The sequence below is a fragment of the Pseudoalteromonas sp. AWM4_233 genome, assembly GCF_056158285.1.
Genome location: NZ_JBSWSZ010000001.1, coordinates 1,555,381 through 1,613,051 on the forward strand (window position 1 = coordinate 1,555,381; position 57,671 = coordinate 1,613,051).

The window sequence follows — 57,671 nt, forward strand, 5'->3', positions numbered from 1 at the left end:
CATTGATACCAGTGCGGGTGAACGTGAACGTAATTCTATCGCTTTATTACTAAGCCACCCAATTAGCACATTACAAATCGTCTTGGCGAAGTCAGGTGCAATAGCAACATTCTCAATGTTAGGTCTTGCACTTATCTTAGTGGTTTCAAAGTTTGCTTATGGCATGGTGCCTTGGGAACAACTTGGATTTAGTGTTAACTTAAGCATTGAATTTATGCTGTTCTGTTTTGTGATTGGTTTACCAATTGCATTGATGTCGGCAAGTTTACAGGTGTTTGTGTCTTTCATGGCGAAGTCGTTCAAAGAAGCGCAAACCTATGTAACCATGGTTTTATTTGTACCAATGGGTCTAAGCATGGTAACTACCTATGATATCGCGACAGACGTTGTACAGTGGTTACCAATCGCGGCACAACAATACGCAATGATTGAATTTATCAAAGGTAATGATATTCCTGTCGCACAGCTGGCATTATCAACATTGGTTACTTTAGGACTATTCGGTGTATTTAGTTACCTAAGTAGCCGCATGCTGAAAAGTGAAAAAGTGGTATTCGGTTTATAATTAATAAATAAAATATTCCCAACCAGCCCCGTTCTTCACGGGGCTTTTTTATATGTGAACAGCTGTAAATATAACGTTATATTTAGTAATGATATTAATATCATAACGCTACATTTCATGAAGGAACTAAAGATTAATGAAAAGATTATTCATTTTACTACTAAGCTTTATAACTCTTGGGTGTGAAAAGCCACCTAGCTTTCAAGAAATGAAAATGAACTTTGAACAAAATAAGCGCACATTTTCAGAACTTCAAAGCTTTGTTTGCGAGATGGGTAAAGTGGCACAGCCATTTAGATACTTCGATGGCAGTTTTGCTTATAGCATGAGTGTACCAAAACGAGAAAATGTACCTACGATTCAGTATTTAGATGAAAGGTTATCTAAAATAGGCGTAACTTCTATTGGTTTTAAAAAAGGTGAAAATGTCAATTGCACGCTAAGTATACAGCAATATGTGGCCGGTTTTGCAGGCTCTGGTGTTTCATATGATTATAAATATAACGTTGAAAACCCTAATACACCCAGCGAACAGGGTTTCACCCTTGAACGCTTACCTGAAAAAGGGCTCGTTCGATTTGATGAACCTCTAGCAAACGGTTGGTATCTTTCTTTTTATAGTAATTAACGAATTTAAAAGTTATTGTTAATTTAGGCCATCACTGCTATTAAGCGCTTTTTTATATAAGTGATGAATTGGTTACTTAAACCATTACTTTCCTGTTGTTAACCCTTTTCGAATGCTGTCATAATACGCCTGGTTCTATTTTGTTAAAGCGAAAAGAATAGTGAAACTCCCACATCACTTAAATATCAATGTGTGACCAGCAAGTGCTTTCTTTATCGCTTTAAATTGATTTAAAAAGGTTTTATATACATGTGTGAACTTTTGGGTATGTCTGCTAACGTACCTACGGACATTTGTTTTAGTTTTTCAGGTCTCTTAGAGCGAGGTGGAAATACCGGTCCTCATAAAGATGGTTGGGGTATTACATTTTACGAGGGTAAAGGCTGCCGTACTTTTAAAGATCCAGAGCCAAGTTGCACATCTGAAATAGCGAAACTAGTGAAAGCTTACCCGATTAAAAGTGTTTCGGTGATCAGTCATATTCGCCAAGGCAATCGTGGTCGTACGTGTTTAGAGAATACACACCCGTTTACGCGCGAGCTTTGGGGTCGCGAGATTACGTATGCACACAATGGCCAACTTTCGAATTACCAAGATTTAAAACCAGAATTCTACAAACCTGTAGGCAATACTGACAGTGAGCTGGCGTTTTGTTGGATCTTAGACAAAATCCGTGAGAAGTATCCAAAGCGACCTTCTAATATGGCTTCTGTGTTTCGCTATGCTGCCAAGCTCGCTAACGAATTAAGAGAGAAGGGCGTCTTCAACATGCTACTGACAGATGGTGTGTTTGTCTTGGCATTCTGTACAAATAATTTACATTGGATCACTCGCAGAGCACCATTTGGTAAAGCGACTTTAATTGATGCAGATATGGTTGTTGATTTTCAACAAGAGACGACACCAAACGATGTGGTTACTGTGATTGCAACTCGGCCACTGACTAACGATGAGCAATGGCAAAAGATGGAACCTGGCGAATTTGCGTTGTTTAAGTTAGGCGAAAAAATCTAGCTCTTTACAGTGTTAAAAGCAAGAAAGCCAAGCGAATGCTTGGCTTTTTGTTATCTCCGCGAGTCATTCTATTTGTCATACTGTTTTAGCTGGACTTGGAATTGTTCAATTCCTTCTTTACCCTTATACATTTTTACAAGTAAGTAATCATATTCTGGGGCAAACCAAGCTGTTGCTTGTCTTTTGTTATTATCATACAGACGTTTAACTCTGATTGTTTCAATATTACCAATAGGCAGTGTGATGGTTTCTTTTCCATCAACTTCAAAATCATAATTACGCTGATTGCCATTTTTATCTATGATCGGATAACTAAATGAAGTTTTTCCGGCTTTTAAATCTTGTCGCAATTGAAATTGATAAGTGAGTAAATCTTTTTGATCTGCTTTCCAATCAATTTTTAGCGGATGTTTCTTTTTGCTTGAAAAGATTTGCTTCTTATTCTGGTCAAATACTAGGTTGTATTGTTTATCTGGCCCAGTACCTTTTCGCGACATTGCGTATTCAAGTGGGATTGCCTGATTTTCACTCATTTTGAACTTTGCGCGTTCGTTTCGTTCATCAGAGAAAATCATCCACTCAATATCACTCTGATAAGTCAGTATATAAGTATTGTCAGCATTTTTTGTTAATTCACGAAGTGCGCTGCCTTGAACTGAACCTTTACGGCTAACTTCATATTCTGCGCGATAGGGAGTAAGCGGATCGGCAAAAACCGATGTTGAGAAAATAGCGCTTAGTGCAATAAACCAAGCGCTAATATTTTTATTCTGGGTAGTGCGCGCCTTGCGGTGGAAGGGGTTGATTGTCAAAAACGGCATAGTCTGCTTCCATTGTTAGTCTCTGTTCGCTGAACCATTGGACCGCCAAAGGATAGATTATATGTTCTTGTTCGTGAACCCGCTGGGCAAGTGACTCTGCCGTATCATCTGCTAAAATTGCGACTTTAGCTTGTAAAACAACAGGTCCACCGTCTAATTCTTCTGTTACAAAGTGGACACTTACGCCATGCACGTCATCTTTTGCATCTATTGCTCTTTGGTGGGTATTCAGCCCTTGATACTTAGGCAACAAAGAAGGATGAATGTTCAACATTTTTCCTTTAAATTTTTGCACTAAGCTAGGGGTAAGAATACGCATAAATCCGGCTAATACAACTAGATCTGGGTCAAAAGAGTCAATTAATTGTGCAAGTTGTGCATCATAGTCTTCGCGTGATGCGAAATCTTTATGGCTAAGAACACAGGTTTCAATGCCTGCGTTCTCTGCGCGTGTTAGGCCGTAAGCATCGGCCTTATTGCTGATAACAGACACAACGTCACCACTAATTTGCTTACTTTGGCAAGCATCCATAATGGCTTGCAGGTTAGACCCACTGCCTGAAATCAATACAACAATACGCGATGCTGACATTACTCAGCACCACCAATGATTTCTACTTGTTCTTCACCTGCTGCTGCAGTTTGAATTTCACCAATGTGCCACGCGTCTTCACCTTGTGCTTTTAAGATCTCAAGGCTCTGCTCCAGTTTGTCTGCAGGAACAACTAAGATCATACCAACACCACAGTTGAATGTGCGGTACATTTCGTGTGTTTCAATGTTACCGTTTTCTTGTAGCCAGTTGAACACTGCAGGCCATTGCCAGCTATCACCTTTAACAACTGCTTTTGCTGATTCAGGTAATACGCGAGGAATGTTTTCCCAGAAACCACCACCAGTGATGTGAGAAAGCGCATGTACATCTACGTCTTTTAATAGCTCTAGGATAGACTTAACGTAGATACGCGTAGGTTCCATTAGGTGTTCACCTAATGTTTTGCCTTCGAATTCTGAATTTGTATCAGCGCCTGATACTTCTAGTACTTTACGAATAAGCGAGTAACCGTTTGAGTGAGGGCCGCTTGAAGCAAGTGCGATTAGCTGATCACCCGCAGCAACTTTAGTGCCGTCGATGATTTTTGATTTTTCTACAACACCAGTACAGAAGCCAGCCATGTCGTAGTCATCGCCTTCGTACATACCCGGCATTTCAGCAGTTTCACCACCGATAAGTGCACAACCAGAAAGCTCACAGCCTTTACCAATGCCAGTTACTACGTCAGCAGCAACGTCAACGTCTAGTTTGCCTGTCGCATAGTAGTCAAGGAAAAATAGTGGCTCAGCACCTTGAACGATAAGGTCGTTTACACACATTGCAACTAGGTCGATACCTACTGTGTCGTGCTTTTTAAGATCGATAGCAAGGCGAAGTTTTGTACCAACACCATCTGTGCCAGCAACTAATACAGGCTCTTTATAACCAGTTGGAAGTTCGCATAGTGCACCAAAACCACCGATGCCACCCATAACTTCTGGGCGACGAGTTTTTTTCACTACGCCTTTAATGCGCTCAACTAGTGCGTTACCCGCATCAATATCAACGCCAGCGTCTTTGTAGCTAAGAGACTGTTTATTCTCGCTCACAGGTTTTCCTCAAATTTGCTAATAGGGGTTGCTTAGAAACGCGCGTATTTTACAACAATTGCTTAGGTGGGGCTAGTTGAATCTAAGTGGTAAGGACAGATATCCTTCACAAATAAAATACGCAGCTAATTATGCTGCGTATTTTTAAAGCAATATGTACTTAATATTGAATATTAAGCTTCGGCGATGATTATCGCGCGAAGTGGGGCAGGATAACCTTCGATTGTTTTAGTTGGGTCGTTCGGGTCAAGGAAATCAGCCAAAGATTCTGTCTCCATCCACTCAGTACGTCTTTGCTCATCTAAAGACGTTACATCTTCGTTGACTACACGAATATTTTTGAAACCGACTCGCTCAAGCCATAGGGTTAAGGCAGCTGTGCTTGGAATAAACCAAACGTTACGCATTTTCGCATAGCGATCTGTTGGTACTAATACAGTATGAACATCACCTTCAACCACCAGTGTTTCTAATACAAGTTCGCCGCCTTTGCGTAATTGGGCTTTCAACTGCGTCAGAAAATCAATCGGAGAGCGTCTGTGGTATAAAACACCCATAGAAAAAACCGTATCAAATGCCTTCAGCTCAGGTAATTGCTCAACGCCGAGCGGTAAAAGGTGTACGTTTTCATCTTGGTTAAAATGTTTGATAGCTTGAAACTGTGATAAAAACAAATCTGATGGGTCAATACCAACGACAAACTCTGCACCTGCACCCTTCATACGCCATAAATGATAACCTGAGCCACAGCCGATATCTAAAACAGTGCGTCCATGAAGAGGACTGATGTGCTCAACTAAACGATCCCATTTCCAATCACTGCGCCACTCAGTATCAATGTGAATGCCATGGATATGAAAAGGGCCTTTCCGCCAAGGCATCATGCGCTTTAGTAAGTGGGTAAGCTGCTTTGTGTGACCTTCAGATAGCTCTGTTTCTAAACCAAACTGCACTTTATCTTTGATATTAATATGCTGCGTGTTTGATTCTGGTAGGTTCTTAAGAACCTTCTCCCATTTCGGCCAATCACCATGTTGGGCTTCTTTTTGCCAATGTGTTAATTGCGCCGGAAGTGTATCTAACCAGTGACTAAGTGGCCCTTTAGCAATGGCCGCATAAAAATCTGTAAACCAAGTATTCATTTTAATTCCGTTATTTAATCGCAACCATTGAGCAGAAGTTGAAGCATTGATACCAAACTTGAGTTTGACTGAAGCCAATATCAGATAAGCGCGTCAGATGAGTGCTCAATAAATCAGTGCGCATTACATTTTCGATAGCCGTACGTTTTTGACTTATTTCTAATTCTGAATAGCCGTTATGACGTTTAAAGTCGTGGTGCAAGTCAATGAGTAAATTATCTGCCTGTTCATTTTCTCCGCGAAATTTCTCGCTAAGAAGAAGTACACCACCAGGCTTAAGGCTGTTGTATATCTTCTCTAGTAATGCTCTACGCTGCTCAGGTGGGATAAACTGTAAGGTAAAGTTCATAGCAACAACGCTGGCATTTTCAAGATTAACATCATTGATATCGGCTAAGTTTACTTCAACAGGCACATCAGATTTAAAGCCTTTTAGATGAAGTTTGCAGCGCTCTACCATAGGTTCAGAGTTATCAATGGCGATTATAGTACAGTTTTCTTTCTCGATATTGCGACGCATACTTAAAGTAACCGCACCCAAAGAGCAACCCAAATCGTATAAATTAGAATTACTTTGTGCAAACTGACCTGCAAGTTTGCCCATGGTGCTGACGATTGTTGCATAACCTGGCACGGAGCGTTGGATCATATCAGGAAAAACTTCGACGACATTGGCATCGAAAGTAAAGTCTTTCACTTCAATTTGATTGGCGTAAATGCTGTCTTTGCCAGTCACTGTGTATCTCTCTTTAAAAATAATGTGGGTATTTTAGCATTTTTGAAAAATTAGTCAGGGGTTAATTGCGTAAGAGTAAACAGGTTAAAAAATTGAAATGTTTTATTAAAAATTTGCTTAAAATGTCGATGTGATCAATTATTAATCCACTGAAGTGGACTATTATCTAGTCATGTAATTCGATGCAAGGAACTCAGCATGTTGTTTTTAAAACTATGCGATTTTTTTCACAAATTTCGATCTCTTTACATAGCTCTTTGGCTTTTAATTATAGTTACAATTATAGGATGTACCTATTATTCAATCGCATTAGATAAAACTGAAAGTATTGGCGTGATGGTGGTTTGTTTGGTAATGACTTGGCCACTTGCGAGAATTTCACGACTAAACAAGACAAGATACAAATAAACGCTAACAGAATTTTCAGATATGTAGGTTTTAGTCACTATTAAATAGTTTCAGAGCCTAAGCTAGTTTAATAATTGTTCTATTAGTGTAACGAATGACTTTATTCGCTACATTATTGTTGTAAGTTATTAACTTGTCACATATCTTATCTGTAAGTTCGGTTAGATAAGAAAGAGAAGAAAATGGCGAGAAACAAAGTGATTAGCACAGAAGATATTTTATCAACCCTGTGCCACTCGGTGACCGAAGTTTTATCCTCAGCAAGTGGCAATCAAATTTCATATTCAGCAATGGTGCAAAAAATAACGCGTACTTGTATGCGACCTGATATTGGTTGTTTTGTATTGTTTGACGGTGGTTTTACAGGACTGGTTGTGATGAATTTCACGCAACAAGCTGCAATGGAAATTTATCAAGATTACATGCATAACATGGGTATGCCGGAAGAGGAAATAGCGCAGAGTCATTTGTCGGATGACGTATCAAACGTATTAGGTGAGTTAATGAATCAAATGGTCGGTGATTTCACTGGTAAGGTTCGTGAACAACTGCACACATCTATAACGCAGAATCAGCCGAAGATGATGGCGATTAACAAGCAGGTACAAATCTCTGTTGATACGACGATGGATCGCCCTCAAGCGCGTCGTGTTACATTTACGACACAAAATCAGAATATCTTCTATCTTGAACTAGCGATGGACAAGACTGAATTTATTAAACTGCATGATTTTGACATTGCTGAATCTGTAGACCCAGATTCAATTATTGAAAGTCAAGCTAAAGTAAATAAAGCGAAGCAAGATACTTCTAAAACAAAAGCAGCAGCCAACAATGATGTAAGCGATGATGCTGATGATGACTTCTTAGCTGAGTTAGGTTTATAAGCAATTTAGACATTGAATAGAAAAGCAGGCTTCGCCTGCTTTTTTTGTGCTAATAAAAACTGAGTTGTTCTTGTTGAAGCACTAAAAATAACCTCAGCTCAAGTTCTAGCTGATGATATTCAGGCTCCATATGGCAACACAGGTTGTAAAAACTTTTATTGTGATCTTTCTCTTTGAAGTGTGCTAATTCATGGACGACTAAAGCTTTTAGCAGTGGCTCAGGTGCTAAACGAAGTTGCTCAGCAATGGCGATTTCATGCTTGGCTTTTAACTTGCCACCGTGCTGTTGTCGCTTAAAGGTATGTGTGCCCAGTGCATTTTTTACTAAATCTTTCTGCTTCTTATACTGTACTTGCTGTAACTTAGGGGCATTCTTTAAATATCGTTGCTTGAGTTCATTCGTGAATTCAAAAAGTAATTTATCGTTTTTCAGACTATGACCGACAGGGTATTTGTTTTTGAAAAACGAAAGTAGCTTATTACTGCTGATAAGCATATTAACTTGCGCTTGAATATTTTCAGGGTAATGACTGAAATAGTGTGTATAAGGGTGAGGCACGATTTGTTCTCTATTCTAATTTGATTCAATTCTAAAACAATGAGTTTTGCTTTGCTTCTTTTTCAGCAGGAAATGGCAAACTGACAGTATGCTCAAGACCTAAATCAGCAATAAACTGTCTTGCTAGAAGTGGTGAGTCATAGTTATCGGCGGTATGGAAAAACACATAGGGGGTTTTGCCTTCTTCAAGCCACAAACGAATTTTATTTAACCAAGGTTTGTAAAAAGCTCTATTGTCTTCAAGGTTTGATGTTCCGACATACCTGATGATAGGCGCATTGCTGGTGGCTATGACGTGAAGTGGTACTTTAGGCTTTTTAGCCTGAGCATCAATGATGGCTTCGGTGTTTGGCATTTCACTAAAAAGAGGGCGTGTATCCATCATGATGCGGTTGTAATTATGTTTCATTAAGAATTGGTTATAACTGCGTTCATTGTTGCCTTTATCAAAAAAGCCTAAATGCCTTACTTCAACGCCAAGATTAAGCTCCTCTGGTAATAAAGCACAGAATTTTTCAATGCGATGCAAATATTCGGGCGAACATGACTTGGGAAGCTGCAGCATTACTTGCCCGATTTTAGGAAAAAGTGGGCTAAACAAATCAAGCCAAGCTTTTAAGTCATCTTGGCAATGTTTTAACGCCATGTCATGGCTAAAGCGCCTCGGTATCTTAAAGGTAAATTTAAAATCCTCGGGCACCGCCTGATACCATTTTTTTATAGTGTCAGGTTTGGGGTCTGCATAAAAACTGGTGTTACCTTCAACGGTGTTAAAAATTTGGCCATATTCTGAGAGCATATTGCTTGGCGCACAGTTAGACGAAAAAAAACGACCTTTCCAGTGAGTGCTACTCCATTGTGGACAACCTAAATAAAGCATATTTTTGAATAAATGACTTAATCTGAGCACGAGAGTGTAGCAAATAGGTGCATTAGTTGGAAAATTTACAAACTAATGCGAAAGCTCGGCACTTCAAGGATGACATTAACGACGATTTTTATATAATTGGAGCAATTTTTTCATTAAACGAAGTTCAGCACTAAGCTTGCTGAACAAACAGGAATGCTATGCGCTCTATATACTGCGGAAATTTAAACAGCAGCCATGTTGGTCAAGAAGTAGAACTATGTGGTTGGATCAACAAACGTCGTGACTTAGGTGGTCTAATTTTCATCGACTTACGTGACCGTGAAGGGTTAGTTCAGGTGGTATTTGACCCTGAAGTTGAAGGTCTGATGGATGTGGCGAATACGTTACGTCAAGAGTTCTGTGTAAAAGTAACGGGTACTGTTCGTGCGCGTCCTGAAAGCCAAATTAACAAAGATATGGCAACGGGTGAAGTTGAGATTTTAGGCACTGGTTTAACGGTTATTAACCGTTCTGAGCCATTACCACTAGACTTTAACCAGCAAAACTCTGAAGAGCGTCGTTTAAAGTATCGCTATTTAGATCTTCGTCGCCTTGAAATGTCAGACAGAATTAAGCTTCGTGCTAAAGCAAGCAGTTTTGTGCGTCGTTTCTTAGACACAAATGACTTCTTAGACATCGAAACGCCAGTGCTTACTAAAGCAACGCCAGAAGGTGCCCGTGACTATTTAGTACCGAGTCGTGTGCACAAAGGCAGTTTTTATGCGTTACCTCAGTCTCCTCAGCTATTCAAGCAACTATTGATGATGTCTGGTTTCGATCGTTACTATCAAATCGTTAAGTGTTTCCGTGATGAAGACTTACGTGCTGATCGTCAGCCTGAATTCACACAAATCGATTTAGAAACGTCATTCATGACGTCTGATCAAGTTCGTGAAGTCACCGAGCGTTTAATTCGTGAAATGTGGCAAGAGCTTCTAGACGTAGATTTAGGAACTTTCCCTACAATGCCTTACAGCGAAGCAATGAGTCGTTTTGGTTCAGACAAGCCAGATCTACGTAACCCGTTAGAGCTTGTTGATGTTGCTGACATTGTTAAAGATGTAGAGTTCAAAGTATTAGCTGCACCTGCAAACGATGAAAAAGGTCGTGTTGCAGTATTAACAGTACCAGGTGGTGCAAAGCTTTCTCGTAAGCAAATTGATGAATATACAAAGTTTGTAGGTATTTACGGTGCGAAAGGTCTAGCTTGGATGAAAGTCAATGACCGTGATGCAGGTGTTGAAGGCGTTCAATCTCCAATTGCTAAATTCTTAAATGAAGAAGTCATTAATTCACTGCTTGATCGCACAAATGCACAAACGGGTGACATCATCCTATTTGGTGCTGATAAGCGCAATGTTGTAAACGAAGCGATGGGCGCGTTACGTCTGAAAGTGGGTTTAGACCTTGAACTTACAGACCTAAATAAATGGGCACCATTATGGGTTGTGGACTTCCCGATGTTCGAAGAAGACGATGAAGGAAACCTACATGCAGTACACCACCCATTTACTGCGCCAAAAGATATCTCTGCAGCAGAACTTGAAGCTAACCCAGCGGCGGCTATCAGCGATGCATACGACATGGTACTGAATGGCTATGAAGTAGGTGGCGGTTCTGTTCGTATTCACAATAACGATATGCAACAAGCTGCATTCCGCATTCTAGGTATTGAAGAGCAAGAGCAAGAAGATAAGTTTGGTTTCTTACTTGATGCACTTAAGTACGGTACACCACCACATGCAGGTCTTGCATTCGGTCTTGACCGTTTGGTTATGTTGCTTTGCGGAACAGATAACATTCGTGACGTGATTGCATTCCCGAAAACAACGCAGGCATCTTGTTTAATGACAAATGCACCAAGTGTTGCAAACCCAGATGCATTAACTGAACTTGCAATTTCAGTTGAAAAGGCACAAGAAGAACAAAACGACGCTTAATCATTTTTTTAACCAAGAGAGCGGCCAATTGGCCGCTTTTTTTGTACCTGAGATTTTTGAATAGGTTTAAAACTAATTTTGACTAGTTCTTCTAACAAATTCTTTAAATTATGAGTTTAGATGAGTAGTAATTACGTGAAGAGTTGTAGCTGTGATTTATGATTTACGACTTATACAGCCACTAATTGAATTAGCGGCTGTATTAAAAAGCTTAAACCAACTCGATTGGTTGGACTTTTACTGAGTTATCTTCTTCTTCCTGTTCGACTGCAGGTTCTTTAAACTCAGGTTTATCAAGGGCAATATCACCGCCGTCAATCACTTCACCTGTTTGCAGGTTTTTAAAATCAAACAACTCACCATCTGCTAAATGCGAAGGTACGACGTTTTGCATCGCAGTGAAGATACTCTCAATACGACCTGGGTTTGATTTATTCCACTCATGTAACATGGCTTTAACGTGTTTGCGCTGAAGATTTTCTTGAGAGCCACACAAGTTACAAGGAATAATCGGGAACGCTTGTGCTGTTGCGTACTGTTCAATATCAGCTTCTTTACAGTAAGCTAGAGGGCGGATCACCATATGCTGGCCGTCATCACTCATGAGCTTAGCTGGCATGCCTTTTAACTTACCGCCGTAGAACATGTTTAAAAACATGGTTTCGATCATGTCATCGCGGTGATGACCAAGAGCAATTTTAGTCGCGCCCATTTCTTTTGCTGTACGGTACAAAATACCGCGGCGAAGACGTGAGCACAGTGAGCAAGTTGTTTTACCCTCAGGGATCTTATCTTTTACTATGCTATAAGTGTCTTCTTCAACGATCTTATATTCAATGCCTAGACCATCTAAATATTCAGGCAAAATATGCTCTGGGAAGCCCGGCTGCTTTTGATCAAGGTTGATTGCAAACACGTCAAATTTAATAGGGGCAACGCGTTGAAGGTGCTGAAGCACATCTAACAGGGTGTAGCTATCTTTACCGCCAGAAAGGCAAACCATGACACGATCGCCTTCTTCGATCATGTTGAAATCACCAATAGCTTGACCAGCTAATCGACGCAGACGCTTTTGAAGTTTATTCAGGTTATAAGCGGTTTTGGCTTCTTTTGAGTGAGACACTCGGCCCCCTATTTAAATGACGGAAAAATAAGGGCGCATTATACCCAAACCACCTTAAATTGCACGTCTAAGGTGGTTTGGCACAGTATAATTAATCTTCTAATGGGCTTTTATATCCATCAGGTTTGAGGGCTAAAACATCGCAATCTAAGCTATCGATAACGTGCTCTGCTGTATTCCCGACTAATGCTGCACTTAGGCCAGTTCTGCCAACAGTACCAATCACAACTAGTTCTGATTTAAACTCTTTCGCGACATATGGAATTACATCTTCAGGCAAACCTTCTTTGATAACGCATTGACCGCGTTCTAAAGAAAACTTTTCAGCCAAAACATAAGTTTCATCTTCATGATGTTTTTTTACAGCCTCATTATATTGAGATGGATTAAATTCGGGGATCTCAATAGCAATATTCACAGGTGTAGCAGGGTAAGTATTAACAATACTGAGCTTCGCATCAGCAATATTACAAATGAACTTAGCATCACTAATAATTCGATCGTTAAGCGCTTGATGCTGTTCATTATCAGAAGCTGCATTCACGGCAGCAAGCACATGTCCTTGCTCTGGCCAAGCATGATCTTTAACGAGCAGCACAGGAGTTGGGCATTTACGAATAAGATGCCAGTCTGTGGGCGTAAAAATAACAGATTTCAAGGTGTCATGCTGGTGGGTACTTTTTACGACTAAGTCGAAATCACTGTTAATAACAGTTTTTATAATGGCCTCGAAAGGACGGTTATGCCAAACGACTTTTTTGCTTATCTCTATATCTAAAAATGAAGCCGTTAACTCATCTAGCCATGCTTCTCTGTCTTTAACTACAGCGTCTCGCATAGCATCACGCTCTTCTTTAGATAGCATAGTAGTCATTTCATAGGAAAAGTCGTAAATGGAGAGGAAAGCGGTGATCTTGGCGCCAGTTTTTTTTGCTAAACTGACCGCGCGTTGCAAACTATGTTGTTGTTCTTTGGTTGGGTCTACAACTGCTAATATGTGTTTAATTTGGTCCATGGAGTTCACCTTTCTTGGCTAAATTGTACACTTTTAGTGTAACGCATCTAGCCAAAGGTGAAAGTATAAAGGCTTTAAAAGTTGTACTAGATCAACAACTAATTGCAGCCGTTTTAGCCAAACCTGATATGTCTAAAATGGTAATAAATTTACCTTCAACTTTAATAATTTCAGCTTTTTGGAAACGACTTAAAAGGCGGCTTATGGTTTCAACCGTTAGGCCTAAGTAATTACCAATTTCACCGCGTGTCATGGTGAATCGAAATTCTTTTCGAGAAAAGCCACGCTCGCCAAAACGATTAGATAAATTATAAATGAAAGTTGCCAAGCGCTCTTCAGCCGTTTTTTTGTTTAACAGTAATAGCATTTCTTGATCGTAATTGATCTCATTACTCATCAGACGCATGATTTGTTGACGAAGTTTGGGTAATTTGCCAGCTAACTCATCTAGCGTATCAAATGGTATTTCACAGACCATTGATGTCTCAAGTGCTTGCGCAAAGCTTTGATGCTGCATCTTGTTAATGGCGTCGAATCCAACTAGATCACCTGCTAAATGGAATCCTGTGATTTGTTCATCACCTTGCTCAGAAAGTGTGTAGGATTTAAACGAACCAGATCTTACAGCGAAGATAGAGTTTAGCGCATTACCCGATTCGAAGAGAAAGTCACCTTTGTGAAGCGGCTTTTTACGCTCAATGATTTCATCTAGTTTGTCCATTTCACTACCATTCAGAGAGAATGGTAAGCATAACTGACTGATACTGCAGTTATTACAACTGATAGTACAGTTACCTTTAGAACGGTTTTGATTGCTTAAATCCATAATAAATCCATTAAAATTAGACGCATGACATAGATTAATGTACTAATTTATCAGTTGCAATGATTAGTAGATAGAATCCATACCATACAAAAATACTGCCTAGCGCTAATCTTACCAGATTGTGATTTAAAAAGCGGCTAAGATGTTGGGCTGATTGCCCAATGGTTAGCATAGCTGGTAAAGTACCCAAGGCGAATGCCATCATAATACTTGCGCCATGTAATGCTGACTTTGCTTGTAAAGTCCAAATTAAAGCTGAATACACCAAGCCACAGGGTAGCCACCCCCATAACATGCCATAACCAAATGCCTTTTTTAAATTATCAACTGGCAAGAAAAACTTATTGAATTTGACGATGTGTTGCCAGAGTAGGGTTTTACCCATGCTTTCGACAAATTTGAGTGTGTTAGCTAGGCGCATAACGTAAAGCGCAAGTAAGATCATAAATATCCCACTAAAAATTTTAACGCCTAGGGCGAAGTGGGTATTTTGCTTGGCAAAACTCGCGCCTAGGGTTGCGACCAGCATGCCGGCAATACAGTAACTTGCTAGACGACCAAAATTATAAGCAAGACTGACTTTGATAGCCGATAGGTTTCTACTTGCAAGCTGCAGACTAGAAGCTACACCACCACACATGACAATGCAGTGGCCGCTTCCAACTAGACCCATAATAAATGCACTGAATAAACTAATCTCGTTCATTACTACTTTTAGTATGCTTGTCTTTGTCGTCTTCGAATAAAATACTGTGGCCTTGCTTATTAAGATCTGAAAACTGTTCGCTTCTCACAGCCCAGAAGAAAATGCCAATTGCGATGATCACAAACAGAATCGCAATTGGGATTAAGATATATATGATACTCATAGTTTTAATAACCTTAGAGAGTTACAGATCACTACAATCGAACTTGTTGTCATGCCTATTACAGCAATCCAAGGTGGAATTAATCCAAATGCAGCAAGCGGTAAGATTGAACCGTTATAACACAGTGAAATAGCGAGGTTTTGCTTAACTATACGACGAGTGGTAATTGCGACTTCTCTCAATGTGTTTATTGAGTTTAAATCACTTTTCAGTAACACGACATCAGCGGTATTTTTTGATATGTCAGCGCCTGTTTCCATAGCAACTGATAAATGCGCACTATTAAACACCGGACTGTCATTAACTCCATCGCCGATCATGGCCACTACTTCATTGTTTTTTGACCAAGACTCAACGGCTTTTTGTTTCTCTTCTGGTGAGCAGTTTGATTGAAAACTATCTAAATTAAGTTGTTTTGATAAGGTCTCACCAGCGTTCGAGCTATCGCCTGTTAACATATGACAAGTTAAACCAGAGCCTTTTAGGTGCTCGATAACACTTGAAGCATTACTTCTGACTTTATCAGTGAGATAAAAATCAGCAATTGGTTGTTGATTGATAAATAAGGTAGCCTGAGCTTGGCTGTCTCTTACTCCAAACCAACCAGTTTTGCCGAGTGAAAGTTCGTCTGTACCAAGTTTAGCACTGATCCCTATACCAGGATGAACAGTCACGTCGTTAAGCTCGTGATATTCAGAAGCATGTTCTAAAAAGGCAGCGGCAATAGGGTGCTCAGAATATTTTTCTAAGCTAGCACTTAGGGCGAGAACTTTTTCTTCTGTGAATTCAGATGAAAACAGTGCTGTTTTTGCGATTGAAAACTTACCTTCGGTCAAAGTGCCTGTTTTATCGAATGCGACACGAGTTAATTTTGTCAGCGTTTCGAGCACATGGGCTTCTTTGATTAATATGCCTTTTTTGGTCAACGTGGCAACAGCACAAGTTAATGCGGTAGGAATAGCCAAACTGAGTGCGCAAGGACAAGTGGCAACAAGCACGGCGATTGTCACCCAAAAAGCTTGTTCAGGATCAATCTGATACCAGCCAATCGCGGTCATTGAAGCAAATACGAGTAAACACGCAACAAACCATTGGGCTACTTTGTCTGTTACTTCAACCAACTTTGGTCTTTTGCTTAATGCATTATGCTGCAGGCGAATGATTTGGTTCAGCAGCGTATTTTGGCCAATTTTATTGATTTCGATTGTCATTAGACCATCGTGGTTGACTGTACCCGCAAATACTTGGTTGTTTACTTGTTTTTTAACAGGTAGATGCTCACCGGTCATCATAGACTCATCAACTGTACTGCTGCCATCGATGACAATACCATCTGCAGCAATGGTCTCACCGGCCTTAATGAGTACTCTGTCATTTAATTTTAGATTACGAGCAGCGACAACGTCTTCAGTGCCATCGTCCAACAGTTTTCTGGCTGTTAAAGGTAATAGTTTTTGCAGGTTTGCAGTGAATTCAGAAGCTTTAAGTCTGGCTCTAAACTCAAGGTATTTGCCCAGTAAGAGCAAAAAGGTAAACATACAAATAGATTCGAAGTAAACTTCACCCACTTCCATGACAGTTGCGTAAGCACTGGCACCATAAGCACCAAATATTGCCAGTGAGACAGGCAGATCCATGTTTAACTGTTTAGCTTTTAGGCCATTGACTGCATTGGTTAAGAAGGGGAGAGCTGAGTAGAGGATCACAGGGGTAGCCAGAACAAGACTGATCCACCTGAAATATTGTTCGAAGTCTTCTTCCATGCCTGAAAACATGCCAAAGTACATCGCAAAAGCGAACATCATGACCTGCATTGTCATAAGGCCTGCAACACCTAGCCTTCTAATGTACGCTTTTGCAGTGGCTTGTTTTTGCGCTGCTTCATCATCAGCTTGGAAAGGGTAAGCTTTATAGCCTATTTCCATTAATGATTTGATGATTTCACTGAGCAATATTTTGTCTTTATTCCATAAAATCATTGCTCGGTAAGTCGATGTATTCACGTCAACACGAGCAACGCCAGGCAGCGCTAAAAGTTGTTTTTCTATTAGCCATGCACACGCTGCGCAACTGATCCCTTCAACACTTAATAGCACCTCAGATAAGTCACCTTGATGTGTGACAAAATCATCTTGAATTTCTTGATTATCATAGCTTTTTATAAAGTTGAGCTGTTCAGGAACTAAGGTTTCAACCTTGCCAGCACTATCGGTTCTGAACTTATAATAGTCGGTCATACCTTGGTTAATAATGGTCTCGGCGACCGCCTTACAGCCTATACAGCATACTGCTTCATTATTGCCTTCAAACTCAATATGGTCATCAAAACCAGCAGGAATTGGTTCTAAGCAATGAAAACAAGAATTAGACATAGAAATTACTTCAGTGATTTATTGTATTCAGGTGATACTTCAATGGTTTCTGTCGTTGGAATAAGTAGATCTTCTTTCATTTTCCAACTGCCGTCCATAGGCTCAATAAATATGGTGTAAGCGCCTAATTGGATATCTTCAAGAATAGCGGTGAAACTACCGTTTGCATTGGCAAGGAGGTTAACTTCGAAATCATGTTTTTTAATTGTACGGTGATAAAAAGATGCTTTGAGAGCAGTAACTTTACTAAAATCACCTTTGGTAAATTTAAATTCGACGAAATCACGTTCGACGTTTAAATCACCATGAAGATATAAGGCTTTTGCTTTGTTGAATTTACTTAATTCAAGGTCAATTGCTTTACCTTTTTTATAATAATCATCTACCACCATATCTGGGCCATTACCAACCGCAAATACAACTAGACCAATACATGCAACGATGGTTGCAACAGGGAAGAACATTAAGAACCAAGGCCAAAAATGCTTATACCAAGGGGTAGGTTTCATAGTGTACTCATAGCTAAAAAACAGTGCTGATATAGTATCTTATTTGCCTATAAAAACCTAAAAAAAAGCCTCCAAATGGAGGCTTTTTTGATCTCAAATAATCTTAGCGATTCGCTTATTTATTCTGAGATAAGCTATATACATATGCTGTAAGTAAGTGAACTTTGTCTTCACCAAGAATATCTTTCCAAGCAGGCATTACACCAGCACGGCCATTGATTAATGTTTCTTCAACTGCACGTTGAGAACCACCATATAGCCAGATATTGTCAGTTAGGTTAGGCGCACCGAAAGGATTGTTGTTAGCAACAGAACCTTTACCGTCCATACCGTGACACGCTGCACACATTGCAAACTTAGCTTGACCTGCTTGAGCGTCTTTTGCATTTACTTTACGACCCGAAAGGCTTAATACGTAAGCTGTCATTTCTTTAATGCCTTGCTCACCAAGTGCACCTTCCCAACCAGGCATCGCAGCTACACGACCGTGAAGAAGTGTTGCTTTGATTTGATCAGGGTTGCCGCCGTATAGCCAATCGTTGTCAGTTAGGTTAGGGAAGCCCATACCACCACGTGCATCAGAGCCGTGACACTGAGAACAGTTTTGCGCATATAAACGTTGACCAATCTCAAGTGCTTCTTCGTTCGTTGCAAGTGTTTCAATGTCTTGCTTTGCAAACGCTTGGAAAATAGGACCAAAACGCTCATCAGCTGCAACATACTCTTGGTCTAACTGAACCCATTCACCATTGGCTTTAGCTTCTTCAATCGCCTTTTTAGACTCTTCCATTGAAGTTACGCCTTGGTTAGAACTTGTCCATTTTAGGAAACCTTGAAAGTTACCTAGACCAGGATACATAGCTAAGTAGTAAACTGACCAAACAAAAGTTGCGAAGAATAGGTAAGTCCACCACTTAGGTAGTGGGTTATTTAATTCTTCAATACCGTCGAACTCATGGCCACAGCTTTCGCCTTCTTTAACACCTGTATAGTTTTTCAGGTTCCATAGAAGTAAGCCGAAGATTAGAGCTAGACACGCTACGGTCAATACGATGACCCAAATACTCCAAAAGCTAGTCATTTTTCAGACTCCTTTTCCTCATTAGAGATTGTGTTGTTGTGCTTCTTTTCATCTTCAAAGATGGCATTAGCTGCATCGTCGAAACGATTCTTTGTACGCTTGCTATACGCCCACACAACAATCACAACAAATAGTACCAAAATTACCAGAGTCAAAATGCCTCTGTATGTGCCGTAATCCATAATAAATTACTTCAAGTGAGTGCCAAGTTGCTGCAAGTAAGCAATAAGGGCTTGCATTTCTGTTTTGCCTTTAACCGCTTCTGCCGCGCCTGCAATGTCTTCATCGGTGTATGGCACGCCAAACCCTTTGAACACTTCAAGCTTCTTAGCTGTGTCTTTACCATCTAGTACATTTTCATCTAACCAAGGATAAGCTGGCATGTTTGACTCAGGAACCACTGAACGCGGGTCCATTAAGTGTGCATAGTGCCAGTCATCAGAGTAACGCTCACCAACGCGAGCAAGGTCAGGACCAGTACGCTTAGAACCCCACTGGAACGGGTGATCCCAAACAGATTCACCAGCTACAGAGTAGTGACCATAACGCTCAACTTCGTCACGGAATGGACGGATCATTTGTGAGTGACAGTTGTAACAACCTTCACGCACATAAATATCACGACCTTCCATTTCTAAAGCTGTAAGAGGGCGGAGGCCATCAACAGGTTTAGTCGTATCGTCTTGGAACATCAGTGGTGTAATTTCTACAAGTGCACCAAAGCTGATTGCGAAAACAGTTAGGATAGCCATAAGGCCAACGTTCTTTTCGACAATCTCATGTTTGTTGGTAGAGTTATTATTGCTCATACATTACACCCCACTTAAGCCATTTGAGTATTAGCGTCAGCAGTTAAAGAACCGCTCTTCGCTGCAACTGTACGGTAAACGTTATATGCCATAACTAACATACCCGCTACGATGAATACACCACCAATAAATCGCATGATGTAGAAAGGCTTAGATGCTTCTAGAGATTGCACGAAGCTATACATTAACGTACCGTCAGAGTTAACCGCACGCCACATTAGGCCTTGCATTACACCTGAGATCCACATTGCTACGATGTAAAGAACTACACCCACAGTGTGTAACCAGAAATGCGTGTTAACTAGCTTAACGCTGTACATGTTACCGTGACCAAATAGTGCAGGGATTAGGTGATAAATTGCACCGATAGAAATCATAGCAACCCAACCAAGCGCACCTGAGTGTACGTGACCAACTGTCCAGTCTGTGTAGTGTGATAATGCATTAACAGACTTGATAGCCATCATTGGGCCTTCGAACGTTGACATACCGTAGAAAGACAGTGAAACAACTAAGAAACGAAGAACAGGATCAGTACGTAGTTTGTGCCATGCGCCAGATAGCGTCATGATACCGTTGATCATACCACCCCAAGATGGAACGAATAGGATTACAGACATAACCATACCTAAAGACTGAGTCCAGTCAGGTAATGCTGTGTAATGTAGGTGGTGAGGACCCGCCCAAATATAAAGAGAAACAAGCGCCCAGAAGTGAACTACTGATAAACGGTAAGAGTAAACAGGACGACCTGCTTGTTTTGGTACGAAGTAGTACATCATACCTAAGAAACCAGCTGTAAGTAGGAAACCTACTGCGTTGTGACCGTACCACCACTGAACCATTGCATCTACTGCACCTGCGTAAATTGAATAAGATTTACCTAGAGATACAGGAACTGCCATGCTGTTAACGATGTGAAGAACAGCAACAGTAATGATGAAACCAGCGTAGAACCAGTTAGCTACGTAGATGTGAGATACTTTACGCTTAATAAGAGTACCGAAGAATACGACTGCATAGCTTACCCAAACTACCGCGATAGCGATATCGATTGGCCACTCAAGCTCAGCATATTCTTTACCACTTGTATAACCAAGAGGAAGAGTGATAGCTGCAGCTAAGATGATAGCTTGCCAACCCCAGAAGGTGAAAGCGGCTAGTTTGTCAGAGAAAAGACGCGTTTGACAGGTACGTTGTACAACATAATAAGATGTTGCAAATAGCGCACTAGTACCAAATGCGAAGATAACAGCGTTCGTATGTAACGGACGAAGTCGAGAGTACGTTAACCATGGAGTGTCAAAGTTCAAAGCTGGCCAAGCAAGCTGTGCTGCAATAAGCACACCTACACCCATACCAACAATGCCCCAAATCACTGTCATGATAGCGAATTGGCGTACAACCGTGTAGTTGTACTCAGATTGTGATGCTACTGATTGGCTCATTTTCTGGATTCCGCTGCAATTGTTGCGATTAGAAATGAATTACCTGCAAGCAGGCCCTATTATTTATTTCACAAACTCGTCATAAAAACGTTTGAAATTTGATAAAAACGCTTAAAAAACAAGCTTGAGAAACCCTTTTTTTTGCATGGTAATAGTAATTTTTTTGCAAAAAAAAAGATACCTAAAAGAAGTGAAATCATGACATCAATCAATTTTTTGCAGTTATCGCAAATAATGACGGCTTCTAGTAGCGTTCAATTTTAGAAAAGCTTAGACTTGCCTTTTAAAATCCAACCTAAAACTAGTATGACAAAGACTTTTCATCACTTCTTTATATTGGTTTCGAGCCTGTTAGCAATCGCTTGTTCAGACTCAGATACAATTATACATGAAAGTTCAGAAAAAAGTGAAAGTTATCTTCCTCCTGAAAACTGCGTCGACGTTTCAACCTGTCATTTAGCGGATGGGGTCATGCTTTGGGTCGATGATAATTTAAAGTTACAAGCAGAATCTGAGTTTTTAATTCGTCTTCAAGTAGAACAGGATGGGCCCTTTGAGATTAAAAGTGCCAAAATTGACGGTAAGTCAATGAATATGGGCTATATCCCACTATTCTTTTCACAATTAAATGAAGATACATACATAGCACAAGGTATTGTTGGCGCATGTGACACTGACGATATGCTCTGGCAAATCGTTATTGATTATTCGATTGATGACGTTGTAAAGCAAATTAGCCTAACATTACCAATGATTTGAGCATTTAAGCAGTATAATAATATGAACAAACAGCATTTCATCGAACACTTAAAGTTTGCACTTGAAGCAAAACTTCAAGAGGCAGTACAAGCGGCAAATTCTGCGAGAGAAGATGCGACGCACGAACAAAGTGCAGCAGAAACGCAATATGATTCTCTGAGTATTGAATCAGCCTATCTAGCACAGGGCCAAAGTGAGCGTGTAGACGACGCGCACAAAGCAATTAAAGCTTTTAATGAGATTTATGAGTTGTTTCCTTCGGAATCAATTGTCATTGGTAGCTTAGTAAGTTGTGAGAATGAAGCGGGTGACTTGTATTGGTACTTTATTGGGCCAACAGAAGGTGGTTTGAAACTAGATATTAAAGGCACGGTCGTTTGGACAATCACACCGGTATCGCCACTTGGTAAGGTGCTCATGAATAAAAAAGTGCATGATGAATTTGACTGGACTATGCATGGAATAACACAGGAATTCGAAATTACCAGAATTCTTTAATTAATATCAAAACACTTATTTAAATCTGTGGTTTAATATTAACCAATGTAATCTTAAGCTTATTAACTATGTCATCGGAAATAACCCCAAAAGCAAACGAGCAATTAGACTTTTTATGCGAATTACTAAACTCTCATGGTTTGGTGCCAATTTGCTCTAAGTTAAATGACTTACAGCGAGATACGTATATAGAGGTCATGGGAGAGAGCCCGCTTAAGATACACTGCCATGTTTATGCTCAAAACGAAGTTAGGTTTAGCTATATGAAGTCGAAGAGTCGGGTTCAGATGCGCTTAGTGTTAAGTGAAACAGGGTTTAAAATCTTTGGAAAAGAAGAGTTTTTTAAGCACTTACTTACATTAATTGAGGGAAATGCGAGTTAGGTTTATAACTCGCAAACATTACTCACGAAACGCTCATATAGACTGGGCATATTTTCAATAAGTATATTGTGGCCAAGTACATTTGATGCTTTTAGCGCTTGCTTTATATTCTCAATATTCTGATATTCAAACAAACCTTTACTACATGCTATGTGGCTTATATGCCAAGGTTCTTCAGCTACCCCACCTCTAAACTCTTCATAGGGACGATAAAAGCCAAACTTAGAAAGGTTCTCGTCTAACCAGGTATTAAGTGTATAAAATGGCCCGTCAAATTGATACTCCCACGGTTCAAGCTGCAATGTTTGACCAAGCTTTAATAGGTTAGGTGCGAACACATCTAGGTCAGTACCGAAGTGATGCCTGCTTGCTCCAGGCATTGCCGAGTAAAGCATAATAGCTTGTATAATCTCGATTTCTGAGAGGTTAGCAATGTCAACAGGTTCGTTATTCGCATTTAAAATAGGGCGCTTACCTGAAAACTTGTTATTCCAGATAAGAGATTGGCGTTCAAAACTTCGATAGGCAGATGCAATTTCTAAATCAAATCCTGCATTCTTAGCGGCTAATTCTAAAGCTCGAAAATCATCGACGATCTCTTGATGAAGTTGTTTGCCTTTGTATTCGGTCAAATGCGCTTCAGAAAGGCCGCAAGCGCAAGCGGCCATATCAGGTAAAGTCATTAGCTAAGTAACTTCTCGAGTATCTTCTCGTAAATTAAAGCCAGCTTGTCTAAATCATCACAGCTAACTTGTTCATCAACTTGATGTATGGTCGCATTAATTGGACCGAGCTCTATAACTTTACAGCCCGTTTGCGCAATAAACCGACCATCGGATGTGCCGCCAGTTGTTTCTGGTGTACTCGGCAAACCGGTTACTTCTTCGATGGCAGCCAAAGTCACATCAAGCAATTCACCAGGCTCAGTTAAAAATGGTAGGCCATTTACAATCCAGTTTAAGTCATACTCTAAGCCGAATTTATCTAGAATTGCGATTGCGCGTTGTTGAAGCTGTTCAACCGTTGATTCTGTTGAAAAACGAAAATTGAACTGCACATACACACTGCCAGGGATAACGTTTGATGCGCCAGTGCCGCCTTGAATGTTTGATATTTGAAAACTGGTTGCCGGGAAAAACGCATTGCCCTTATCCCATTCAGTTTGACTCAGCTCTGCCAAAGCAGGAGACACCGCATGAATGGGGTTATGCGCTAAGTGAGGATATGCAACGTGGCCTTGTTTGCCTTTTACAGTTAAATGTCCTGTTAAAGAACCTCGACGGCCATTTTTGACTACATCACCGAGTCGGTCACGAGAAGACGGCTCACCGACCAAACACATGTCGATTTTTTCATTTCTGGCTTCAAGTAGATCGACTACCTTTGTAGTGCCATTAATGAATGGGCCTTCTTCATCCGATGTAATTAGAAACGAAATAGACCCTTTATGCTCAGGGTGCTTTTCTACAAACCGCTCAGTTGCAACCACCATGGCCGCCAGTGCCCCTTTCATGTCAGCGGCACCACGGCCATGTAATATGCCATTTTCAATGACACCGTCAAAAGGAGGATGTTGCCATTCATTCTCATCGCCTGTAGGCACAACATCAGTATGACCTGCAAAGCAAAAATGTGGGCTATCTGTACCTTTCCTTGCCCAAGTATTTAATGTATCGACAAAAAAATGCTCTTCAATGTTAAACCCAAGTTTAGCTAAGCGCTCGTTCATTAATGCTTGACAGTTAGCATCTTCAGGGGTCACTGATTTTTTTTGGATCAATGCTTGGGCTAGTGAGACAACCTCAGAATGTTGAGGTGTGTTATTGTGACTACCCATTAAGCGAAAATCTCATCATACTGGGCTGCTTTAAAACCAAGGTGTAGTTTACCATTCACCTCAAGAATAGGGCGTTTGATCATCGCTGGAGCCGTAACTAAATGAATAATTGCAGATGCCTCAGATAGGTTGCTCTTTTCATCATCTGATAAAGCACGGTAGGTTGTTCCGCGTTTGTTTAATACTTGCTCCCAACCTAAGTTTTTGCAAAATTCAGTAATTAACTCTTCTGAAACGCCGTCTTTGCGGTAGTCATGAAAAGTAAATTCAATATTGTTGTCACTAAGGTATTTTTTTGCTTTTTTAATGGTGTCACAGTTCGGAATACCATACATAGTGATCATAAGAGCCTCTTAAATATTCTGGTTTTGAGTAATTGTAATGAGTGGGTCTAGCCCAGCACGCACTTGCTTCAACGGGTAAAAGCAAGGACCTAATTTATCTGCGTTAACAATAAGCAAACTGCCGAGCAGTGGTTTTTCTAGGTGCGTGGTTTCGAAGTAAGTAAGTAATTCACCTTGCTTGACTTCTTTTTTGCCAAAGGCACTGGTTATTTGCAAACTTGTATTGGCTTGTTCTGAAGGTGGCTGAATATGAATAAGTAACTTCAAGCCATTTTTTGCAACCAATATAATCTCATAGCCATGGCGTTTAACTTGTTCAATTTTACCGTCAAATGGCGCGGTAACTTTTCCTTGGGTCAACTCTACAGTCACGCCTCTTCCAATCATGCCAGAAGAAAATAGGGCAAGCGGGTGCTGTTTCAAAGACTGTACTTTGCCGCTAAACGGACTGGCGAGATGTAAAACTGGGTCAACAATTTCATTGATAGGCGCAAAAGGAATTGATTGAGAAAACTGCATTAAAGAACCGTGTATCCGTCTTTTTTCAGCGCATTAATTGCGTCTTGAATTTGTTGCTCTTTGACTAAAACATAGTCTGTGTCATAAGTGGAAATGGCAAAAATGGAGATTTTAGCATTCGCTAATACACCAGATATATTGGCCATGATCCCTGTTAAAGAAAAACCAAGTGGACCTATCACTTCTAATGCTCGCCAATGTGCTTCAGTTGCAAAACTATCAACTTCAATATCTGAAGGGCAAACAATAGAGAGTTCTTCAAGTGTTTTAGAAATAAAGAAAATATCACACGCTAACACTTGGTTAGGAATTGTTTGGTCAACGTCAAGGCTATGTATTGAAAAGTCCTGTTTTAACAATTGTAATGTTTGCTTTGACATAGTCGCTTATGTTTATTGGGCTATATGTCTATAGTATAGCTAAGTGTTAAAAAGTTAAACCCTCAACACTTAGCTAAGTTTTACAATTGTACAAACAGAGTTAGTTTGTTTGATCTGCTAATTGCTTAGACTGAATAGCCGTAAGCGCAATCGTATAAACGATGTCTTCTACCAGTGCACCGCGGCTTAAGTCGTTCACAGGTTTGCGCATACCTTGAAGCATAGGACCAATACTTACCAGTTCAGCACTTCTTTGTACTGCCTTATAAGTCGTATTACCAGTATTTAAGTCTGGGAATACAAACACCGTTGCTTTACCTGCAACTTTACTGTTTGGAGCCTTTTTACGTGCTACGTTTTCCATAATCGCTGCGTCGTACTGTAGTGGGCCATCAATTTCAAGATCTGGACGTTTTTCCTGAGCAATTTTAGTGGCTTCACGCACTTTATCTACATCAGCACCATGGCCAGACTCACCTGTAGAGTAGCTGATCATGGCCACTCGTGGCTCAATACCAAATGCCGCAGCAGAGTCAGCTGACTGAATGGCGATATCGGCAAGTTGCTCAGCAGTAGGGTCTGGGTTAATAGCGCAGTCACCATAAACTAATACTTGATCAGGTAGTAACATAAAGAACACAGAACTCACTAAAGATGAACCCGGCGCAGTTTTAATGAGCTGAAGAGGAGGGCGAATAGTATTCGCTGTGGTATTCACCGCACCAGATACAAGGCCATCGACTTCGTCTTCAGCGAGCATCATAGTGCCTAAAACAACGTTGTCTTGCAGTTGCTCTTTAGCAACCACAGGGGTAAGGCCCTTGTTCTTACGCAACTCAACCATAGGTGCAACATAATTATCTTGGATCTCATTCGGATCTTTAATAATAACGTTTTCGTTGAGCTCTACACCTTGTTGAAGCGCAATACGTTCGATTTCTTCTCTTTCACCCAATAGTACAGTTTTCGCAATGCCACGTTCACCACAAATTGCAGCAGCTTTGATAGTGCGAGGTTCATTGCCCTCAGGAAGCACGATGGTTTTCTTTGCTTGACGCGCTAAATCGGTCAACAAGAATCTAAATGCAGGAGGAGAAAGCTTACGTGTTTTCGCAACGTCTTTGGCTAAAGTATCTAACCAATCTGAGTCGATGTTCGCAGCATTATGCTCTTTTACTTTTTCAATACGCTGTTCGTCATCACTTGGTACTTCCATATTAAAGTTGTGAAGTAACAAAGATGTACGCCAAGTATCAGCTTCAGTGGCTAGAATCGGCAGACCCGTTTCCATTGCCTGTTCACATAAAGTCATGATGCGTGGTTCAGGTTTAAAACCACCCGTCAATAAAATCGCACCTAATTTGGTACCATTCATAGCTGACAAACACGCTGCCACTAACACATCTGAGCGGTCGCCAGGTGTAACAAGTAGCGCACCCGGGGTAAAGTGATTCAAGATATTTGATACCGTTCGGGCACAAAAGGTGACACGGCGTAAACGTCTATGAGCCATGTCACCGGCATTGATCACTTCGGCTTTTAGGTAATCACTTAAGTCTGCTACACGTGGCGCGACTAGATCGAAGTCCCAAGGAATTGCGCCAAGCAACATAAACGGGTGTTTCCTGAAAATAGGCAATGACGCCAAACGGTTCATTTCATTTTCGAGTTCTTCAGGTTCATGCTGGTCAACTAAATCAGCACGTGCGCGGCCTTCTTCATCAAGCGGAGCATTTACTTTGTTGAAAATACATCCCAGTACACGACTGTGATCTATGCCGCCGTAGTTACCAGATGCTATTTCTAATCTATCTTCTAATTGTTCGTTGGTATCATTTCCTGGTGTTAATACAAATACGATGTCTGCACCAAGTGTTTGTGCGATTTCACGGTTAACACGACCAGCATAAGGCTGAAGGCGAGTTGGCACCATACCTTCGATAATCGCAACTTCATCATCACAGATGGCACTTTCGAAGCGCTCAACGATTTCTTCTAGCAGATCATTGCCTTTACCATCACCAATCATTTGTTCAGCATAACTAAGTTCAAACGGCATTGGAGGCTGAATAGTGGAACCTTGTTGCACAATAACCGTCGATTTCTCAGGCCCTATATCGTCTTTACGAGGTTGAGCAATGGGTTTGAAAAAGTTTACTTTTACTGCTTTTTGCTCAAGCGCACGTACAAGACCAACAGAGACAGATGTTAAACCAACCCCAGTAGAGATGGGGATTAACATGATCCTACGGCTCATTATTTTTGCTCCTGTGCAATGTTTGCTGCATCGTTGGCAATCATCCATTCTTCATTGGTAGGCACCACAATGGCACATGGCGCTGTTTGCTTTGTGATCACACCTTCAGAACCAAAGCGTGCCGCAAGGTTCTTATCATTGTCGATTTCTAAACCTAAGAAGGATAAATGTGCAACGACCTTAGCGCGAATTACATCTGAGTTTTCACCAATGCCACCCGTGAAAATAAGTGCGTCTAACCCACCTAATGGCACTACAAACGCTGCAATTTGTTTTGCTAAACGATAGCAGAATATATCTAATGCAAGTGCTGCTTGCTGATGCCCGTCAGCCGCAGATTCTTCAATGGTTCTACAATCATTAGAAAGTTCACTAATGCCTAGTAAGCCACTTTCTTTGTTCAAGAGCGTATCTATTTGCTTTGCGGAGTAATTTAGTTGTTCAGTCAGGTAGTTGAAAATGCCAGGGTCAATATCGCCACTGCGCGTGCCCATCACCAAGCCTTCAAGAGGCGTCATACCCATACTGGTATCTACCGATTTACCACTTTTAATAGCAGTAACAGAGCAACCATTGCCTAAATGCGCACTGATAACCTTGGAGTTTGTTTCGTTAAGGTTTAAGGTCTTGATTGCTTCTGCCGATACAAAAGCATGACTGGTGCCATGGAAACCATATCGTCTGATCCCATGTTGTTTGTAAAGCGTATAAGGCAGCGCATATAAGAAAGCTTCTGGCGACATGCTTTGATGGAATGCGGTATCAAACACAGCAATTTGCGGTAAATGAGAAAACGCAGATTGCGCCGCTTCGATACCAAGCAAGTTAGCTGGGTTATGCAATGGCGCAAGTGAAGAAGTTTTTGTGATTGCTTCTATCACATCAGGTGTGATTAATGCAGATTTTGTGAAGTGCTCGCCACCATGAACAACACGGTGTCCAACAGCAATTAGGCTTGAATCTAGTTGTAATTGCTTTACTAGTTCAACTAACTTTGCAATTGCAGTTTGATGAGCATCGTTTGGTGATAGCGCGATAAGTTGCTTATCACCATTAAACTTGTACTTGATTTGCGGATCTAGCTCGCCTAAACGTTCAGCAAGACCTGAAAGAAGCTCGTCACCCGACACAGTGTCGATGATGGCAAACTTTAAACTAGAGCTTCCGCAATTTAAAACCAGTACATGAGATGAGGGCATATGCATTTCCAATTTTGACAATAACAGTAAATGCGTATTAAGCTTAAAGCGAAGTCGCGGTTTAAGCTACGCAGTAATACAAAGGTATAATAGACAATGATAACTGTTTATTTTACCCCAATTTTGACCGAATAGTTAGCTTCTAGGAGTCCTAATGCAAAAAAGTCTCATTTCTCAAATGCAACTTGGACGACAGTACGCCAAAGAATGGCCTATGCGCAAAGAGCTTGCGCCTATGTTTGCAGAATTTAGAGTCATAAAAGCCACTGAACTTGCGATCAGTGTTATGCCTTTACTTGCTGTGATTACTTTAGTATTGCAAACCAATTGGTTGGGAAATCAGTATGTACCTCAATCTTTAGCCATTGCACTTTTCTTTATATCTTTGCCTGCTCAAGGTTTACTTTGGCTAGGGAAGCGTGCTGATACGCCGCTTAATCCATCTTTAAATACTTGGTATCAAGAATTGTTTAATAAGATGGTGGCCAATGGCTATGATGCGCCCATGCAATTACAGTCGCGCAGACCCACTTATCGAACTTTGGCAAAACTGTTAAAAGACATGTTTGAGAAAATGGATAAAGCATTTACAAAAGAGCAGTTTTAAACTGCTCTTTTCAGTTGTACCTATCCTCAAAGTAATCATTTAATTAAAGGGGGTGGGGTGTACAAGATAGTTTTATTTAAACCTTCTGATATTCGCTTAAATAAAATGATAGTGTGATTGTATGGCTCTGTTTTTCCTTTAAAGCGTCATAGTGACTTTCTTTAAACTTCCAAGCAAATGGTGTCATTTGTATTAAATGCTCAATGATTTCTGTTTTAATCTCTATTCGTTTTTCAAGTTCATGGTGTTTAACTAATTTAAACCCAGCAGGGGTATCTGGATGTGTATGTAAATTCACTTCAGGGTAAATTAACGATTTAAGCTCAAATAAATGTTTAGGGCCCGGGTTCACTAAAATTACTTTACCTGTGCTCCTCACCAGCCTTTGTAATTCTTGTTCAAAAACGGGGGCGAACACAGTGACAACACAGTCCATACTTTCATCTGAAAATGGTGCTTGTTTAGCAGAAGCAACACTAAAATTGGCCTCTTTATATCGCTTAGCCGCATATTTAACGGCTGATTTTGAAATATCGAGCCCATATACATCACATTCGGGCAGTTCATTGGCAAATAAGTGCGTATAAAATCCTTCACCACAGCCTAAATCGAGCAATGTTTGAGGAGAAGATAGTGAAATTAGATTGGCAATCTCTTGTCTCAAAAAGTGATAATGGTCAGTTGCAAAAAAGGCACGACGCGCTTGAACCATATCTAAATTATCACCGGGTTGTTTTGATTTTTTATTCTGAACAGGCAGTAAGTTGACATAGCCTTCTTTGGCGAAATCAAATTGGTGTCTGTTTTCGCAAGACATGCTATTGCCAGTTTTATTTAACGGAGCCTGACAAAGCGGACAGTGATAAATTAGCGTCATTTATCTAAGTATTCCTTATCATAAAAGGTTTTAACCCAGTGGGGTTTATAAGTAATAAGTAATGTGATTGCCATACCATTTAACATGGCTTCGGGAAACCAAATTAACGTTGCATAAAATAAATAGTTATCTAATAACTGTTGGAATGTGTACGTATCAATTAGCCAATAATATACACCTGACGACAATATTTTGAATGCGCCAATACAGCCTGCGCATAAAAATGCACAGACAAAAATATAGATAAAAAAATGTCTTGGTAATTTGCTGTAACACAGCACAAATAGGCCGTAACTGACCAATATGGGAAGTAGCGCAGTAAAAAGATAAAAGTCGGCAAATTCAGAAGTTTGAATGCTGCCAAAAGCAAGTAATAAGAGACTGGTAAGTAGAGCACTTAAACTTGCTAACCGCCAACCAAGCACTAAGGTGATGGCGGTTACTCCCAATATATGAATATTTAAATAGGGCAAAATCCCCGCTTTGATTTGCCAAAGCAGTGCCAGTACTACTGAACAGGCAAGTACACCAGTTTGTCTGATAGGCCTATGCCAAAGCGTTAAATATTCGCGTTTATCAATAGTAAACGCGAATATGATTAAGGTAACAAGCGGGGTCAATAACATAGAGTGAGTTCTAATTAAAATTTAAACTCGGCCCAAATTGGCGCGTGATCAGAAGGCTTTTCGATGCCTCTTAATTCGTAATCGATTTCACTTTCTACACATTTGGCCATCAATGATTCAGTAGCTAACACTACATCAATGCGAAGGCCTCGGTTATCATCAAAACCTTTTGAGCGATAGTCGAACCACGAGTAACGTTCTGTCTTTTCTGGTGTTAATTCGCGGAAAGTGTCTTTAAATCCCCAATCCATTAACGTCGCAAGCCACTCGCGTTCTTCTGGCTGGAATGAACATTTGCCCGTTTTCAGCCAACGCTTCTTATTTGGCTCACCAATACCGATATCTAAATCTATCGGTGAGATATTGATATCACCCATTACAATGACATTTTCTTCAGGCGTGTGATTTTCATTTAAGTGTGTCATTAAGTCTTTATAGAACTGACGCTTGTATGGGAATTTGGTTTCATGATTTATGTTATCACCTTGAGGGAAGTAGCCATTATGAATGATCACATCTTCACCTTTGTCATTCTCGAATACACCTGAAATCATACGTTTTTGGGATTCTTCTGTATCAGTCGAAAACCCTTTTTTGATTGACTTAGCAGGTTTCTTCGACATCAGTGCGACACCATAATGTGCCTTTTGACCATGGAAATAAACGTGGTAGCCCATAGCTTCTACATCTTCAACCGGAAACGCTTCATCGTGAACTTTGATTTCCTGTAAACCAATTACATCAGGTTGATGTTTGTCGATTAATGCTTGCAATTGATGAAGACGAGCACGAAGGCCATTAATGTTAAATGAGATTACTTTCATAATTTGCGCTTATAGTTCTATGTAATTTATGTACCATTTTAACATTGAAAGGGAGTTGCGAAAGCCCGAGATAGCAATTTAAATTATCTATCACTTTTTTCGGTTTGGGAGATATGTTATTTATTAGTCAATACACTCAAATTTTGGTGAGAAAGTAACCTGGCTAGAAATGCTAACTGAATTAGTGCATTGAATTATAATGACTTTATTTTTGGTTCGGTTATTGCTTTAAATTTAAGAAATGCAATTTTAATGGAACAACTTATTGAATGCTTAAGTTGAACCAGTCACTCACTATACTAATCAGCTTAATTAAGTGTTACTGCAGATTGGTATTACATAGTAGGGAAATAACATGAGCGTCGTATTAGAAGATAGACCAATTGAACAAGTCAGAGAAGAAGTTATAGACAACCTAATTTACAACTATAGCCATGGTGTTATTTCCGCAGAGGCATTTGAAAGACGTTTAGACAAAGCGATGAGTACACAGGTTCATGCTGAAATCGTCGCCTTAACAGCAGATCTTACTATGCAAGCTGACGAGAAGTATACGGCGCAAAAAGATGCGAGCTTGAATATTAATTACGGACAAAAGTCTGCAGGTGACAAGCTAGATATTAAAACGGTTTTAGGAAACAGCTCTCGAACAGGCAAATGGGCGGTACCGAAAGAAATTAACTTATTGAATGTATTGGGTTCTACAACCTTAGACTTTTCCGATGCTGTATTTGAGCATCAAGAAGTCACTGTAAATGTAAATTGCATACTGGGTTCAGAGAAAATTTTAATCCCCGAAGGCATAAATGTGATCTGCGAGGCGTTTTGTATTCTTGGTAATGTAGAAAATAAAGCGCCATCTATTGCGCCAAAACAAGCACCGACTATAAAGATTAAAGGCAAACTGTGGTTAGGTTCAGTTGATGTTGAAATTAAGCGCACGATTAAAGAAAAATTTGTGAGTTTTGCCAATGAGCTCAAGTCATTATTTGATGATGGCAGTTATGGTAAATATAAATAAACAGGATATAAGAGGGCACGCTTAAACGTGCCCTTTTTTATCATACTTTTTGTTCAGTAAATTTTAAGAAGAAAATCAAATTCGCGATAAACCACAAGTCTTTTATTAAAAAGTGACCTGTCGTAGACAAAATAGTTGATGACGTAACTGCGCCTGGGGTTGTTGCTAAAAATGTTTGTGTCATGACAAAAACTGCAAGTGACATTAACACGCCAATCCAAAGTACTTTTTTGTTATATATGGCTGCAATCAAAAGTGCGACAGCTAACAAATCATAAACACCAATTAAATTCGAAGCAGTTTGTAAATCCCAAACACTATACATCCAAGACATAAATGGTGAAGTTTGCAGTAAGTCTTCGATCCCTTGTGCTTCTATCAAGGTAAACTTCATACCCCCGATCCAAACGAGTACGACCAAAACAGGGAAAATTGCTATCCACTGCATTACATGATTAGAAAGGTTTGGGTTAAGTAGACAGATGCCAATTGAAAGTAACGCAAAATACTTAATGACGCCTTGGCCTGCTCCGATGACAGGAAATCCGCCCATGCTTTCAATCCACATACCCGTTGAAAAAAGGCTTAGTAAAGGCACTACAGACACAATAATGAGTAAAGATGCTAAAGTCGGTTTTGCTTTTTCAAAGTACATAGAAAGTATCGAAAATACAGCAAGTAAAGAAAAGCATAAAGCAGCCAATATATTAGCAATTTCATAACTTAGGAGTGAGTTGAAGCCAAAAAAATTGACTGTTTTTTCGATATGTCTATGACTGCCCATTAGCAACATACTCGTGCTCATCAATATACTTGATAATCCAACTAACAAGAACGCTACGTTGGTATTGCAATAAAACTTTTTCATTTAACAACCTTTTTAATTGGGAATACGCAATAAGACCGAGAAAGCGAAAATTTATTTCAACTTGTCTTAATTTTAGAGTTTCCGTTTATCGTGAATTGTTTATTTTGAAATTTAAAGCTATCAGAATAGCATCGCACTTAAACACGGGAATTTTAAATGATTAAAACACTTATTTATTGTGTCTTATTGCTGATAGCTATACCCAGTATCGCTAAGCAACAAACTGTTGTTCTTATCTCACTTGATGGTTTTCGGTGGGATTATATTGAAAAGCATAACGCTAAAAATATTAAACGCATCGCTGATAGCGGTGTTCGAGCCACTAAAATGTGGCCTGTTTATCCAAGTAAAACCTTTCCAAACCATATATCCATAATTACAGGCTTATTACCGGTCAATCACGGTATTATTGACAATAAGTTCTGTGATAAACAAAGAGGTGATTGTTATAAAATGGGCAAAGGGCAGGGAGATAGTACTTGGCTTAATGGCATACCTTTATGGAATCTGGCAAAAATGCAAGGACTCAAATCAGCTGCCTATTTCTGGCCAGAATCCGATGCGCGCTTTAATGGTATGACCCCTGACTATTACTACCATTACTCAAAGCATAGTGATTACCAAACTCGTATTGACCAAATGGTTGAGTGGTTAAAATTACCAAAAGAACAAAGACCAAGTTTTGTTGCAGGGTATTTTTCATTAGTCGATAGTATGGGCCATGACTTTGGCCCTGATAGCAAAGAAGTATATGATGCTGTTCAAAAAATGGATAAGCTAATCGGGCAGTTTAATGAGCGCTTAAAAAAGCTGCCTCATGATGTAAACTTAGTGCTGGTGGCTGATCATGGTATGTCCTCATTAAAAGAAGACAAAACAATCACGATTAGCAGCCTGAATATTCCAAAGTCTTGGACGGTGAAAAACACAGGACCAAGAGTACTTATTTATGCGAATGACGCTTCAATTGAAAACATTAATACAGCAAAGCAACAGCTGCGTCTTATCTCAAACAATCGGTATGCAGTGCTAGATGAGACGATTTTAAAGCAGCGCCATTACCATGGCACCCCAAGGATCCCAGATATTATCTTAGAAACCAAAGCTCCGAGTGTTTTTAGCCTTGGTGGTAAATTAGATTATAAAGGTACTCACGGATTTGCAAATACAGATGATATGGCTGCAATGTTTGTTGCAACTGGGCCTGCTTTCAAAAAGGGCCATAAAATTAAAGAAATGAGTAATTTAGAAATATACCCAACAGTAGCTAAAATACTGGGCTTAGAGCTGATAAGAAATGTAGATTCAGATGGTGAAACACTTCTAAAAGCGCTAAACGAATAATTAAAATAAAATTCGGAAACTAAACGTTTTAAATAAAAAGAGTAACCATAAGGTTACTCTTTTTTGGTTGGAAACTTTTTATCATCATTGTTTTGTTTGAAGCTTGTCGATTGTGTGTGACTTTTATCTAATTTATTTAAATGAGAGACAGGCTCTGCTAACGCCGAGGTTGAGCCAAAACATAAAACTAAACTAAAAATCTTTTTATACGCTGATGCAAACATAACAATTCCCTGAGCCTAAGCTACTTTTGATATGTTTAAATTTTAGCAATGAAGAACCGAAATGTGTGTGTCGAAGTGTAGCGAAATGTAAGAGAATGTAAGACCAGTTAATCCGGCCTTACATTTACTGAGTAACTATTTTATAAGTTATTTTTTCCCGCTAAATCTAGGAAGAATGCATACTCTAGAGCAGTATCATGTAAGCGTTTGAAGCGACCTGATGCGCCACCGTGACCCGCTTCCATATCTACTTTAAACAATAACTTATTGTCGTTTGTCTTATAGTCGCGCAGCTTTGCTACCCACTTTGCAGGCTCAAAGTACTGTACTTGAGAATCATGTAGGCCAGTCGTTACAAGAATATGAGGGTAATCTTGCTTCTTAACCTGATCATAAGGCGAATAGCTTAGCATGTAGTCGTAATAAGCTTTGTCGTTTGGGTTACCCCATTCGTCATATTCACCGGTAGTAAGTGGAATGCTTTCATCAAGCATAGTTGTAACTACGTCAACAAAAGGAACATGTGCAGCAATGCCTTTATATAAATCAGGTGCTTGGTTGATCACTGCACCCATTAACAGACCGCCAGCACTGCCACCTACAGCGTAAACTTGATCTTTATGGCCATAACCTTGTTCAACCAGCTGTTTTGTTACGTCTACAAAATCATTAAAGGTATTTTGCTTGGTCAGCTTTTTACCATCTTCATACCATGGACGGCCTAGCATTTGTGAACCACGGATATGTGCAATAGCAAAAACAAAGCCTCGATCTAGTAAGCTAAGTCGATTACTTGAGAAGCTTGGATCCATTGTTGCTCCGTAAGAGCCATAACCATATTGATATAATGGATTTGTACCATCTTTCTTAAACTTGTCTTTACGGTAAACTAAAGAAACAGGTACCTTCACACCGTCTCTAGCCGTAACAAAAATACGCTCAGAAGCGTAGTTGTCTACTTTGAAATCACCCAGTACTTTATTTTGTTTAAGAATATTTGGTTCACCTGACTCAAGGTTGAAATCGTAGTGAGTTCCTGGGGTAGTCATACTGGTGTAGTAAATACGGATTGAGTCATTGTCTAATTCGTTATTGCCATATAAATATGCAGCAAATGCGTCATCATTAAATTTAAGTGCTTTTTCACTGCCATCTTTGAGAGAACGAACGACTACCTTTACCTGACCCATTTCACGTTCTTGATAAACAAGATGGTTATCGAACAGTTCGATACCTTCTAGTTTAACTGCTGGGCGGTGTGCAATGACTTCTTTCCATTTAGATTTATCACCTAAGTCTTTTTCGTTAACTTGCATCAGTTTGAAGTTAACCGCATTTAGATTGGTCAAAATATAGTAGGTGTCTTTATGCTTCGAAACATTATATTCAAGACCTTTCTCACGAGGAATAAAGCGTTTGGCCTTAGCTTTACTATCGTTTGCGTCTATGAAAGACATGCCTGAAGACTCGGTGCTTGAATGGTAAATGACAACATTTGACCCGTCTTTCGTTTTACCTATGTACGTGTAATAAGTGTTATCAGCTTCTTCATAAATAAGTTCGTCAGAAGATTGCGGTGTGCCAAGCTTGTGTCGATATACTTGGTAGCCTAATAAAGTTTGCGGATCTTTTTTAACATAGTAGAAATGTTCATTATCGTTAGCCCACACAACACTCGCTTGCGCGCCTTCAATTTTATCGTCTAAAAGCTTTCCTGTTTTTAAGTCTTTAACTTGAATAGTATAAATTCTGCGGCTGACTGTATCTTCACCATAAGCGAGTAGTTGGTCATTTGGACTCGCAGATAAGCCTGATGCACTATAGTATTCATGGCCTTTTGCAAGTTCATTAACGTCAAGAAGGAGCTCTTTATCAGAACCTTTGAAGTCACTGCTACGAACATAAATAGGGTATTCGTTATTACCACGCATTTCCGAAGAGTAGAAATAGTTACCACGTTTGGTCGGTACAGAATTGTCGTCTTTTTGGATCCGAGACTTAAGTTCTTCAAATAGTGTTTCTTGAAGTTTTTCTGTGTTGCTAAGTTGCGCGGCAGTATAAGCATTTTCTGCTTCTAAGTGAGCAATGATTTCAGGATCCTTTCGCTCGTCATCACGCATCCAATAGTAATTATCAACACGTTTATGGCCGTGTATTTCCATTTCGTGTGGTACTTTTTTGGCTATCGGTGCTGCAACAGTTTGTTCTTGTACCTGTGCAGTAGATTGCTGAGTTTGAGTGTTGTTGTCATTATTACAACCAGCTAATACTGCCAAAGAAATGATGCTTAAAGCATGAGGTAGAAATCGTTTCATAGTAATCCTTGTTATAAATTATTCCTTTTGATGCTAACTCAGATTTCACAGTCTCACCAGCCAAGATTGTAAAGACATGTAAAGTAGTTACAGCGTGCGTTAAGTTTTAAACAAATTGTACAAATTAGATAAACTTTTAAATGCTTTGAACACGACATTTAACCAAATGTAAACTGTTTATTAAATGTACAAAATAAATCATTTATTACATTTACAAGAGCAAAAGTGGCTATATAATGCGCGAAAACTCGTTCTTATTAGGTGTATTATGCTTAAATCTATCTCACTCTTGGCTTTTGGTTTAACTGTTTCTTTGAATGCTCAAGCATCAGCATTCGTGTCAGCTGATAATTCAGCAGAAACGAAAGTATGTGTTATTGCTTCAACAGAAGGCTTTTCAGCAGCGCGTAAAGAAGCAAGTAAACATGGCTTAAACGTGTCTCGTTTTTCACCGAGCTTATTATGTAATGGCGAAGATATTCGTAAAGTTGCAGAACGTGCTGAGCGTGAAGCGAATACATTTTCAGAGAAGAAAGTAACATTAGTTGCTAAAAACCAAAGTTTAGAAACGTCTCTGTGTATTACAGCGGCGAGAAAAGGAATTAAAGAAATCGGTTACAAAGCGCGTAGCTTACGTTGTAACGATATTCCAGTACGTGAATTTGTAAAAGAGTTTGCGAAAACAGCAATCTAATATTGCTTTAGAAAAGATTTCAAAAAAGCCGTTGGAATATTTCAACGGCTTTTTTAATGTTTATGAATTATTTAGTCCATATACCTTTAGGTAATGTTGCTTTAATTTTCTCATTACTATTTGGGTCAAATACAGGCACTTTACCTTGCTTAAGCTGAGAGATGTAATCTTTGTAAAGCCAGATTACAGCACCTGATAACATGAATAGGGCAGCTACGTTTACAATCGCCATCATACCCATGGACACATCAGCCATAGTCCAAATCAAACCCAGTTCACTGACAGAGCCAAACATCACCATACCAAGTACACTTAATCTAAAGATCAGCATGCCATGTTTATGATTGTGCTCTAAGAACATTAAGTTTGTTTCAGCATATGAGTAATTAGCTACGATAGATGTAAATGCAAAGAATAAAATGGCAATTGCAATGAAAATAGCACCCCATTCGCCAACATGCTGAACCAGAGCGGCTTGCGTTAAAGCAATACCAGTAACACCAGACTCAGGGACTAATTGATTAGATAGTAGAATAAGTGCAGCAGTTGCAGAACAGATAATAATAGTATCTACAAACACGCCAAGCATTTGTACATAACCTTGCGATGCAGGGTGGTTTGGGTTTGGTGTTGCAGTTGCTGCAGCATTGGCAGCACTACCCATACCAGCTTCGTTAGAGAAGAGACCTCGTTTAATCCCTTGGATCATTGCCTGCATAACAGCATAACCAATTGCACCAGCGCCTGCTTGTTCAATGCCAAAAGCACTGTAGATAATTTGTTTAAACACAGCTGGTAAAAGCTCAAAATTGATAGCACACACATATAATGCAACAGCTAAATAAGCCAAAGCCATGAAAGGAACAACTAACTCAGCAAAACGAGAGATGGTTTTTAAACCACCAAAAATAATAAAACCAGAGCCGATAACGAGTAAAACCCCCATAATGTGCTTTGGAATATCAAAGGCAACTTCAAACGCTGCTGTGATTGAGTTTGCTTGTACTGCATTAAATACAAGCCCAAATGCTAAGATAAGACATAAAGAGAAAAGCACACCCATCCAACGCTTGCCTAAACCATACTCCATATAATAAGCAGGACCACCACGGAAGTTGCCATCTTCATCTTTTGTTTTATATAGCTGTGCAAGGGCGCTTTCGGCAAAACTAGTTGCCATACCTATAAGTGCAATTAACCACATCCAAAAAATTGCTCCAGCACCACCTAAATAGAGTGCAACAGCAACGCCAGCCATATTACCTGTACCAACACGTGCAGCTAATGAAGTACAAAAAGCCTGAAATGAAGAAATGCCCGAGTCAGAACCTTGTCTACTATTAGCCATGACCTTAACCATATAAGGAAATTGTCTAAATTGAATGAAGCCCAAACGGAAGGTAAAGAATAAACCTGCTGCTATTAATAGATATATAAGGACATGGCCCCATAGCAATCCACTAATAAAGTTTAAAATATCAGCCATAATTGAATGCCTAGTTAATTGAACGAATAAATGAGGGCCGTAATCTAGCATAAATGAGGAAGGCAATCTAAAGCACAGCGGCAAAACATAGTTTATCCACAGGGTTTTGTGGGTAAGTTGTCATTAAGTGGTTTGTAAGTTTGTATATTTAAATATATAGAAAATAATGCATTTTTCTTTAAAAAAGAGGTTGCGCGCTTTTAAATTCTCCCTATAATGCGCACCCACTGACACGGGGCGAGACGCTGAAAAGCAAATCAAAACGATGTCGAGTCAAATAAAACTTAATCTTTAAAAACTTTTTAAAATTAAGTGTTGACATAAAAAGTGAAGTCGTTATTATGGCGCTCCACTTCGCAGCAAGGCTGCGGTAACTCATCGAGTTACACCCGGGTAACCGGAATGTTCTTTAAAAATATGAAGCAATCATCTGTGTGGGCACTCGTACAGATTGAGTTCTAACAGCTCTTGATTCAGGAGCAAAAAAATTTAGAGTCTCAATTTCTTATGAGTGACTATATAGTCAATTTTATACAGAATTCATTGAGCGCGAATCTTCGGATTCAAAAACTTTTAATTGAAGAGTTTGATCATGGCTCAGATTGAACGCTGGCGGCAGGCCTAACACATGCAAGTCGAGCGGTAACATTTCTAGCTTGCTAGAAGATGACGAGCGGCGGACGGGTGAGTAATGCTTGGGAATATGCCTTAGGGTGGGGGACAACAGTTGGAAACGACTGCTAATACCGCATAACGTCTACGGACCAAAGGGGGCTTCGGCTCTCGCCCTTAGATTAGCCCAAGTGGGATTAGCTAGTTGGTGAGGTAATGGCTCACCAAGGCGACGATCCCTAGCTGGTTTGAGAGGATGATCAGCCACACTGGAACTGAGACACGGTCCAGACTCCTACGGGAGGCAGCAGTGGGGAATATTGCACAATGGGCGCAAGCCTGATGCAGCCATGCCGCGTGTGTGAAGAAGGCCTTAGGGTTGTAAAGCACTTTCAGTAAGGAGGAAAGGTTAGTAGTTAATACCTGCTAGCTGTGACGTTACTTACAGAAGAAGCACCGGCTAACTCCGTGCCAGCAGCCGCGGTAATACGGAGGGTGCGAGCGTTAATCGGAATTACTGGGCGTAAAGCGTACGCAGGCGGTTTGTTAAGCGAGATGTGAAAGCCCCGGGCTCAACCTGGGAACTGCATTTCGAACTGGCAAACTAGAGTATGATAGAGGGTGGTAGAATTTCAGGTGTAGCGGTGAAATGCGTAGAGATCTGAAGGAATACCGATGGCGAAGGCAGCCACCTGGGTCAATACTGACGCTCATGTACGAAAGCGTGGGGAGCAAACGGGATTAGATACCCCGGTAGTCCACGCCGTAAACGATGTCTACTAGGAGCTGGGGTCTTCGGACAACTTTTCCAAAGCTAACGCATTAAGTAGACCGCCTGGGGAGTACGGCCGCAAGGTTAAAACTCAAATGAATTGACGGGGGCCCGCACAAGCGGTGGAGCATGTGGTTTAATTCGATGCAACGCGAAGAACCTTACCTACACTTGACATACAGAGAACTTACCAGAGATGGTTTGGTGCCTTCGGGAACTCTGATACAGGTGCTGCATGGCTGTCGTCAGCTCGTGTTGTGAGATGTTGGGTTAAGTCCCGCAACGAGCGCAACCCCTATCCTTAGTTGCCAGCGATTCGGTCGGGAACTCTAAGGAGACTGCCGGTGATAAACCGGAGGAAGGTGGGGACGACGTCAAGTCATCATGGCCCTTACGTGTAGGGCTACACACGTGCTACAATGGCGCATACAGAGTGCTGCAAGCTCGCGAGAGTTAGCGAATCACTTAAAGTGCGTCGTAGTCCGGATTGGAGTCTGCAACTCGACTCCATGAAGTCGGAATCGCTAGTAATCGCGGATCAGAATGCCGCGGTGAATACGTTCCCGGGCCTTGTACACACCGCCCGTCACACCATGGGAGTGGGTTGCTCCAGAAGTAGGTAGCTTAACCTTAGGGAGGGCGCTTACCACGGAGTGATTCATGACTGGGGTGAAGTCGTAACAAGGTAGCCCTAGGGGAACCTGGGGCTGGATCACCTCCTTAACGATTTAGAACAGATTTGTTCGTAGTGTCCACACAGATGATTGTTAGTTAGCTTTATAGCTAATTAATATTGCTCTTTAAAAATTTGGAAAAGCTGATAATTAATTCTTTTAGAAGAAATTCTAGAAAGAGTTTTCAAAAGTAAAACAATGCCGATAAACATTAAATTGTTTATTAGCGTCTACTTTAGTATTCAATATTAACTTCTGGCGAAGTTAAAACTGTCTTTGACGATACAAACCATTTTGGGTTGTATGGTTAAGTGACTAAGCGTACACGGTGGATGCCTTGGCAGTTGGAGGCGATGAAGGACGTACTAACTTGCGATAAGCCTAGTCAAGCCAGTAAGAGGCGCTTGAGACTAGGATTTCCGAATGGGGAAACCCACCTGTTTACAGGTATCGTTAACTGAATACATAGGTTAACGAGGCGAACGCGGAGAACTGAAACATCTAAGTACCCGTAGGAAAAGAAATCAACCGAGATTCCGAAAGTAGCGGCGAGCGAAATCGGACTAGCCCTTAAGCTTTAGTGTAGTTAGTGGAACATTCTGGAAAGTTTGACGATACAGGGTGACAGTCCCGTACACAAAAACTTATCTAAAGTGAAATCGAGTAGGTCGGAGCACGTGAAACTTTGACTGAATATAGGTGGACCATCATCTAAGGCTAAATACTCCCAACTGACCGATAGTGAACCAGTACCGTGAGGGAAAGGCGAAAAGAACCCCTGTGAGGGGAGTGAAATAGAACCTGAAACCGTGTACGTACAAGCAGTAGGAGCCCTTCGAGGGTGACTGCGTACCTTTTGTATAATGGGTCAGCGACTTATATTTTGTAGCGAGGTTAACCGTTTAGGGTAGCCGTAGCGAAAGCGAGTCTTAACTGGGCGTTGAGTTGCAAGGTATAGACCCGAAACCCGGTGATCTAGCCATGGGCAGGTTGAAGGTTGAGTAACATCAACTGGAGGACCGAACCCACTAACGTTGAAAAGTTAGGGGATGACCTGTGGCTTGGAGTGAAAGGCTAATCAAACCGGGAGATAGCTGGTTCTCCCCGAAATCTATTTAGGTAGAGCCTCGGACGAATACTTACGGGGGTAGAGCACTGTTAAGGCTAGGGGGTCATCCCGACTTACCAACCCTTTGCAAACTCCGAATACCGTAAAGTAATATCCGGGAGACACACGGTGGGTGCTAACGTCCATCGTGGAGAGGGAAACAACCCAGACCGTCAGCTAAGGTCCCAAAGTGTATGTTAAGTGGGAAACGATGTGGGAAGGCTAAAACAGCTAGGAGGTTGGCTTAGAAGCAGCCATCCTTTAAAGAAAGCGTAATAGCTCACTAGTCGAGTCGGCCTGCGCGGAAGATGTAACGGGGCTAAACATACCACCGAAGCTACGGCTGCATACTTTGTATGCGGGGTAGGGGAGCGTTCTGTAAGCGGCTGAAGCTCAATTGTAAAGTTGGGTGGACGTATCAGAAGTGCGAATGCTGACATGAGTAACGATAATGCGGGTGAAAAACCCGCACGCCGGAAGACCAAGGGTTCCTATCCCATGTTAATCAGGGTAGGGTAAGTCGACCCCTAAGGCGAGGCTGAAGAGCGTAGTCGATGGGAAACGGGTTAATATTCCCGTACTTGGAATAATTGCGATGGGGGGACGGAGCAGGCTAATCAAGCATGGCGTTGGTTGTCCATGTGAAAGGCTGTAGGCTGGTGACTTAGGAAAATCCGGGTCGCCAAGGCTGAGAGTCGAGACGAGCTACCACGGTAGTGAAGTTGATGATGCCCTACTTCCAGGAAAAGCCTCTAAGCTTCAGATTATTTCGAATCGTACCCCAAACCGACACAGGTGGTCAGGTAGAGAATACTAAGGCGCTTGAGAGAACTCGGGTGAAGGAACTAGGCAAAATTGTACCGTAACTTCGGGAGAAGGTACGCTCCTATCTGTGATGAGATTTACTCTCTAAGCGGACGGGAGCCGCAGTGACCAGGTGGCTGGGACTGTTTATTAAAAACACAGCACTGTGCAAAATCGTAAGATGACGTATACGGTGTGACACCTGCCCGGTGCCGGAAGGTTAATTGATGGGGTTAGCTTAGGCGAAGCTCTTGATCGAAGCCCCGGTAAACGGCGGCCGTAACTATAACGGTCCTAAGGTAGCGAAATTCCTTGTCGGGTAAGTTCCGACCTGCACGAATGGTGTAACCATGGCCACGCTGTCTCCACCCGAGACTCAGTGAAATTGAAATCGCAGTGAAGATGCTGTGTACCCGCGGCTAGACGGAAAGACCCCGTGAACCTTTACTACAGCTTGGCACTGAACATTGAGCCTACATGTGTAGGATAGGTGGGAGGCTTTGAAGTGGCGTCGCCAGATGTCATGGAGCCATCCTTGAAATACCACCCTTGTATGTTTGATGTTCTAACATAGGTCCCTAATCGGGATTGTGGACAGTGCCTGGTGGGTAGTTTGACTGGGGCGGTCTCCTCCCAAAGAGTAACGGAGGAGCACGAAGGTTGGCTAAGTACGGTCGGACATCGTACGGTTAGTGTAATGGTAGAAGCCAGCTTAACTGCGAGACAGACACGTCGAGCAGGTACGAAAGTAGGTCATAGTGATCCGGTGGTTCTGAATGGAAGGGCCATCGCTCAACGGATAAAAGGTACTCCGGGGATAACAGGCTGATACCGCCCAAGAGTTCATATCGACGGCGGTGTTTGGCACCTCGATGTCGGCTCATCACATCCTGGGGCTGAAGTCGGTCCCAAGGGTATGGCTGTTCGCCATTTAAAGTGGTACGCGAGCTGGGTTTAGAACGTCGTGAGACAGTTCGGTCCCTATCTGCCGTGGGCGTTTGAGAATTGAGAGGGGCTGCTCCTAGTACGAGAGGACCGGAGTGGACGAACCGCTGGTGTTCGGGTTGTGATGCCAATTGCATTGCCCGGTAGCTACGTTCGGAATCGATAACCGCTGAAAGCATCTAAGCGGGAAGCGAGCCTCGAGATGAGTTCTCACTTTAACTTTAAGTTAACTGAAGGGCCGTTGGAGACTACAACGTTGATAGGCTGGGTGTGGAAGTGTAGTGATACATTAAGCTAACCAGTACTAATTACCCGTGAGGCTTAACCATACAACGCCAAAGTGGTTTTAGCTCAGAAGCTAATATGAACTAGAGTAGAAGTTTTAGAAATTATCAGATTTTTCCAGATTTTAACCAAATTTGCTTGGTGACCATAGCGTTTTGGAACCACCTGATCCCATGCCGAACTCAGAAGTGAAACGAAACAGCGTCGATGATAGTGTGGGTCTCCCATGTGAAAGTAGAACATTGCCAAGCACCTATTTAAAGAAAGCCCGATTCGAAAGAGTCGGGCTTTTTTGCTTTAAGTCCCTCTGCAATAGATAAAATGGCTCACTTCACCTTGCGCAAAAGAAGCGCTCTCACTGCGTTCGCAGTCGCTAATTTTGCACGATAGCGTCGATGATAGTGTGGGCGCGGCCAGCCTGGCTTCCCATGTGAAAGTAGAACATCGCCAGCAAAGGTTGCCCCAGGCAATTAAAGAAACCCGCTGCAGCAATGCAGCGGGTTTTTGCGTTTAGGTGCTAAATAGTCCTGCACGGTGATGAGGCAAAGCTCGGTGATAAAAAGACGAATTAGCGCAAGGTGAAGTGAGCAACCTTCACCGTACTTAATCTAGACGCCCTCAACTCCAGCTAAACTGGTTTATCTCACCTTGCGCGAAAAGAATGTAAGCGCTGCGCGCTTGTCATAAACCTTTCGCACTATACTTGCGCAAAAGAAGCGCACTCACCTCGTTCGCAGTCGCTAATTTTGCACCATAAGCGAAAGGTGAAGTGAGCAGCTTTCACAGTTGTTACTCTCTTCATTCTGAAACACTTTTCACGCTCGTTAGTAAATACACCCTTAACTCCAGTTAAATTTACATGCATTACGAACATTCATTTCTTCCTTGTTTACTTAAAAGAGTCTTACCTTAGCTGCGGTTAGAACTACTCACTTCACGTTGCGCAAAAGAACCGTACTCACTACGTTCGCTGTTGGTAACCTTTTGCACTATGAAACATTCTCATGAGCTTTTATCTATCTAATATGCTGTAATGGTTAAACAATAATCATAAGGAACTCTAATGAAATCAATCTTATATGTCTTTTTCTTAACTATTTCATTATCAGCTTTTGCTAATCCATTGAAGGGGACTTGGGAGTATGTCAGTGGTGAATATGCAACACCTGATGGTAATGTTAAAGCTGAAGCGCCGGCAGTTACTTCGACTCGAATCGTTTCTGATACACACTTCAGTTATATTACACGCCACTCAAATAAGTTTGCTTATGCAGGTGGAGGCACATATGTTATCAAAGATAACTATTTTATTGAGACAGTGGAGTATGGCAATTTAGAAGATTATATTGGTAGGACTATGGCCTTTACCTATAGAGTCGAAGGTGATCTTTGGTATCACACCCTGTATGAAAATGGTAAGTTCGTTGAGAGTGAAATCTGGAAAAGGGTACCAAGCAAACTTTAAAATACCTTTATTACTCTGAATCTTAGAAAGTTATTGAAAATGTTCTGTAATTAAGTAAAGTACACTATCGCTTTTTAGAAGTTATATTGTAAGCAGTATTTACGTGTATATTGAATGCCAAATGCTGTCAGGGGTTAGTATGAGCATAGAGCATAAGACAAGAACTCAACTTGTTGCAGAAGCAATTAGAGAGAAAATACTTTCTGGTGAGATTAAAGCTGGGGAACCATTAAGACAAGCTGCTTTAGCTGAAGAATTGAACGTGAGCAGAATTCCCGTTCGAGAAGCGTTACTACAATTAGAAGCTGAAGGCCTTGTTAATTTTGAAGCTCACAAAGGTGCTACAGCGACACAATTGAGTGCAGATCAAATAGATGAAATTTTTGATTTACGTGCTTTGTTAGAGGCAGAGTTATTAAGCCATTCTATTCAGAAACTTACACCTCGTGATTTATTAGAAGCTGAAGCTATTCTGTATGACTTAGAAGAGGCTGTTGAGCGAGGTGATACGCAACTTGCCACTGGTAAGTTGAACGCAGAGTTTCATGGAAAACTATATTGTAAAGCTGAGAGACCGCAAACTTCGGAACTTGTAGATATGTATAGTAAGAACTCTGAACGTTATGTACGTATGCATATATTACTGGCAGGTGGTTTTGCTACTGCGCCTGAAGAGCACCGTACGTTATTAGATTTATGTAAGCAAAAAGACATAGATGCAGCTTGCGCCTTCTTGAAAAGACATATTCTAAGTGCAAAAGAAGACATTAAAGAGCTTCTAATTAAAATGGAACAAGAATAGGAAGAGCGGCTAGGCCGCTCTTTTTTACAATGTATATTTACTTATTATTCTATACACTTCGTTAATATTATCTCCGGCTTTAAACTCTTTAACAAGCGGCTCAGTCTCAGAGCCAATCCACAGTTTCAGTTCAGCATCCATGTCAAAGTGTCCAGCAGACTCTTTACTAAATTTAGTGATCTTGTTGTACGGGATAGTCAATATTTCCATTTTGGAACCTGTTACCCCTTGCTTATCAACTAATATCAAACGCTTATTAGTGAAAACAAACATATCGCGGATGACTTGATATGCTTTTTCTATTACTTCACCTTCGATCAAGCTATCTGCTAGTAACTCTTCCGTTTTACCACTATCTGCTTCACTTGCATTGCCTAATAATCCACTTAGTAAACCCATAGTTACTCCTTATTGAATAGCTCGTTTTCTAACGTGTTACCGTTAATTAACTGACGATATTGCCAATTTAGTTTATGACAATATTTTAGTAACTGTATATCGAATTGTTTATTTTCTGCTTTGTACTCAATAACAAACTCTTTACTTTGAGTTTGTTGTACATGGGTCACGTCTTGTAATTGTTTTAAGTAATCTAATGCCTGATGAGGTTCAGTTATTAGCTGTAGTGTTATATAACAGTGTTCACCTTGATAGCTATGTGTTTTGTGTTCTGATAGAACGCCTTGCTCTAGATATAAGATATTTGAACACAGTCTTTCAAGTTCATTTAGATCATGTGAGCTTAAGATAAAAGTTGCTTGGTCGCTTAAATCCGAAATTATATTTCTTATTTCTCTCGCATTTGCAGGGTCTAATCCTGCAGTTGCTTCATCAAGTAAAATAATTTCTGGTTTATTAATCAAGGCTTGTGCAATACAGACCCTTTTCCTCATACCATGAGACAACTCAGATACTCTGGCTGTGAGGTTATCTTTTAAACCTACTAACTCAAGAACTCTGTGGGTTTCATTTTTTGCATTGGATTTTGATAAGCCTTGGAGTCTGCCAAAGAAATTAAGCTGTTTTTCTAAAGAGAACCTCGGGTCTAATTGCGCATCTTGTGGCAAGGCTGAGAGTTTACTGAATAGTTTTGGATCTTCGAGTTCATAACCCAAGATTTCTACTTGTCCAGAGTCAGGTTTAAGGTATCCACACAGAATACTAAAAAGTGTTGTTTTACCAGCACCATTAGGGCCTATAAGCGCCGTTGTTTTGCCTTTTTCTATTTCAAAAGACACATCTTTCAAAGCTGCTTTTGATCCAAACGTTTTATTTATATTAGTTACTTTTATTACTGAACTCATAATGCACGTTTCCTTAAAGCAACAACCGAAATGAGTAACCAACCCACACTTTGAACAACAGGTAATAGCCAATCAATAAAAGATGTATTTTTTTGTCCTGCAATATCTGTAATTTGTTCACCAGGAAAGGCATAGAACAAAACATTAATAAACGGAATGTAGTGAGCAAAATAAGCAATGACAGCTGAGCCTAATGTGAATAACAAAATTGCCATGACGATGCTTAATCTTGATGAGCTAGTCACTATGTTAAGAAATGCCATCAGCGCAATAAAAGGCATGCTTACTAAAGTTAGCTGTATACTGAGCTTTAAACCGAGTAATAAGCCACTTGAAAATAGTGAAGGGTCTCTATAAGACATAATGAGTAATGTTGCTAAGACAGTAGAAACAATTAAAATAGCGACGATTAATAGCTGTCCTAGATAACGGCCTAGGAGAATTTCGTCTCTCGTACTTCTTAAAGATAAAAACCTGAGAGTACCTCTCTGTCTGTCTCCTACGGTTTGATCTGAGCTCACAAACAATGAAAATAGTGGAAAGCAATAGAGTGAAATTACCCAATAAATTGCAAATTCAGCCTCAGGCCAAGTGATAAGCTCTTGAAAGCCTATGCTGCCTGCTAGCTGTCTAGCAATATCTTTGAACATTGGGCCACTGAGAAAAGGTACGGCTTCGGCAATGAGGTATTTAAAAATCATAAACCATCCCATTGCGAATGCGGTGAGTGCTAACAAGCCTCTTTTTGTAGCAAATAAACGCGTTAATTCAAATTGCGTAATTTGCCATACTCGAAACAATGACATAAATTCTCCTTTAACTTACGGTAACATTAGCTGTTACTCTAAATAAATTAAAGACTTAAATTGTTTCAGAGTATGGCAGTTGTAACATAGTTATCTAAATAAGAATAACTTTGCAATTACCAGCCGCACTGTCGGCCTTGGTTTTGCTCATCTAAATATTTTTGCAGTGGTGCAAAGTAATCTAGAATTGCAGTTGCATCCATTTGTTCGTTGCCAGTCAAGGTCGCTAATGCTTCTTGCCATGGGCGACTACTGCCCATCTCAAGCATAGTATTTAAACGTTCGCCAGCTTCCTTAGAGTTATAAACAGAGCAACGATGAATCGAGCCTTTGTCACCTGCTATTTCACACAGTGCTTTGTGGAACTCAAATTGTAAGATATGTGCTAAGAAATAACGTGTGTAAGGTACATTACCTGGTACATGATATTTTGCACCTGGATCGAAATCGTTTTCAGTTCTGGCTATTGGCGCTTGAATTCCTTGATATTTTTCACGAAGCTCCCACCAAGCTTGGTTGTATTCTGCCGGGCTAATTTCACCATTGAACACTTTCCAACGCCATTGATCCACGAGTAATCCGAAAGGAATAAAAGCTACTTTGTCTAGTGCCATCTTCATTAACAAACCAATGTCTTTTGACTCGTCAGGCACTTCATCTAATAAACCGATTTCTTTTAAGTAACCAGGTGTAACAGAAAGCGCAATTGTATCGCCAATGGCTTCATGGAAACCGTCATTTGCACTTTCTTGATAATACACAGGTTGGGTATTATAAGCGCGTTGATAGAAGTTATGCCCTAATTCGTGGTGAATTACAGAAAACTCTTCGCCGGTACGCTGAATGCACATCTTGATACGCAAATCGTCTTTTGAATCTAGATTCCACGCAGAAGCATGGCATTGTACATCTCTATCCTTAGGTTTGGTGAAGAGTGAGCGACTATAAAATGTTTCAGGCAGTGGAGCGAACCCCATCGAAGTGAAAAACTTTTCAGCACCTTTGACCATGGTTAGCTCATCATAGTTATGTTTCGCTAGCAGTTCGGTCACATCATAGCCTGGATCTGCATTTTCAGGTGCAACAACGTCATATATATTGCCCCAAGTTTGTGCCCACATATTACCTAGTAAGTGAGCAGGGATCGGTTGGTCCTGTGGTACTTTATCTTCGCCATACTTTTCACCAAGTTTGGCACGAACATGACAATGTAAAGAATCATAAAGTGGCTTTACTTGCCCCCAAATTCTGTCTAGTTCATTTGCAAAATCATCAGCAGGCATATCATATTTACTTCGCCACATAGCCCCAGTATCGGCATAGCCCAGTTCTTTTGCTCCGTCGTTTGTTAGAACAACTTGCTTTTCATAAAGAGGGCGCATTGGCTTTGCAACTTGTCGCCAACCTTGCCAGATATCTAATAACTCCTCGTAATCTCGAGACGTAGCCATTTTAGATGTCATTTCGCCAAGGCTCATACACTTTTCGCCTTTACAGTATTTGCCTTTACCGTACATGCCGTCTAACTCGGCTAGAATATTAGCCAATTTTTTAGATTTCTCTGCATTTTGAGGAGCAGGCAGAGTTAGAGCCAATTTTAGTTTGTCCATTTTTCGACGATTATCCTTACTTAGAGTAAGTGAGTCGAATTTTGCTGCTTCACTAGCCAAACGTACAACAACGTCTGTATATTCACGATTAACATCAGCAGAGAGTGACGCTGTGTCTTCTGTTATAAAATTTGCGTAAATCCAAGCCGCACGAGAAGCTCTGGCGTTAAGGTCTACTAATGTTTCAGCAGAGCTAGCTAAGAAGGTCTCTGCATCTTGCTCAGTGACTGTTTTATTTTGGCTTACGGTATTACAAGCTGTAAGGGCGAGTGTACTTGAAACGATTAACGCCCCAATACTTAGTTTAAACTTTGTTGTCATTATTTTTTCTCAGTTGTATTTATTCGGAGGAATAATAGCAGTGGTTGTTTGGTGCGACAATGTGATGCTGTTGGGAAGTTAGGTTATGAAAATAAAAAAGGCTGGATAACCAGCCTAGTGTTTTAATTTTATCTTGCAAATGGATCTGGGTTAATCTTATCGACGTACCATTTACCTTTCTTACGTATCATTTGAACGCTGCGCATATCGTCAACTTGTTCACCTCGTAACATGCCAGTGAATACTAAGTTGACTTTGGCATCATCGCCATATTGCTCACGAAGGCTTTGATTGGTCATATCAACTTCAATTGTGACAGAGTCATACTGTAGATTTACTAAGTTTCTTGCAAATTGTTTTGCTGTTCCATAAGAGCGCATGATCCTACCCAACTTCGGAGTAGCAAGCTGTATCGCAGCATCAAAATCTTTTTTATTATAGATAGCATCAAAATACATTGTCGCTGCGTAACCAGGACTGCTTTTGTCGCCCCTTGCAGATTCATCAGAGCCACAACCGAAAAGTGTAACTAGAACAAGAAGAAGCAGTGTGGTGATTTTTGTCATAGTAGAAAATATTTTTTAACAACTTAACTTAGTGTGTCTCGTTAAGTTTATTTTGTAAAGTGAATGAGAAAACTTTGAGGAACAAAAAAGCTCGACATTTACAATGCCGAGCTTTTTCTCAGTCATAAGGATTAGTTATTTAGCGGGTTTTCTAAACTTGCGTCTTCTGCAACATCGGTTTGTTTGTTTTTCTTACGAAACAAACCTTTGATATCCTCTAGTACAACGTACTGACACGGTATTAATATCAAAGTAATCACTGTTGCAAACAAAACACCAAACGCAAGAGATACTGCCATTGGTATAACTATTTGAGCTTGCAAACTCGTTTCAGTGATAATTGGTACTAGGCCAATAAATGTTGTTAAGGAAGTAAGTAAAATAGCTCTGAAACGTTTACAGCCGGCCTCAACAACAGCTTGTTTTAGCGCAATCCCTTCTTCTCTGGCTTTGTTAACAAAATCAACCATGACCAGTGAATCATTAACTACCACACCTGCAACCGCGATGATCCCGAAGAAAGAGAGGCTACTCATTGTCATGCCCATTACAACATGACCAAAGACAGCACCAACCACACCAAATGGGATCACAGACATGATTAATATAGGTTGAGAGTAAGAACGAAGCGGAATAGCAAGCAGCGCAAAAATGATCATCATTGATAGCGCAAAATCACGAATTTGCTCAGCAACACTGTCCATTTCCTCTTGAATTCGACCAGCAACGCTACTTTGCACACCAGGGTAGTTCTTCAATAAAGATGGTAGGTATTCATCACGAATTTCTTCAGCAATTTTGAACGGCTCAGCTTGGTTTGTATCTACTGCAGCCCATACATTGATTGTACGTTTAGCATTTTCACGGCGAATACGACTTACACCGTCAACTAAATTGATTTTAGCAACTTCTACAAGAGGTACTTCAGCACCCGCTGGAGTAATGATACGGACATTTTGTATGTCACTGATAGAGTTACGAGACTCTTTAGGGTAGCGGATCATCACTTTAATTTCTTCACCTTCACGAAGAATACGCTGTGCTTCTAATCCGTAGTAACTAAAGTTAACCTGAGATGCAACATCAGCCAGAGTTAAGCCCATACTATAAGCGAGTGGCTTCAATTCTAACTGAACTTCGTCAGTTGCACTTTGCATAGAGTCGTTCACGTCACCTACACCAGCCATAGAGTTCAGTTTAGCTTTAAGTTGTTCAGCAACTTCTTTTAACTCATCTTTATTCTTACCTTCGAGTCTGAAGCTAATGTCGCCATCATCTCGGCCACCATTCATGATGCTATCTTCGATGTTAAGTGTTTTAACACCTGGTAAAGGCGGCATTTGTTCGCGCCACATGGCACTTAACGCGAAAGTGTCGATAGGGCGAAGGTCTGGCTCGACTAAGATTGCCATGATCTGAGCATTGGTTCTACCTCGTAGACTAACCGACAGGTCACGTACCATTTTTTGGCCATATTTAGCTTCGATTTGTTTATCGACTTCTAAAATAAGCGCTTCAACTTTCTGGGCAGTTTCAAGTGTGGCAGTTTCAGAGCTAGAAAGATTCATCTCAATTCTTATCTGAGGGAAGTCATGCGGAATTTTAGGGTTTGCGACAAACTTCACTAATCCACCGGCAAACATACCTGCAGCGACTATAAGTACAGTTAAGAAACCAACAATTACGGTGTAACGGTAATGAATACAGCGTTCAATAAATGGGCGGTAAAGGTTTTCAATAAAGTTCTTAAGACCCCCGTCTAAAATCTCACGTAAGCGGTGGAATGGGTTTTTAGGGTTGCTTGGCTTATCTTTCATCGCTGCTAAGTGAGCAGGTAAGATTAGCTTAGACTCAACTAGAGAGAAGATTAGGCAAAGAATAATGACACCACCAATGGCCTTTGAAAATGCCGCTGCAGGGCCGGTCGCTAATGTTTGAGGTAAAAACGCGGCAACCGTTGTCAAAACACCAAAAGTTGCTGGAATAGCAACGCGTTTTACACCACGTACTACGTTATCAAGGCTATGACCTTTCTTTTCTATTTCTGCATGGACAGATTCACCCACCACAATGGCATCGTCAACCACAATACCGAGCACTAGAATGAATGCGAATAATGAAGCGAGGTTAATGGTCACATCTAAAAAACCCATCGGCATAAATAAAAATGCACCAAGGAACGAAACTGGCAAGCCCATCATTACCCAAAAAGCTAAGCGAACACGCAAGAACAGCGCAAGCATCAACATAACCAGAATACCACCCCAAATCATATTCTCGATCATCATATTCAAACGACCATCTAGGTAGTAAGTTAAATCAATGAACGGTTCTATTTGAACGTCTGCTGGTAACGTTTTGTTGCGTTCAGCTAGGTATCTCTTAACGGTATCAGCAACTTTGGTAATATCTTGATCTTTTGATGCTCTTAGCTCAAAAGTCAGTGAATTTTTGCCATTGTATTTTGAAAATTGTAAGCCTTCTTCAAAACCATCTTTAACTACAGCAACATCTCTTAAGAAAATTTGCGCGCCATCTTCTAGTGTCTTTAATGGTAAATTTTCAAATTCATGGCCTCGATATGCCTGATTTTCAACACGCATTGAAATGTAACCATTATCAGAGCGTATTTGACCTGCTGACATATTGGCTGAAAAGGCACGTACTGCTGAAGATATATCTCGGAAAGTTAAGCCATACTCACGAAGCTTATCTGGGCTAACCTCGATACCAATTTCATAGTTTAAACCACTGAAAAAACTTAAAAGATTTACACCAGGAAGTGCTAACATTTCGTCATGTAAGGTATTCCCTAGTTCTTTTAGTTCGGCATTACTTAAGCTACCACTCAGTGACATCCACATCACTTCTTGTTCGAACTTGTCGTATCGAACAATAGGGCGCTCCATGCCTATTGGAAAACTCGAAATTGAATCAACCTGCATTTTCACTTCATCAAGTACTTCCTGCGGGTTGTAACCTTCTTGAACTTGTATCCAAGTTTGCGAAAATCCACGGTTAGAGTAGGTGATTAGTCGTTTGATCCCTTCAAGGCCTTCCATTGATTCTTCGACTTTAATGGTTATGCCTTCTTCAACCTCTTGTGGCGCCGCCCCAGGGTAAACTGCTTGAATACTTAACCATGGGCTTTCAAATTGCGGAAACATTTGTTTGCGAATAGAAAAAGCCGTTAAGATCCCGCCGACTAATATAAATATCATTAATAAATTTGCAGCAACGGGGTTGCGTGCAAACCAGGCAATTAAGCCTTTTTCAGTTGATGTACTCATGCTTATTCCTCCTTAAGCGCAAGCTGCGTTTCAGGAGAAGAAATAGGAGAGTCATCAGTACGAAGTTGCATTCCCTCGGTTGGATACTCTAGTGCAGACGTAATGATTTGAGCGCCATTCATCAGGCCTTGATCTATGATTGCCATGCCATTTGTTTCACGGATGATATTGACACCCTTAAAGCTCAGGGTTAAATCATCATTTAGAACGGCAACCTTATTGTCTTTAATTAAGTGTTGCGGTACTTGAATGGCATTTTCAACTAAAGCACCTTCAATAGAAGCATTCAAGTACGCACCAAAACGAAGTTGTTTTGAACTATCAGAATAAGGCTGCGGAACTTGTGCAACTAAATAAGTCATACGGCTGCGCTGATCAATGACACCTTCGCTACGCACCACTGTACCTTTCCAAGTAACAGTTTTACCCGCAACTTGTGCCGTTAAAGCGACATTTGCGTCAACACCTTGTTGAGGTAGGTATTGCAATTCATGATCAGCGACAGGAAGGCGAATTTCAGCTACTGAAGTAGAGTTCAGGATACCAAATTTACTGCCAGGGTTTACAACACTACCTAAACTGACAACGCGGCTTTCAATAATTGAATCATATGGTGCTTTGATGTAAGTGCGTTCAAGGTTTCGTTTTGCGCGTTTTACACTTGCTTGAGCGGCCTTAAAGCGGGCAAGTTTTTCAGCAAGTTGAGGTTTACGCAAATAAAGTTCAGAAGGGATGGTCTCATTGGCATTATTCTTAATACGTTGCCATTCTTTTTTAGCAACATGTGCTTGAGCCTGTTCAATTTCGAGTGCAGAGCTTGCTTGTGCAAGACTAGCTTCTGCTTCAATTAAGGCTGCTTCATAGTCGTTAGGATCTATGCGGGCTAAAATATCACCTTGTTGAACAAAGCCGCCTTTTACAAATTTATCTGAAAGCTCAATAATTTGTCCGCTAACTTGTGCGACTAGTTCTGTTGTGTACTTAGGTTTAACTATTCCATAGGACTCAACGTTGAGTCTCATATCTGAGATGGTAATAGGCGCAGCCTGTACAAGAGGGTGAATGATTTTCTCTGGTTTTTTTTCAGGTGCTTGTTTCATAGATGAAAGTCCAATGAAAACAGCAACACCACCAGCTAAAACCGCTAAGGGTAAGAGAATTTGTTTTTTACTAGCCACAATAATAGTCCTTCCGACGGTAGAATGACGCTTCAGCATTCTATTTTATTAATCTACACAATGAGCATACTCGATCAGATGTTTCTAGGTATTTATATGCAGTAAGAAGATGTAACAATCCGTGTATTCATGACATAGTTATTTACATTTGCAGGTACAACCTAGATTATAAATATAGTTGATATTTACAGGATAAATGATTCAGTGATTAATAAGGCTTGTTTAGCGTGTTAAACTATCTTTCTTATCACTTTTAAAGGCCGTCTTAACGTGGAGTGTCGATTGCACTGTGGGGCTTGTTGTATAGCGCCAAGCATAAGTACAAGTTTTCCGAATCACCCAAATGGTAAAAAAGCAGGGGAACGTTGTAAAAACTTGACCGATGATAACTTGTGTAAGTTATTTGGTCAGCCGCAACGCCCTCCTGTTTGCCATGATTTTAAGGCGGTGGAGTGGGTATGTGGTCAAAACCAAACTGAAGCACTTCAGATCCTAACTGAACTTGAAACCCTGACTAGTTGATCATAATCCACCTGCTAGATCTATGAAGTTTCCTGTTGCATAAGATGCTTTGTCTGAAGCTAACCAATAAATGGCCTCAGCGACTTCTTCTGGCTCTCCACCTCGCTTCATAGGCAGCTTTTCTTTTAATCTATTTACTCGGTCTGGCTCTCCGCCGTCTGCATGAATGTCTGTGTAGATTAACCCAGGCCTTACACAATTAACTCGAATGCCATTTGCAGCAACTTCTTTTGCAAGGC

At 40.6% G+C, this 57,671-nt stretch carries 55 protein-coding genes and 3 rRNA genes (2 of these 58 only partly in view); 18 read left to right on the forward strand and 40 right to left on the reverse strand.

The window, feature by feature from the left end; genetic code table 11:
• From ACXAC4_RS06920 to ACXAC4_RS06930, 3 genes are all read left to right on the forward strand, one after another.
• A protein-coding gene (locus ACXAC4_RS06920) for an ABC transporter permease (protein WP_475160146.1) crosses the window boundary here: on the forward strand, window positions 1–565 show its 3' portion. It extends 572 nt beyond the left edge of the window; 565 of the gene's 1,137 nt are visible here — the last part of the coding sequence; the start codon falls outside the window, past its left edge; the stop codon is at window positions 563–565.
• A 136-nt stretch (window positions 566–701) separates the two neighbouring features.
• Window positions 702–1,193 carry a hypothetical protein gene (locus ACXAC4_RS06925; RefSeq protein ID WP_475160147.1) on the forward strand — a complete coding sequence of 164 codons (492 nt, stop codon included), beginning with the start codon at window positions 702–704 and terminating at the stop codon, window positions 1,191–1,193.
• A 249-nt stretch (window positions 1,194–1,442) separates the two neighbouring features.
• Complete coding sequence (locus ACXAC4_RS06930) at window positions 1,443–2,207, forward strand: class II glutamine amidotransferase (protein WP_349286090.1); 765 nt, start codon at window positions 1,443–1,445, stop codon at window positions 2,205–2,207.
• Between the two features lie 68 nt (window positions 2,208–2,275).
• On the opposite strand, the gene ACXAC4_RS06935 is transcribed toward ACXAC4_RS06930, so the two are convergent.
• From ACXAC4_RS06935 to cmoA, 5 genes are all read right to left on the reverse strand, one after another.
• Complete coding sequence (locus tag ACXAC4_RS06935; protein WP_475160148.1) at window positions 2,276–3,028, reverse strand: DUF3108 domain-containing protein; 753 nt, start codon at window positions 3,026–3,028, stop codon at window positions 2,276–2,278.
• Window positions 2,973–3,620 (reverse strand): phosphoribosylglycinamide formyltransferase, encoded by a 648-nt coding sequence (purN, locus tag ACXAC4_RS06940; RefSeq protein ID WP_475160149.1) that lies wholly within the window; start codon window positions 3,618–3,620, stop codon window positions 2,973–2,975. The genes ACXAC4_RS06935 and purN overlap by 56 nt, the downstream gene beginning before the upstream one ends.
• A complete protein-coding gene (gene purM / locus ACXAC4_RS06945) occupies window positions 3,620–4,672 on the reverse strand; it encodes a phosphoribosylformylglycinamidine cyclo-ligase (protein WP_058029576.1) in 1,053 nt (350 codons plus the stop codon). The genes purN and purM overlap by 1 nt, the downstream gene beginning before the upstream one ends.
• Before the next feature lie 173 nt (window positions 4,673–4,845).
• Window positions 4,846–5,814 carry a tRNA 5-methoxyuridine(34)/uridine 5-oxyacetic acid(34) synthase CmoB gene (gene cmoB / locus ACXAC4_RS06950; protein WP_475160151.1) on the reverse strand — a complete coding sequence of 323 codons (969 nt, stop codon included), beginning with the start codon at window positions 5,812–5,814 and terminating at the stop codon, window positions 4,846–4,848.
• A gap of 10 nt (window positions 5,815–5,824) precedes the next feature.
• On the reverse strand, window positions 5,825–6,550 hold the full coding sequence (gene cmoA / locus ACXAC4_RS06955) for a carboxy-S-adenosyl-L-methionine synthase CmoA (RefSeq protein WP_138482976.1): 726 nt from the start codon (window positions 6,548–6,550) through the stop codon (window positions 5,825–5,827).
• A 590-nt stretch (window positions 6,551–7,140) separates the two neighbouring features.
• On the opposite strand from cmoA, the gene ACXAC4_RS06960 reads away from it, so the two are divergent.
• Window positions 7,141–7,845, forward strand: coding sequence for a DUF3334 family protein (locus ACXAC4_RS06960; RefSeq protein ID WP_475160152.1), 705 nt, complete (start codon window positions 7,141–7,143; stop codon window positions 7,843–7,845).
• A gap of 49 nt (window positions 7,846–7,894) precedes the next feature.
• Here ACXAC4_RS06960 and ACXAC4_RS06965 read toward each other — a convergent pair whose 3' ends face one another.
• Together ACXAC4_RS06965 and ACXAC4_RS06970 are read right to left on the reverse strand one after the other, a co-directional pair.
• Window positions 7,895–8,404, reverse strand: coding sequence for a M48 metallopeptidase family protein (locus tag ACXAC4_RS06965; protein WP_475160153.1), 510 nt, complete (start codon window positions 8,402–8,404; stop codon window positions 7,895–7,897).
• Window positions 8,405–8,435: 31 nt separating this feature from the next.
• Window positions 8,436–9,284, reverse strand: a complete 849-nt coding sequence (locus tag ACXAC4_RS06970) for a DUF72 domain-containing protein (RefSeq protein ID WP_475164072.1) — start codon at window positions 9,282–9,284, stop codon at window positions 8,436–8,438.
• Between the two features lie 188 nt (window positions 9,285–9,472).
• On the opposite strand from ACXAC4_RS06970, the gene aspS reads away from it, so the two are divergent.
• The gene (gene aspS / locus ACXAC4_RS06975; protein ID WP_475160154.1) at window positions 9,473–11,254 is read left to right on the forward strand and encodes an aspartate--tRNA ligase; all 1,782 of its coding nucleotides are present in this window, start codon (window positions 9,473–9,475) and stop codon (window positions 11,252–11,254) included.
• Between the two features lie 211 nt (window positions 11,255–11,465).
• On the opposite strand, the gene ttcA is transcribed toward aspS, so the two are convergent.
• The 11 genes from ttcA to ccoN form a co-directional block, all read right to left on the reverse strand.
• A complete protein-coding gene (gene ttcA / locus ACXAC4_RS06980; RefSeq protein WP_475160156.1) occupies window positions 11,466–12,377 on the reverse strand; it encodes a tRNA 2-thiocytidine(32) synthetase TtcA in 912 nt (303 codons plus the stop codon).
• 91 nt (window positions 12,378–12,468) lie between these two features.
• A complete protein-coding gene (gene uspE / locus ACXAC4_RS06985) occupies window positions 12,469–13,392 on the reverse strand; it encodes a universal stress protein UspE (protein WP_475160157.1) in 924 nt (307 codons plus the stop codon).
• Between the two features lie 91 nt (window positions 13,393–13,483).
• Window positions 13,484–14,218, reverse strand: coding sequence for an FNR family transcription factor (locus ACXAC4_RS06990; RefSeq protein WP_475160158.1), 735 nt, complete (start codon window positions 14,216–14,218; stop codon window positions 13,484–13,486).
• A 34-nt stretch (window positions 14,219–14,252) separates the two neighbouring features.
• Window positions 14,253–14,924, reverse strand: a complete 672-nt coding sequence (locus ACXAC4_RS06995) for a sulfite exporter TauE/SafE family protein (RefSeq protein WP_475160160.1) — start codon at window positions 14,922–14,924, stop codon at window positions 14,253–14,255.
• Window positions 14,911–15,087, reverse strand: coding sequence for a cbb3-type cytochrome oxidase assembly protein CcoS (ccoS, locus tag ACXAC4_RS07000; RefSeq protein ID WP_130254465.1), 177 nt, complete (start codon window positions 15,085–15,087; stop codon window positions 14,911–14,913). The genes ACXAC4_RS06995 and ccoS overlap by 14 nt, the downstream gene beginning before the upstream one ends.
• Complete coding sequence (locus ACXAC4_RS07005) at window positions 15,084–17,459, reverse strand: heavy metal translocating P-type ATPase (protein WP_475160161.1); 2,376 nt, start codon at window positions 17,457–17,459, stop codon at window positions 15,084–15,086. The genes ccoS and ACXAC4_RS07005 overlap by 4 nt, the downstream gene beginning before the upstream one ends.
• 5 nt (window positions 17,460–17,464) lie before the next feature.
• Window positions 17,465–17,968 carry a FixH family protein gene (locus ACXAC4_RS07010; protein ID WP_475160162.1) on the reverse strand — a complete coding sequence of 168 codons (504 nt, stop codon included), beginning with the start codon at window positions 17,966–17,968 and terminating at the stop codon, window positions 17,465–17,467.
• A 115-nt stretch (window positions 17,969–18,083) separates the two neighbouring features.
• Entirely contained in the window at window positions 18,084–19,049 is a 966-nt protein-coding gene (gene ccoP / locus ACXAC4_RS07015) for a cytochrome-c oxidase, cbb3-type subunit III (protein WP_475160164.1), read from the reverse strand.
• Entirely contained in the window at window positions 19,046–19,231 is a 186-nt protein-coding gene (locus ACXAC4_RS07020; protein ID WP_058029591.1) for a cbb3-type cytochrome oxidase subunit 3, read from the reverse strand. Before ACXAC4_RS07020 ends, ccoP begins: the two co-directional genes overlap by 4 nt.
• A 6-nt stretch (window positions 19,232–19,237) precedes the next feature.
• Window positions 19,238–19,858: a cytochrome-c oxidase, cbb3-type subunit II gene (gene ccoO, locus ACXAC4_RS07025; protein ID WP_058029592.1), complete on the reverse strand. Its 621-nt coding sequence runs from the start codon at window positions 19,856–19,858 to the stop codon at window positions 19,238–19,240.
• 14 nt (window positions 19,859–19,872) lie between these two features.
• A complete protein-coding gene (gene ccoN, locus ACXAC4_RS07030) occupies window positions 19,873–21,306 on the reverse strand; it encodes a cytochrome-c oxidase, cbb3-type subunit I (RefSeq protein ID WP_058029593.1) in 1,434 nt (477 codons plus the stop codon).
• Window positions 21,307–21,612: 306 nt separating this feature from the next.
• Between ccoN and ACXAC4_RS07035 the strand changes: the two genes are divergently transcribed.
• The 3 genes from ACXAC4_RS07035 (at window position 21,613) to ACXAC4_RS07045 (ending at window position 22,946) form a co-directional block, all read left to right on the forward strand.
• Window positions 21,613–22,065, forward strand: coding sequence for a hypothetical protein (locus tag ACXAC4_RS07035; RefSeq protein WP_475160168.1), 453 nt, complete (start codon window positions 21,613–21,615; stop codon window positions 22,063–22,065).
• 21 nt (window positions 22,066–22,086) lie between these two features.
• Window positions 22,087–22,563 (forward strand): GreA/GreB family elongation factor, encoded by a 477-nt coding sequence (locus ACXAC4_RS07040; protein ID WP_475160170.1) that lies wholly within the window; start codon window positions 22,087–22,089, stop codon window positions 22,561–22,563.
• 68 nt (window positions 22,564–22,631) lie between these two features.
• A complete protein-coding gene (locus ACXAC4_RS07045) occupies window positions 22,632–22,946 on the forward strand; it encodes a hypothetical protein (RefSeq protein WP_475160173.1) in 315 nt (104 codons plus the stop codon).
• Between the two features lie 2 nt (window positions 22,947–22,948).
• On the opposite strand, the gene ACXAC4_RS07050 is transcribed toward ACXAC4_RS07045, so the two are convergent.
• The 7 genes from ACXAC4_RS07050 to ACXAC4_RS07080 all read right to left on the reverse strand — a co-directional run bounded on the left by ACXAC4_RS07050 (window position 22,949) and on the right by ACXAC4_RS07080 (window position 29,482).
• Window positions 22,949–23,629 (reverse strand): M15 family metallopeptidase, encoded by a 681-nt coding sequence (locus ACXAC4_RS07050; RefSeq protein ID WP_475160174.1) that lies wholly within the window; start codon window positions 23,627–23,629, stop codon window positions 22,949–22,951.
• On the reverse strand, window positions 23,629–24,783 hold the full coding sequence (gene dapE / locus ACXAC4_RS07055) for a succinyl-diaminopimelate desuccinylase (protein ID WP_475160175.1): 1,155 nt from the start codon (window positions 24,781–24,783) through the stop codon (window positions 23,629–23,631). Before dapE ends, ACXAC4_RS07050 begins: the two co-directional genes overlap by 1 nt.
• Window positions 24,783–25,127, reverse strand: a complete 345-nt coding sequence (locus ACXAC4_RS07060; RefSeq protein WP_475160177.1) for an ArsC family reductase — start codon at window positions 25,125–25,127, stop codon at window positions 24,783–24,785. The genes dapE and ACXAC4_RS07060 overlap by 1 nt, the downstream gene beginning before the upstream one ends.
• 9 nt (window positions 25,128–25,136) lie before the next feature.
• Window positions 25,137–25,646: a PTS glucose transporter subunit IIA gene (locus ACXAC4_RS07065; RefSeq protein ID WP_475160179.1), complete on the reverse strand. Its 510-nt coding sequence runs from the start codon at window positions 25,644–25,646 to the stop codon at window positions 25,137–25,139.
• Window positions 25,646–26,026: an ACT domain-containing protein gene (locus ACXAC4_RS07070; RefSeq protein ID WP_058029601.1), complete on the reverse strand. Its 381-nt coding sequence runs from the start codon at window positions 26,024–26,026 to the stop codon at window positions 25,646–25,648. The genes ACXAC4_RS07065 and ACXAC4_RS07070 overlap by 1 nt, the downstream gene beginning before the upstream one ends.
• A gap of 100 nt (window positions 26,027–26,126) precedes the next feature.
• Complete coding sequence (gene pta, locus ACXAC4_RS07075) at window positions 26,127–28,283, reverse strand: phosphate acetyltransferase (RefSeq protein ID WP_475160181.1); 2,157 nt, start codon at window positions 28,281–28,283, stop codon at window positions 26,127–26,129.
• On the reverse strand, window positions 28,283–29,482 hold the full coding sequence (locus ACXAC4_RS07080) for an acetate kinase (RefSeq protein ID WP_349286113.1): 1,200 nt from the start codon (window positions 29,480–29,482) through the stop codon (window positions 28,283–28,285). Before ACXAC4_RS07080 ends, pta begins: the two co-directional genes overlap by 1 nt.
• A 154-nt stretch (window positions 29,483–29,636) precedes the next feature.
• Between ACXAC4_RS07080 and yfbV the strand changes: the two genes are divergently transcribed.
• On the forward strand, window positions 29,637–30,089 hold the full coding sequence (gene yfbV, locus ACXAC4_RS07085) for a terminus macrodomain insulation protein YfbV (RefSeq protein WP_058029604.1): 453 nt from the start codon (window positions 29,637–29,639) through the stop codon (window positions 30,087–30,089).
• A 76-nt stretch (window positions 30,090–30,165) separates the two neighbouring features.
• Here yfbV and rlmA read toward each other — a convergent pair whose 3' ends face one another.
• From rlmA to xthA, 3 genes are read right to left on the reverse strand one after another with little or no spacing between them, the layout of a single operon-like run.
• Complete coding sequence (gene rlmA, locus ACXAC4_RS07090) at window positions 30,166–30,966, reverse strand: 23S rRNA (guanine(745)-N(1))-methyltransferase (protein WP_475160184.1); 801 nt, start codon at window positions 30,964–30,966, stop codon at window positions 30,166–30,168.
• Window positions 30,963–31,592, reverse strand: a complete 630-nt coding sequence (locus ACXAC4_RS07095) for an energy-coupling factor ABC transporter permease (protein ID WP_475160186.1) — start codon at window positions 31,590–31,592, stop codon at window positions 30,963–30,965. The genes rlmA and ACXAC4_RS07095 overlap by 4 nt, the downstream gene beginning before the upstream one ends.
• Before the next feature lie 14 nt (window positions 31,593–31,606).
• Complete coding sequence (gene xthA, locus ACXAC4_RS07100) at window positions 31,607–32,416, reverse strand: exodeoxyribonuclease III (RefSeq protein WP_058029606.1); 810 nt, start codon at window positions 32,414–32,416, stop codon at window positions 31,607–31,609.
• A 355-nt stretch (window positions 32,417–32,771) separates the two neighbouring features.
• Here xthA and ACXAC4_RS07105 point away from each other — a divergent pair, with 355 nt between their 5' ends.
• Window positions 32,772–33,437 carry a DUF1707 SHOCT-like domain-containing protein gene (locus ACXAC4_RS07105; protein ID WP_475160189.1) on the forward strand — a complete coding sequence of 222 codons (666 nt, stop codon included), beginning with the start codon at window positions 32,772–32,774 and terminating at the stop codon, window positions 33,435–33,437.
• A 40-nt stretch (window positions 33,438–33,477) separates the two neighbouring features.
• Here the strand turns inward: ACXAC4_RS07105 and ACXAC4_RS07110 are convergent, their stop codons facing one another.
• Window positions 33,478–34,305, reverse strand: coding sequence for a DUF417 family protein (locus tag ACXAC4_RS07110; protein ID WP_475160191.1), 828 nt, complete (start codon window positions 34,303–34,305; stop codon window positions 33,478–33,480).
• 156 nt (window positions 34,306–34,461) lie between these two features.
• Between ACXAC4_RS07110 and ACXAC4_RS07115 the strand changes: the two genes are divergently transcribed.
• A complete protein-coding gene (locus ACXAC4_RS07115) occupies window positions 34,462–35,649 on the forward strand; it encodes an alkaline phosphatase family protein (RefSeq protein WP_475160192.1) in 1,188 nt (395 codons plus the stop codon).
• 53 nt (window positions 35,650–35,702) lie between these two features.
• On the opposite strand, the gene ACXAC4_RS07120 is transcribed toward ACXAC4_RS07115, so the two are convergent.
• Both ACXAC4_RS07120 and ACXAC4_RS07125 read right to left on the reverse strand, forming a co-directional pair.
• Window positions 35,703–35,873 (reverse strand): hypothetical protein, encoded by a 171-nt coding sequence (locus ACXAC4_RS07120; protein ID WP_171037246.1) that lies wholly within the window; start codon window positions 35,871–35,873, stop codon window positions 35,703–35,705.
• A 140-nt stretch (window positions 35,874–36,013) separates the two neighbouring features.
• The gene (locus ACXAC4_RS07125) at window positions 36,014–38,188 is read right to left on the reverse strand and encodes a S9 family peptidase (protein WP_475160194.1); all 2,175 of its coding nucleotides are present in this window, start codon (window positions 38,186–38,188) and stop codon (window positions 36,014–36,016) included.
• 268 nt (window positions 38,189–38,456) lie between these two features.
• On the opposite strand from ACXAC4_RS07125, the gene ACXAC4_RS07130 reads away from it, so the two are divergent.
• Window positions 38,457–38,882, forward strand: a complete 426-nt coding sequence (locus tag ACXAC4_RS07130) for an exonuclease III (protein WP_475160195.1) — start codon at window positions 38,457–38,459, stop codon at window positions 38,880–38,882.
• A gap of 67 nt (window positions 38,883–38,949) precedes the next feature.
• Here the strand turns inward: ACXAC4_RS07130 and ACXAC4_RS07135 are convergent, their stop codons facing one another.
• Entirely contained in the window at window positions 38,950–40,368 is a 1,419-nt protein-coding gene (locus ACXAC4_RS07135; RefSeq protein ID WP_475160196.1) for an alanine/glycine:cation symporter family protein, read from the reverse strand.
• A gap of 574 nt (window positions 40,369–40,942) precedes the next feature.
• Here ACXAC4_RS07135 and ACXAC4_RS07140 point away from each other — a divergent pair.
• From ACXAC4_RS07140 to ACXAC4_RS07160, 5 genes are all read left to right on the forward strand, one after another.
• Window positions 40,943–42,475, forward strand: a 16S ribosomal RNA gene (locus ACXAC4_RS07140).
• A gap of 256 nt (window positions 42,476–42,731) precedes the next feature.
• Window positions 42,732–45,612 (forward strand): 23S ribosomal RNA (locus ACXAC4_RS07145).
• A 93-nt stretch (window positions 45,613–45,705) separates the two neighbouring features.
• Window positions 45,706–45,819 (forward strand): 5S ribosomal RNA (rrf, locus tag ACXAC4_RS07150).
• Together the 16S, 23S and 5S rRNA genes form the textbook arrangement of a ribosomal RNA operon.
• A gap of 812 nt (window positions 45,820–46,631) precedes the next feature.
• Window positions 46,632–47,033, forward strand: a complete 402-nt coding sequence (locus tag ACXAC4_RS07155; protein ID WP_138482520.1) for a hypothetical protein — start codon at window positions 46,632–46,634, stop codon at window positions 47,031–47,033.
• 139 nt (window positions 47,034–47,172) lie between these two features.
• Entirely contained in the window at window positions 47,173–47,835 is a 663-nt protein-coding gene (locus tag ACXAC4_RS07160) for a GntR family transcriptional regulator (protein ID WP_475160198.1), read from the forward strand.
• Between the two features lie 24 nt (window positions 47,836–47,859).
• Here ACXAC4_RS07160 and ACXAC4_RS07165 read toward each other — a convergent pair whose 3' ends face one another.
• From ACXAC4_RS07165 to ACXAC4_RS07195, 7 genes are all read right to left on the reverse strand, one after another.
• Window positions 47,860–48,234 carry a PH domain-containing protein gene (locus ACXAC4_RS07165; RefSeq protein ID WP_138560614.1) on the reverse strand — a complete coding sequence of 125 codons (375 nt, stop codon included), beginning with the start codon at window positions 48,232–48,234 and terminating at the stop codon, window positions 47,860–47,862.
• A gap of 2 nt (window positions 48,235–48,236) precedes the next feature.
• The gene (locus tag ACXAC4_RS07170) at window positions 48,237–49,139 is read right to left on the reverse strand and encodes an ABC transporter ATP-binding protein (protein WP_475160199.1); all 903 of its coding nucleotides are present in this window, start codon (window positions 49,137–49,139) and stop codon (window positions 48,237–48,239) included.
• Window positions 49,136–49,945, reverse strand: a complete 810-nt coding sequence (locus ACXAC4_RS07175; protein WP_475160201.1) for an ABC transporter permease — start codon at window positions 49,943–49,945, stop codon at window positions 49,136–49,138. Before ACXAC4_RS07175 ends, ACXAC4_RS07170 begins: the two co-directional genes overlap by 4 nt.
• A 116-nt stretch (window positions 49,946–50,061) precedes the next feature.
• Window positions 50,062–51,876 carry a M2 family metallopeptidase gene (locus ACXAC4_RS07180; RefSeq protein WP_475160203.1) on the reverse strand — a complete coding sequence of 605 codons (1,815 nt, stop codon included), beginning with the start codon at window positions 51,874–51,876 and terminating at the stop codon, window positions 50,062–50,064.
• Window positions 51,877–52,004: 128 nt separating this feature from the next.
• Entirely contained in the window at window positions 52,005–52,442 is a 438-nt protein-coding gene (locus ACXAC4_RS07185; protein WP_475160205.1) for a hypothetical protein, read from the reverse strand.
• 131 nt (window positions 52,443–52,573) lie between these two features.
• Window positions 52,574–55,732, reverse strand: coding sequence for an efflux RND transporter permease subunit (locus ACXAC4_RS07190; RefSeq protein WP_475160207.1), 3,159 nt, complete (start codon window positions 55,730–55,732; stop codon window positions 52,574–52,576).
• A 2-nt stretch (window positions 55,733–55,734) separates the two neighbouring features.
• Window positions 55,735–56,910, reverse strand: a complete 1,176-nt coding sequence (locus ACXAC4_RS07195) for an efflux RND transporter periplasmic adaptor subunit (RefSeq protein ID WP_475160208.1) — start codon at window positions 56,908–56,910, stop codon at window positions 55,735–55,737.
• 270 nt (window positions 56,911–57,180) lie between these two features.
• On the opposite strand from ACXAC4_RS07195, the gene ACXAC4_RS07200 reads away from it, so the two are divergent.
• Window positions 57,181–57,432, forward strand: a complete 252-nt coding sequence (locus tag ACXAC4_RS07200; protein ID WP_475160210.1) for a YkgJ family cysteine cluster protein — start codon at window positions 57,181–57,183, stop codon at window positions 57,430–57,432.
• Here ACXAC4_RS07200 and ACXAC4_RS07205 read toward each other — a convergent pair whose 3' ends face one another.
• On the reverse strand, window positions 57,433–57,671 hold the 3' end of the coding sequence (locus ACXAC4_RS07205) for an SDR family oxidoreductase (protein ID WP_475160211.1). Its footprint extends 514 nt past the window's final position; the window shows 239 of its 753 coding nt (coding positions 515–753); the start codon falls outside the window, past its right edge — the gene reads right to left on this strand; it ends in the stop codon at window positions 57,433–57,435.

Bases quoted from the DNA above. Each gene is read 5' to 3' on its own strand.
- ccoP (WP_475160164.1), bottom strand. From the start codon at position 19,049: ATGACTAGCTTTTGGAGTATTTGGGTCATCGTATTGACCGTAGCGTGT.
- ACXAC4_RS07010 (WP_475160162.1), bottom strand. From the start codon at position 17,968: ATGAAACCTACCCCTTGGTATAAGCATTTTTGGCCTTGGTTCTTAATG.
- ACXAC4_RS07180 (WP_475160203.1), bottom strand. From the start codon at position 51,876: ATGACAACAAAGTTTAAACTAAGTATTGGGGCGTTAATCGTTTCAAGT.
- ACXAC4_RS07045 (WP_475160173.1), top strand. From the start codon at position 22,632: ATGTCATCGGAAATAACCCCAAAAGCAAACGAGCAATTAGACTTTTTA.
- ACXAC4_RS07095 (WP_475160186.1), bottom strand. From the start codon at position 31,592: ATGTTATTGACCCCGCTTGTTACCTTAATCATATTCGCGTTTACTATT.
- ACXAC4_RS07065 (WP_475160179.1), bottom strand. From the start codon at position 25,646: ATGCAGTTTTCTCAATCAATTCCTTTTGCGCCTATCAATGAAATTGTT.
- ACXAC4_RS06970 (WP_475164072.1), bottom strand. From the start codon at position 9,284: ATGCTTTATTTAGGTTGTCCACAATGGAGTAGCACTCACTGGAAAGGT.
- ACXAC4_RS07135 (WP_475160196.1), bottom strand. From the start codon at position 40,368: ATGGCTGATATTTTAAACTTTATTAGTGGATTGCTATGGGGCCATGTC.
- xthA (WP_058029606.1), bottom strand. From the start codon at position 32,416: ATGAAAGTAATCTCATTTAACATTAATGGCCTTCGTGCTCGTCTTCAT.
- yfbV (WP_058029604.1), top strand. From the start codon at position 29,637: ATGCAAAAAAGTCTCATTTCTCAAATGCAACTTGGACGACAGTACGCC.
- ACXAC4_RS07160 (WP_475160198.1), top strand. From the start codon at position 47,173: ATGAGCATAGAGCATAAGACAAGAACTCAACTTGTTGCAGAAGCAATT.
- ACXAC4_RS07170 (WP_475160199.1), bottom strand. From the start codon at position 49,139: ATGAGTTCAGTAATAAAAGTAACTAATATAAATAAAACGTTTGGATCA.
- ACXAC4_RS07125 (WP_475160194.1), bottom strand. From the start codon at position 38,188: ATGAAACGATTTCTACCTCATGCTTTAAGCATCATTTCTTTGGCAGTA.
- ACXAC4_RS07040 (WP_475160170.1), top strand. From the start codon at position 22,087: ATGAACAAACAGCATTTCATCGAACACTTAAAGTTTGCACTTGAAGCA.
- ACXAC4_RS07120 (WP_171037246.1), bottom strand. From the start codon at position 35,873: ATGTTTGCATCAGCGTATAAAAAGATTTTTAGTTTAGTTTTATGTTTT.
- dapE (WP_475160175.1), bottom strand. From the start codon at position 24,783: ATGGGTAGTCACAATAACACACCTCAACATTCTGAGGTTGTCTCACTA.
- cmoB (WP_475160151.1), bottom strand. From the start codon at position 5,814: ATGAATACTTGGTTTACAGATTTTTATGCGGCCATTGCTAAAGGGCCA.
- uspE (WP_475160157.1), bottom strand. From the start codon at position 13,392: ATGGACCAAATTAAACACATATTAGCAGTTGTAGACCCAACCAAAGAA.
- ACXAC4_RS07110 (WP_475160191.1), bottom strand. From the start codon at position 34,305: ATGAAAAAGTTTTATTGCAATACCAACGTAGCGTTCTTGTTAGTTGGA.
- ccoO (WP_058029592.1), bottom strand. From the start codon at position 19,858: ATGAGCAATAATAACTCTACCAACAAACATGAGATTGTCGAAAAGAAC.
- ACXAC4_RS07165 (WP_138560614.1), bottom strand. From the start codon at position 48,234: ATGGGTTTACTAAGTGGATTATTAGGCAATGCAAGTGAAGCAGATAGT.
- ACXAC4_RS07050 (WP_475160174.1), bottom strand. From the start codon at position 23,629: ATGACTTTACCTGATATGGCCGCTTGCGCTTGCGGCCTTTCTGAAGCG.
- ACXAC4_RS07155 (WP_138482520.1), top strand. From the start codon at position 46,632: ATGAAATCAATCTTATATGTCTTTTTCTTAACTATTTCATTATCAGCT.
- pta (WP_475160181.1), bottom strand. From the start codon at position 28,283: ATGAGCCGTAGGATCATGTTAATCCCCATCTCTACTGGGGTTGGTTTA.
- ACXAC4_RS06930 (WP_349286090.1), top strand. From the start codon at position 1,443: ATGTGTGAACTTTTGGGTATGTCTGCTAACGTACCTACGGACATTTGT.
- ACXAC4_RS07060 (WP_475160177.1), bottom strand. From the start codon at position 25,127: ATGATCACTATGTATGGTATTCCGAACTGTGACACCATTAAAAAAGCA.
- ACXAC4_RS07185 (WP_475160205.1), bottom strand. From the start codon at position 52,442: ATGACAAAAATCACCACACTGCTTCTTCTTGTTCTAGTTACACTTTTC.
- ccoS (WP_130254465.1), bottom strand. From the start codon at position 15,087: ATGAGTATCATATATATCTTAATCCCAATTGCGATTCTGTTTGTGATC.
- ACXAC4_RS07130 (WP_475160195.1), top strand. From the start codon at position 38,457: ATGCTTAAATCTATCTCACTCTTGGCTTTTGGTTTAACTGTTTCTTTG.
- ACXAC4_RS06935 (WP_475160148.1), bottom strand. From the start codon at position 3,028: ATGCCGTTTTTGACAATCAACCCCTTCCACCGCAAGGCGCGCACTACC.
- ACXAC4_RS07190 (WP_475160207.1), bottom strand. From the start codon at position 55,732: ATGAGTACATCAACTGAAAAAGGCTTAATTGCCTGGTTTGCACGCAAC.
- rlmA (WP_475160184.1), bottom strand. From the start codon at position 30,966: ATGACGCTAATTTATCACTGTCCGCTTTGTCAGGCTCCGTTAAATAAA.
- aspS (WP_475160154.1), top strand. From the start codon at position 9,473: ATGCGCTCTATATACTGCGGAAATTTAAACAGCAGCCATGTTGGTCAA.
- ACXAC4_RS07080 (WP_349286113.1), bottom strand. From the start codon at position 29,482: ATGCCCTCATCTCATGTACTGGTTTTAAATTGCGGAAGCTCTAGTTTA.
- ACXAC4_RS06960 (WP_475160152.1), top strand. From the start codon at position 7,141: ATGGCGAGAAACAAAGTGATTAGCACAGAAGATATTTTATCAACCCTG.
- ccoN (WP_058029593.1), bottom strand. From the start codon at position 21,306: ATGAGCCAATCAGTAGCATCACAATCTGAGTACAACTACACGGTTGTA.
- ACXAC4_RS06925 (WP_475160147.1), top strand. From the start codon at position 702: ATGAAAAGATTATTCATTTTACTACTAAGCTTTATAACTCTTGGGTGT.
- ACXAC4_RS07175 (WP_475160201.1), bottom strand. From the start codon at position 49,945: ATGTCATTGTTTCGAGTATGGCAAATTACGCAATTTGAATTAACGCGT.
- ACXAC4_RS07115 (WP_475160192.1), top strand. From the start codon at position 34,462: ATGATTAAAACACTTATTTATTGTGTCTTATTGCTGATAGCTATACCC.
- ACXAC4_RS07035 (WP_475160168.1), top strand. From the start codon at position 21,613: ATGACAAAGACTTTTCATCACTTCTTTATATTGGTTTCGAGCCTGTTA.
- ACXAC4_RS06990 (WP_475160158.1), bottom strand. From the start codon at position 14,218: ATGGATTTAAGCAATCAAAACCGTTCTAAAGGTAACTGTACTATCAGT.
- ACXAC4_RS07070 (WP_058029601.1), bottom strand. From the start codon at position 26,026: ATGTCAAAGCAAACATTACAATTGTTAAAACAGGACTTTTCAATACAT.
- purN (WP_475160149.1), bottom strand. From the start codon at position 3,620: ATGTCAGCATCGCGTATTGTTGTATTGATTTCAGGCAGTGGGTCTAAC.
- ACXAC4_RS07020 (WP_058029591.1), bottom strand. From the start codon at position 19,231: ATGGATTACGGCACATACAGAGGCATTTTGACTCTGGTAATTTTGGTA.
- ACXAC4_RS06995 (WP_475160160.1), bottom strand. From the start codon at position 14,924: ATGAACGAGATTAGTTTATTCAGTGCATTTATTATGGGTCTAGTTGGA.
- ACXAC4_RS07105 (WP_475160189.1), top strand. From the start codon at position 32,772: ATGAGCGTCGTATTAGAAGATAGACCAATTGAACAAGTCAGAGAAGAA.
- ACXAC4_RS07005 (WP_475160161.1), bottom strand. From the start codon at position 17,459: ATGTCTAATTCTTGTTTTCATTGCTTAGAACCAATTCCTGCTGGTTTT.